Source organism: Pseudarthrobacter raffinosi, from assembly GCF_023913735.1.
GTDB lineage: Bacteria > Actinomycetota > Actinomycetes > Actinomycetales > Micrococcaceae > Arthrobacter > Arthrobacter raffinosi.
Map to the genome: position 1 here is coordinate 1 of NZ_JAMXBH010000016.1, position 57,671 is coordinate 57,671.

44 protein-coding genes, 3 tRNA genes, 2 pseudogenes and 1 riboswitch (1 of these 50 running past the window's edge) are annotated in these 57,671 nt (G+C 66.0%); of the genes and pseudogenes, 23 read left to right on the forward strand and 26 right to left on the reverse strand.

Annotation, left to right across the window (positions count from 1 at the left end):
- Window positions 1-162: 162 nt before the first annotated feature.
- From NG698_RS15050 to NG698_RS15060, 3 genes are all read right to left on the reverse strand, one after another.
- Window positions 163-1,008, reverse strand: coding sequence for an Fpg/Nei family DNA glycosylase (locus NG698_RS15050; RefSeq protein ID WP_252599789.1), 846 nt, complete (start codon window positions 1,006-1,008; stop codon window positions 163-165).
- Window positions 1,001-6,079, reverse strand: coding sequence for a DNA glycosylase AlkZ-like family protein (locus NG698_RS15055; protein ID WP_252599833.1), 5,079 nt, complete (start codon window positions 6,077-6,079; stop codon window positions 1,001-1,003). The genes NG698_RS15050 and NG698_RS15055 overlap by 8 nt, the downstream gene beginning before the upstream one ends.
- Window positions 6,080-6,201: 122 nt before the next feature.
- Window positions 6,202-7,752 carry an FAD-dependent oxidoreductase gene (locus tag NG698_RS15060; RefSeq protein WP_252599788.1) on the reverse strand — a complete coding sequence of 517 codons (1,551 nt, stop codon included), beginning with the start codon at window positions 7,750-7,752 and terminating at the stop codon, window positions 6,202-6,204.
- 181 nt (window positions 7,753-7,933) lie between these two features.
- Here NG698_RS15060 and NG698_RS15065 point away from each other — a divergent pair, with 181 nt between their 5' ends.
- The 6 genes and pseudogenes from NG698_RS15065 to NG698_RS15090 all read left to right on the forward strand — a co-directional run.
- Window positions 7,934-8,944 (forward strand): LacI family DNA-binding transcriptional regulator, encoded by a 1,011-nt coding sequence (locus NG698_RS15065; protein ID WP_252599786.1) that lies wholly within the window; start codon window positions 7,934-7,936, stop codon window positions 8,942-8,944.
- Window positions 8,941-9,915, forward strand: a complete 975-nt coding sequence (locus NG698_RS15070; protein WP_252610793.1) for an ABC transporter permease — start codon at window positions 8,941-8,943, stop codon at window positions 9,913-9,915. The genes NG698_RS15065 and NG698_RS15070 overlap by 4 nt, the downstream gene beginning before the upstream one ends.
- A 7-nt stretch (window positions 9,916-9,922) precedes the next feature.
- Complete coding sequence (locus tag NG698_RS15075) at window positions 9,923-10,882, forward strand: carbohydrate ABC transporter permease (RefSeq protein ID WP_252610795.1); 960 nt, start codon at window positions 9,923-9,925, stop codon at window positions 10,880-10,882.
- A gap of 85 nt (window positions 10,883-10,967) precedes the next feature.
- Window positions 10,968-12,575 (forward strand): ABC transporter substrate-binding protein, encoded by a 1,608-nt coding sequence (locus tag NG698_RS15080; protein WP_252599781.1) that lies wholly within the window; start codon window positions 10,968-10,970, stop codon window positions 12,573-12,575.
- A 106-nt stretch (window positions 12,576-12,681) separates the two neighbouring features.
- A complete protein-coding gene (locus tag NG698_RS15085; protein WP_252599780.1) occupies window positions 12,682-14,193 on the forward strand; it encodes a glycoside hydrolase family 32 protein in 1,512 nt (503 codons plus the stop codon).
- 27 nt (window positions 14,194-14,220) lie between these two features.
- Window positions 14,221-14,452, forward strand: a pseudogene (locus NG698_RS15090) (PfkB family carbohydrate kinase); the annotation flags it as partial.
- Window positions 14,453-14,483: 31 nt separating this feature from the next.
- Here the strand turns inward: NG698_RS15090 and NG698_RS15095 are convergent.
- The 5 genes from NG698_RS15095 to NG698_RS15115 all read right to left on the reverse strand — a co-directional run bounded on the left by NG698_RS15095 (window position 14,484) and on the right by NG698_RS15115 (window position 19,281).
- Complete coding sequence (locus NG698_RS15095; RefSeq protein WP_252599778.1) at window positions 14,484-15,104, reverse strand: DUF4232 domain-containing protein; 621 nt, start codon at window positions 15,102-15,104, stop codon at window positions 14,484-14,486.
- Between the two features lie 104 nt (window positions 15,105-15,208).
- Entirely contained in the window at window positions 15,209-15,955 is a 747-nt protein-coding gene (locus tag NG698_RS15100; protein ID WP_252610797.1) for a YcnI family copper-binding membrane protein, read from the reverse strand.
- An 88-nt stretch (window positions 15,956-16,043) separates the two neighbouring features.
- Window positions 16,044-16,667: a hypothetical protein gene (locus NG698_RS15105; RefSeq protein WP_252599775.1), complete on the reverse strand. Its 624-nt coding sequence runs from the start codon at window positions 16,665-16,667 to the stop codon at window positions 16,044-16,046.
- Window positions 16,668-16,742: 75 nt separating this feature from the next.
- Complete coding sequence (locus NG698_RS15110) at window positions 16,743-18,089, reverse strand: hypothetical protein (protein WP_252599774.1); 1,347 nt, start codon at window positions 18,087-18,089, stop codon at window positions 16,743-16,745.
- Window positions 18,090-18,159: 70 nt separating this feature from the next.
- Window positions 18,160-19,281 carry an NAD(P)H-dependent flavin oxidoreductase gene (locus tag NG698_RS15115; RefSeq protein WP_252610799.1) on the reverse strand — a complete coding sequence of 374 codons (1,122 nt, stop codon included), beginning with the start codon at window positions 19,279-19,281 and terminating at the stop codon, window positions 18,160-18,162.
- A 422-nt stretch (window positions 19,282-19,703) separates the two neighbouring features.
- Between NG698_RS15115 and NG698_RS15120 the strand changes: the two genes are divergently transcribed.
- Both NG698_RS15120 and NG698_RS15125 read left to right on the forward strand, forming a co-directional pair.
- On the forward strand, window positions 19,704-20,048 hold the full coding sequence (locus NG698_RS15120) for a hypothetical protein (RefSeq protein ID WP_252599772.1): 345 nt from the start codon (window positions 19,704-19,706) through the stop codon (window positions 20,046-20,048).
- Between the two features lie 105 nt (window positions 20,049-20,153).
- Window positions 20,154-20,933, forward strand: a complete 780-nt coding sequence (locus tag NG698_RS15125) for a type 1 glutamine amidotransferase domain-containing protein (RefSeq protein WP_252599770.1) — start codon at window positions 20,154-20,156, stop codon at window positions 20,931-20,933.
- Window positions 20,934-21,134: 201 nt separating this feature from the next.
- Here the strand turns inward: NG698_RS15125 and NG698_RS15130 are convergent.
- Window positions 21,135-21,224: transfer RNA gene (locus tag NG698_RS15130), tRNA-Ser, on the reverse strand.
- Window positions 21,225-21,572: 348 nt separating this feature from the next.
- Between NG698_RS15130 and NG698_RS15135 the strand changes: the two genes are divergently transcribed.
- The 5 genes from NG698_RS15135 (at window position 21,573) to NG698_RS15155 (ending at window position 27,159) form a co-directional block, all read left to right on the forward strand.
- Window positions 21,573-23,000 (forward strand): HNH endonuclease signature motif containing protein, encoded by a 1,428-nt coding sequence (locus NG698_RS15135; RefSeq protein ID WP_445260440.1) that lies wholly within the window; start codon window positions 21,573-21,575, stop codon window positions 22,998-23,000.
- Window positions 23,001-23,195: 195 nt separating this feature from the next.
- Window positions 23,196-24,227 (forward strand): dehydrogenase, encoded by a 1,032-nt coding sequence (locus tag NG698_RS15140; RefSeq protein ID WP_252599832.1) that lies wholly within the window; start codon window positions 23,196-23,198, stop codon window positions 24,225-24,227.
- Between the two features lie 3 nt (window positions 24,228-24,230).
- Entirely contained in the window at window positions 24,231-24,626 is a 396-nt protein-coding gene (locus tag NG698_RS15145) for a 6-pyruvoyl trahydropterin synthase family protein (RefSeq protein WP_252599768.1), read from the forward strand.
- Window positions 24,627-24,630: 4 nt separating this feature from the next.
- Window positions 24,631-25,872 carry a glycosyltransferase gene (locus tag NG698_RS15150; protein WP_252599766.1) on the forward strand — a complete coding sequence of 414 codons (1,242 nt, stop codon included), beginning with the start codon at window positions 24,631-24,633 and terminating at the stop codon, window positions 25,870-25,872.
- Between the two features lie 3 nt (window positions 25,873-25,875).
- The gene (locus NG698_RS15155) at window positions 25,876-27,159 is read left to right on the forward strand and encodes a DNA glycosylase AlkZ-like family protein (protein WP_252610802.1); all 1,284 of its coding nucleotides are present in this window, start codon (window positions 25,876-25,878) and stop codon (window positions 27,157-27,159) included.
- Between the two features lie 65 nt (window positions 27,160-27,224).
- Here NG698_RS15155 and tadA read toward each other — a convergent pair whose 3' ends face one another.
- Window positions 27,225-27,731 (reverse strand): tRNA adenosine(34) deaminase TadA, encoded by a 507-nt coding sequence (gene tadA, locus NG698_RS15160; protein WP_252610804.1) that lies wholly within the window; start codon window positions 27,729-27,731, stop codon window positions 27,225-27,227.
- A gap of 122 nt (window positions 27,732-27,853) precedes the next feature.
- Here tadA and NG698_RS15165 point away from each other — a divergent pair, with 122 nt between their 5' ends.
- From NG698_RS15165 to NG698_RS15180, 4 genes and pseudogenes are all read left to right on the forward strand, one after another.
- Complete coding sequence (locus NG698_RS15165; RefSeq protein ID WP_374209908.1) at window positions 27,854-28,546, forward strand: phosphatase PAP2 family protein; 693 nt, start codon at window positions 27,854-27,856, stop codon at window positions 28,544-28,546.
- A 42-nt stretch (window positions 28,547-28,588) separates the two neighbouring features.
- Entirely contained in the window at window positions 28,589-29,224 is a 636-nt protein-coding gene (gene upp, locus NG698_RS15170) for a uracil phosphoribosyltransferase (protein WP_056342624.1), read from the forward strand.
- Between the two features lie 62 nt (window positions 29,225-29,286).
- Window positions 29,287-29,661 (forward strand): annotated as a pseudogene (locus NG698_RS15175) (VOC family protein).
- Between the two features lie 30 nt (window positions 29,662-29,691).
- Complete coding sequence (locus tag NG698_RS15180; RefSeq protein WP_252599762.1) at window positions 29,692-30,372, forward strand: HAD-IA family hydrolase; 681 nt, start codon at window positions 29,692-29,694, stop codon at window positions 30,370-30,372.
- Window positions 30,373-30,442: 70 nt separating this feature from the next.
- Here the strand turns inward: NG698_RS15180 and NG698_RS15185 are convergent, their stop codons facing one another.
- The 3 genes from NG698_RS15185 to NG698_RS15195 all read right to left on the reverse strand — a co-directional run bounded on the left by NG698_RS15185 (window position 30,443) and on the right by NG698_RS15195 (window position 33,730).
- Complete coding sequence (locus NG698_RS15185; RefSeq protein ID WP_252599761.1) at window positions 30,443-31,171, reverse strand: aggregation-promoting factor C-terminal-like domain-containing protein; 729 nt, start codon at window positions 31,169-31,171, stop codon at window positions 30,443-30,445.
- A 5-nt stretch (window positions 31,172-31,176) separates the two neighbouring features.
- A riboswitch (cyclic di-AMP (ydaO/yuaA leader) is annotated at window positions 31,177-31,329 on the reverse strand.
- Between the two features lie 99 nt (window positions 31,330-31,428).
- Window positions 31,429-32,982 (reverse strand): sensor histidine kinase, encoded by a 1,554-nt coding sequence (locus tag NG698_RS15190; RefSeq protein WP_252610808.1) that lies wholly within the window; start codon window positions 32,980-32,982, stop codon window positions 31,429-31,431.
- 7 nt (window positions 32,983-32,989) lie between these two features.
- A complete protein-coding gene (locus tag NG698_RS15195; protein WP_252610810.1) occupies window positions 32,990-33,730 on the reverse strand; it encodes a response regulator transcription factor in 741 nt (246 codons plus the stop codon).
- 619 nt (window positions 33,731-34,349) lie between these two features.
- Between NG698_RS15195 and NG698_RS15200 the strand changes: the two genes are divergently transcribed.
- Window positions 34,350-35,216, forward strand: a complete 867-nt coding sequence (locus NG698_RS15200; RefSeq protein ID WP_252599758.1) for a winged helix-turn-helix domain-containing protein — start codon at window positions 34,350-34,352, stop codon at window positions 35,214-35,216.
- A gap of 353 nt (window positions 35,217-35,569) precedes the next feature.
- Window positions 35,570-36,097 carry a SixA phosphatase family protein gene (locus tag NG698_RS15205; RefSeq protein WP_056342603.1) on the forward strand — a complete coding sequence of 176 codons (528 nt, stop codon included), beginning with the start codon at window positions 35,570-35,572 and terminating at the stop codon, window positions 36,095-36,097.
- Here NG698_RS15205 and NG698_RS15210 read toward each other — a convergent pair.
- Entirely contained in the window at window positions 36,075-37,055 is a 981-nt protein-coding gene (locus tag NG698_RS15210; RefSeq protein WP_252599756.1) for a LysR family transcriptional regulator, read from the reverse strand. The two genes, NG698_RS15205 and NG698_RS15210, sit on opposite strands and share 23 nt — an antisense overlap.
- A 72-nt stretch (window positions 37,056-37,127) precedes the next feature.
- Between NG698_RS15210 and NG698_RS15215 the strand changes: the two genes are divergently transcribed.
- Window positions 37,128-38,156, forward strand: a complete 1,029-nt coding sequence (locus NG698_RS15215; protein WP_252599754.1) for an EamA family transporter — start codon at window positions 37,128-37,130, stop codon at window positions 38,154-38,156.
- 544 nt (window positions 38,157-38,700) lie between these two features.
- Here NG698_RS15215 and NG698_RS15220 read toward each other — a convergent pair.
- The 5 genes from NG698_RS15220 to NG698_RS15240 form a co-directional block, all read right to left on the reverse strand.
- Complete coding sequence (locus NG698_RS15220; RefSeq protein ID WP_252610867.1) at window positions 38,701-39,315, reverse strand: TetR/AcrR family transcriptional regulator; 615 nt, start codon at window positions 39,313-39,315, stop codon at window positions 38,701-38,703.
- A gap of 113 nt (window positions 39,316-39,428) precedes the next feature.
- The gene (locus NG698_RS15225; protein ID WP_252599753.1) at window positions 39,429-41,465 is read right to left on the reverse strand and encodes a YhgE/Pip family protein; all 2,037 of its coding nucleotides are present in this window, start codon (window positions 41,463-41,465) and stop codon (window positions 39,429-39,431) included.
- Entirely contained in the window at window positions 41,462-42,169 is a 708-nt protein-coding gene (locus NG698_RS15230; protein WP_252599752.1) for a sugar ABC transporter ATP-binding protein, read from the reverse strand. The genes NG698_RS15225 and NG698_RS15230 overlap by 4 nt, the downstream gene beginning before the upstream one ends.
- Before the next feature lie 124 nt (window positions 42,170-42,293).
- Window positions 42,294-43,799 (reverse strand): dihydrolipoyl dehydrogenase family protein, encoded by a 1,506-nt coding sequence (locus NG698_RS15235; RefSeq protein WP_252599750.1) that lies wholly within the window; start codon window positions 43,797-43,799, stop codon window positions 42,294-42,296.
- A 281-nt stretch (window positions 43,800-44,080) separates the two neighbouring features.
- Window positions 44,081-44,154: transfer RNA gene (locus NG698_RS15240), tRNA-Arg, on the reverse strand.
- Between the two features lie 276 nt (window positions 44,155-44,430).
- Here NG698_RS15240 and NG698_RS15245 point away from each other — a divergent pair.
- The gene (locus tag NG698_RS15245) at window positions 44,431-46,257 is read left to right on the forward strand and encodes a phosphoenolpyruvate carboxykinase (GTP) (protein ID WP_252599749.1); all 1,827 of its coding nucleotides are present in this window, start codon (window positions 44,431-44,433) and stop codon (window positions 46,255-46,257) included.
- 150 nt (window positions 46,258-46,407) lie between these two features.
- Here NG698_RS15245 and NG698_RS15250 read toward each other — a convergent pair whose 3' ends face one another.
- The 4 genes from NG698_RS15250 to NG698_RS15265 form a co-directional block, all read right to left on the reverse strand.
- Window positions 46,408-47,568 (reverse strand): globin domain-containing protein, encoded by a 1,161-nt coding sequence (locus NG698_RS15250; protein ID WP_252599747.1) that lies wholly within the window; start codon window positions 47,566-47,568, stop codon window positions 46,408-46,410.
- Between the two features lie 141 nt (window positions 47,569-47,709).
- The gene (locus NG698_RS15255; protein ID WP_252599746.1) at window positions 47,710-48,159 is read right to left on the reverse strand and encodes an RrF2 family transcriptional regulator; all 450 of its coding nucleotides are present in this window, start codon (window positions 48,157-48,159) and stop codon (window positions 47,710-47,712) included.
- Between the two features lie 17 nt (window positions 48,160-48,176).
- Window positions 48,177-48,665, reverse strand: a complete 489-nt coding sequence (locus tag NG698_RS15260; RefSeq protein ID WP_252610812.1) for a hypothetical protein — start codon at window positions 48,663-48,665, stop codon at window positions 48,177-48,179.
- A 7-nt stretch (window positions 48,666-48,672) separates the two neighbouring features.
- A complete protein-coding gene (locus NG698_RS15265) occupies window positions 48,673-50,091 on the reverse strand; it encodes a phosphomannomutase/phosphoglucomutase (RefSeq protein WP_252610814.1) in 1,419 nt (472 codons plus the stop codon).
- Window positions 50,092-50,187: 96 nt separating this feature from the next.
- Here NG698_RS15265 and NG698_RS15270 point away from each other — a divergent pair, with 96 nt between their 5' ends.
- Window positions 50,188-52,368, forward strand: a complete 2,181-nt coding sequence (locus NG698_RS15270; protein WP_252610816.1) for a RecQ family ATP-dependent DNA helicase — start codon at window positions 50,188-50,190, stop codon at window positions 52,366-52,368.
- Here NG698_RS15270 and NG698_RS15275 read toward each other — a convergent pair.
- The 3 genes from NG698_RS15275 to NG698_RS15285 all read right to left on the reverse strand — a co-directional run bounded on the left by NG698_RS15275 (window position 52,292) and on the right by NG698_RS15285 (window position 56,586).
- Window positions 52,292-53,773, reverse strand: a complete 1,482-nt coding sequence (locus NG698_RS15275; protein WP_252599740.1) for an MFS transporter — start codon at window positions 53,771-53,773, stop codon at window positions 52,292-52,294. The two genes, NG698_RS15270 and NG698_RS15275, sit on opposite strands and share 77 nt — an antisense overlap.
- Window positions 53,774-54,092: 319 nt before the next feature.
- Window positions 54,093-54,180, reverse strand: a tRNA-Ser gene (locus NG698_RS15280).
- Window positions 54,181-54,315: 135 nt separating this feature from the next.
- The gene (locus NG698_RS15285) at window positions 54,316-56,586 is read right to left on the reverse strand and encodes a prolyl oligopeptidase family serine peptidase (protein ID WP_252610818.1); all 2,271 of its coding nucleotides are present in this window, start codon (window positions 56,584-56,586) and stop codon (window positions 54,316-54,318) included.
- Between the two features lie 75 nt (window positions 56,587-56,661).
- On the opposite strand from NG698_RS15285, the gene NG698_RS15290 reads away from it, so the two are divergent.
- Window positions 56,662-57,671: the start of an FAD/NAD(P)-binding protein gene (locus NG698_RS15290; RefSeq protein ID WP_252610820.1), read on the forward strand. The gene runs 1,027 nt beyond the window's last position; only the first 1,010 of its 2,037 coding nucleotides appear in the window; its start codon is at window positions 56,662-56,664; its stop codon lies off the right edge, out of view.

Consider the following 57,671-nt stretch of genomic DNA (forward strand, 5'->3'; position numbering starts at 1 on the left):
CTGGGCGTCCTCAATACCTTGCATCCAACCAGTCTTAACGACCAGCCCGGCAAGTCCAGCAGGCGCGCCTTAAACCACCCAAATTGTTCAGCAGCGTCCTAGGACCGCCTCGAACGGCCTGGGACTGCTTGGGATTGCCTAGGACCGCTCAGGACACGACGCTCAGGGCAGCATCGGCTGGCACTGCGGGCAGAAGTAGATGTCCCGTTCTTCCTCGCCGTTGGGTTTGCCCAGCACACCGCGGCGGATGGGGGTCCGGCATTTCAGGCAGGGCTGGTGTTCGCGCCGGTACACCCAGTAGCCCGGGCGGCCCGCCATCCGTCCCACGGGCATGCCTCGCGGGTTGAGGACGGTCACCCGGCGTGCCGGGCCCAGGTTGGCTTCCAACAGCTGCTTGGCATCGGTCATCATGATCCGGACGTTGTGGACAGCTGAGACCGGAGTCGCCGGGTGCACCCCGGACAGGAAGCAGGCCTCGCAGCGGTAGATGTTGCCGATGCCTGCCAGGTTGCGCTGGTCCAGCAGGGCGACGCCGATGGGTACATCGGGTGCCGCGCGGATCCGCTGCTCTGCTTCGGCCGGGTCCCAGTCCGGACCCAGCAGGTCCGGGCCCAGGTGGCCCACGATGGTGTCCTCGTCCGCGGTACGGACCACTTCCACGATGCCCAGGGAGAATCCGACGGCGTCCGCTGCCGCCGTGCGCAGGACGCACCGGGCGGTGAATCCAGGCTTCCGCCAGCGCCCTCCCGGCGGATAGACCTGCCAGGTGCCTTCCATCTTCAGGTGCGAATGGATGGTGAGCTTCCGCTCCTCCGGTCCATTCCCGTCCGGTCCCAGCACGCGCATCAGCAGGTGCTTGCCGCGCGGGACCACCTCCGCCACGGTCCAGCCGGCCAGGTTGAGCGTTGCGAACCTCGGCACGCGGAAGTCCGACGCAACGAGCGTCTGCCCCGCCAAGGCCTTGTGCAGTTCGGCGGCGGCCCGCCAGACGGAATCACCTTCAGGCACGGATTCTCAGACCTTTGGGCGTGGAGTATGCCCCGGCGGCGGCCAGCGCCGCTGCCACCGGCGTGTCCAGGATGCCGTGGCCGTTGACCTTTTCCATGATGAGCTTGTCCACGGCTCCCCGGGTGACCACACCTACTAAAGCCGCGCCGGCGGCGGACAGCACGGCTGCGTCCTCGCTGAAGGCCAGCAGCGTTTTGCCGCCGCGCTCCACATAGAGGACCAGGGCGCCGTCTACCATGACCACCAGCGCCCCGGCTTTCCGCCCAGGCCGGTGGCCCGTTCCGGCCTCCACGTCGAGGGCAGGCCAGGACAAAGCAGCCCCATAGGGGTTAGCAGGATCCGTGGCCGCAAGGGCCAATGCCATTGGCTCGGGCTTTGCCAGCTGAGTGTCCTCGGAATAGGAGCGCAGCCGGTCCACGGTTGCGGGGACAGCGAACTGGGCGGCCCCGAGGTGCTCGATGAAGTACCCACGACGGCAGCGTCCGGCCTCCTCCAGCCGGGCCAGCACCTTGTACATCAGGCCGAACCCGCCCAGGATCTGCTCCGCCATGACCGATCCCCGGGTCACCACGCCATACCGGTCCAGCAACAGTTCAGCCGTGGCCCGGGCGTGGATGGTGGCGTCCAGCTCGGGCGAGGGCAGGGCAGACCAACGACCCGCGGCCAGCGGGGGTGTTGCCGCAGTGCCCGACAATGAGCCGTACCGTCCGCCGCCCAGCGCAGGTGAGCCCAGCCCGGGCGATCCCAGAAGGCCGGTACCGTGCGAGCGGCCGAGCCTGCTCAGCCTGGGGGCACGGGCGCGGGGCGAGCGGGCCACTTGGCGGTGCGCCGTGTGGCCGCCGGCGATGAGGGCGCGGACCGGGGCGAAGGTATCTCCGGTTATGCGGCCCGCCCACGCCAGATCCCACAGCGCGGACACCACTTCCTGGTCGCTGAGCACCGCGTCCATGCCACCGGCCACGTCCTTCAGCTGGCGGAAGAAATAACCGCCGCCGTTGTTCCTCAAGTGGTCAAGCAGGCGTTGCTGCGCGTCTCCGGGTTCATATTCGACGGCGGGATTCAGCGTCAGTTCGGCGGAATCGGCCAGGTGGAGGCTGACCCAGCCGTCGTTTCCAGGCAGCGCTCCCGCCCCGGACCAGAGGACCTCACCGGCGGCCATGAGCTCGTCCAACATGGCGGGCTGGTAGTTCGAAACCCTGCTGGCCAGGACCAGCGGCTCCCACGCCGAAGCAGGTACCGGCACGCCGGACAGCTGGTCGATCGCGGTGACAATTCCGTCCAGCCCCCGCAAGGACGGCTGCCCGCGCCCGGCTCCCGGCGTACGGACATGCTGCCAGGCCGGCAGGAAACGCCCATAGGCGGCGGCGTCCACCGGTTCCACTTCGGCGCGCAGGGCTGCGAGCGAACGACGCCGGAGCTTGCGGAGCACTTCGGCGTCGCACCATTCGCTGGTGGTGGGCGCGGGCAGGTGCGTCTGCATGGATCCTTCCGGGAGCGGTTGAGCCGTTTGGACATCCTCAACTGGTGTGTCGTCCGATGGCCCATAGTTGGCCGCCTGTTCCGGCGGGGCGGCGTGCGGCCGGAACTCGCCTTCTACCACGCGACCGTCCGCGGCGAGCCGTTTCAATGCGGTGTTGACCACGGCGACGCCAAGCCCCAACCGGGCCGCGGCTTCCGTCGACGTGAAGGGTCCGTGCGTGCGGGCGTACCGGGAAACCAAGTCGCCCAAGGGGTCTGCCACCGGTTCGATGAAGGCAAGGGGAACGCCCATGGGCAGCGGAACGCCGATGGCATCACGGAGCCGGGCGGCATCCTCGACGGCAGCGTAGCGCTCGGCACCGCCGATGTTGACTCTTATGGCCCGGTTGGCCCGCAGCAGTGTGGTCAGGTGCGTCGTGGCCAGAGGAGTGTCGGCATGCGGGGTTTCGACAGGCTCAACCCCCGGCGATGGCTCAACCCCCGGATCGGCTTCCGGGGTTTCGACAGGCGGAGCCTCCAGGCGGGCGGCGACCTCTTCCGGCGTCAGCGGACCCAGCAACCTGAGAAGATCGGCGACGCCTTCCATGCCGCGGGCCCGGCGGTCCGGCGCAAGGCGCTGGAGTTCAAGCTCGGTGGCCTCGATGACTTTCGCGTCGAGCAGTTCACGGAGCTCAACGCGGCCGAGCAGCTCGTTCAGGAGCGTCGAGTCCAGGGCCAGGGCCGCGGCCCGGCGCTCGGCCAGGGGCGAGTCGCCTTCATACAGGAACTGGGCCACGTACCCGAACAGCAGGGACTTGGCGAACGGTGAGGGCTGCTGTGTGGTGGTCTGCACGATCCTGAGTTCGCGTCGTTCCACCGAGGCCGCAATGTCCTTCAGGGCCGGGAGGTCGTACACGTCCTGGAGGCATTCGCGGACGGTCTCCAGCACGATGGGGAACGTGGGGTATTTCCGAGCGACGTCGAGCAGCTGCGCCGACCGCTGGCGCTGTTGCCAGAGCGGCTGCCGCTTGCCGGGGGTTTGCCGCGGAAGGAGCAGGGCACGCGCCGCACACTCCCGGAAGCGGGAGGCAAACAGCGCACTGCCGCCCACCTCTGCGGTGACAATTTGCTCCAGTTCTTCGGGGTCAAACAGGAACAGCTCGGCGCCGGGCGGCTCGTCCTCCATCATGGGGACCCGCAGCACGATGCCGTCGTCCGCCGCCATGGCAGAGCCGTCCAGGCCGTACCGCTGGTGGAGGCGCTGCCCGACGGCGAGTGCCCAGGGAGCGTGCACCGGCATCCCGAAGGGGCTGTGCAGGATCACCCGCCAATCGCCCAGTTCGTCATGGAAGCGTTCCACCACCAGCGTGGTGTCGCAGGGGACCACCTCGGTGGCCAGCTTCTGTTCACTGAGGTACTGGATCAGGTTGTTTGCGGCGAATTCATCCAGGCCGCTGGCCTTGCAGCGTGCGGTGGCAGGGCCGACGTCGGACGCGGACAGCTCACGCACGAAGGCGCCCAGGGCACGGCCCAGGTCAACGGGCCGCCCCAGTGAGTCCCCCTTCCAGAAGGGAAGTTTGCCCGGCTGGCCGAAGGCGGGGGAGACCAAGACGCGGTCATGAGTGATGTCCTCGATCTTCCAGCTGGTGGCGCCCAACGCAAAGATGTCACCCACCCGGGACTCGTAGACCATCTCCTCGTCCAGCTCACCGACGCGGCGGCCGCCCTTGGCAGGGGACGCGGCGGGTTTGCCATCAGCGCCCGGTGCACCGGAGCCTTCCACCTCGGTGCCGATGATGTACACACCGAAGAGGCCGCGGTCCGGGATGGTGCCGCCGGATGTGACGGCAAGCCGTTGGGCCCCGGGCCTGCCTTCGATGGTGCCGGCGTTCCGGTCCCAGATAATCCGGGGACGCAATTCGGCGAATTCATCGGACGGATATCGGCCGGCCAGCAGGTCAAGGGTTGCTTCGTAGGCGGACCGGGGGAGGGACGCGAACGGGGCGGACCGCCGGACAGTGGCGAACCATTCCTCCACATCGATGCTGCCCAGGGCGGTGGCCGCGACGGTCTGCTGGGCCAGGATGTCCAACGGATTGGCCGGGACAAAGAGCCGCTCGATCTTCCCTTCGAGCATCCGCTCCACGGTGATGGCCGTGTGCACCAGGTCTGCCCGGTGCTTGGGAAACAGCACTCCCTGCGAAATTTCCCCTACCTGGTGCCCGGCGCGGCCCACGCGTTGGAGTCCGCTGGCCACCGACGGCGGTGATTCCACCTGCACCACGAGGTCCACAGCGCCCATGTCGATGCCGAGTTCCAAGGACGAAGTGGCCACGACGCAGCGCAGCCGGCCGGACTTGAGATCATCCTCAATGAGTGCCCGTTGGTCCTTGGAAACGGAACCGTGGTGGGCTCGGGCCAGCAAAGGATCGGCTCCCGCCGTGCTGCCGGCCTGCGCCATCATGTGGGCCGGCGTCGCGGTGGACGCAGGAGTGGAGGCAGGACTGAAAGCAGGACTGAATGCCCCGTCGCCGGACGGAAAACCTGGATCTGCGGCACCAGCATCAGGCGAGTCCCAGCCGCCGCCGACCGCGATCAGTTGCCGTTCGGCGTAGATCTCGTTGAGCCGCGCCGTGAGCCGTTCAGCCAGGCGACGGGAGTTGGCGAAGACGATGGTGGACTGGTTGGCCAGCACCAGGTCAACGATCTTTTCCTCCACATGGGGCCAGATCGAGGCCTGGGGCTGCAGCCCGGATGCCGGACCGGAGTCGAAGGCGCCCGCGGCGCCCGGGAGGTCGGACATGTCCTCCACGGGGACGGATACGGTGAGGTCCCAGTTTTTCCGTGACGGCGGGGCCACGATTTCCACCGGCGCAGCACCGGCCAGGAACTGGGCCACCAACTCGCGCGGCTCCACCGTGGCGGAGAGGCCGATCCGCTGGGCGGGCTTGGACAGCAGCGCATCCAGCCGTTCCAGGGAGACCGCCAGGTGCGCGCCACGCTTGGTTCCAGCCACGGCGTGGACCTCGTCAACGATGATTGTGTCCACCTCGGTGAGGGTCTCGCGCGCCCTGGAGGTGAGCATCAGGAACAGCGATTCCGGCGTGGTGATGAGGATGTCCGGCGGGTTGCTGAGCAGCGCGCGACGGTCCGCCGTCGTGGTGTCACCGGACCGGACCCCCACGGTGATCAGGGGCGCTGGAAGTCCCAGCCGCTTGGCAGTCTGGGTGATCCCGATCAGCGGCGAGCGGAGGTTGCGTTCCACGTCCACACCGAGGGCTTTCAGCGGCGAGATGTACAGGACGCGGGTCTTGCGTTTGGGCGGGCGGGGGCGTCGTCCTTTGGCCTGCCCTTTCACCGGCCCTTTGACCGATACAGCATCCACGCCCGGCAATTCAGGGTCACCCAGTTCCGGAGCAGGGGAAGGGGCCTCAACGAGCAAACGATCCAGGGCCCAGAGGAACGCCGCGAGCGTCTTTCCTGAACCGGTGGGTGCCACCACCAGTGCGTGCGAGCCGGACGAGATGGCGTTCCAGGCGCCGGTCTGGGCAGGGGTGGGCTCCGCAAACGCGCCAAGGAACCAGTCCCGCGTGGGCCGGCTGAAACGGCCCATGGGTTCCTCTTTGCGCCCGGCCGGGCGGGCTGCGTGGCCCGCTTCCGCGGGCTGATCCTCCTGCATTCCTCCATCATGCCCTACCCCACCGACAGTATTGCCGGCAGCGTTGGAGGCGTGGATCAACGCTGCTCAAGCCTCGGAAGATCCTTGGTGGCGGGTCCTTCGAGGAGCTTGCCGTCCGGGCTGAAGCGCGAGCCGTGCAGCGGGCAGTCCCAGGTCAGTTCGCTGTCGTTCCAGTGCACGATCCCGCCCAGATGCGTGCAGACGGCGGAGACCCTGCAGGTGGTGCCGTCCACAGTGGAGACCGCCGTGGGCCGGGCGCCGTCGCGATATACCCGCCCGCCGTCGTCGGCCGGTACGGGACCTCCGGCAGTTGCCTCCGGAACCGCGGTTTCGGCAGGCTCAACCACCGGCCTGCCACTCACCGACTTGCCAACCGCCAGCTTCCCCCAGTCGGTGGCCAGCCGCGCAGCCACGCCCGCGTTGACGGCGACGGCGGTCAGCGCCCCGCCCGGAGACGTCACGCGGTGATGGATCGTGTTGGCCCAGCGGAGGCTGCCGCCGAGGATGTCCGCGGAGATGCCAAGGGCGGCGGCCACCGCGTTGGTCATGCCCCACTTGTTGTAACCGGTGCCGAAGAAGATGTGGCCCCGGCCCCGTGGCAGTTTGCCAAAGAAGGGCATGAGGTTGGTGGCCTGGTAGTCCTGGGCCGACCACGTGTGGGTGGTTACCGCACCCGGGAAGTGTCCGGTAGCCCAGTCGAGCAGTCCCGACAGATGGGACTTTTCCGATTCAGTCCGCCCCACCTGATGCCCGTGCCCGCCCACAAGCAGGAACTGACGGCCGTCAGCCTCATAATCCCGCAAGGAGTGGGTGGGTTCCTCGGCGGAGAGGTACATTCCGGGCGGCGCGGTGACCCCGGCAGGCAGCTCCAGGGCCGCGGCGTAGGAGCGTAGGGGTTTGAGTTTGGTGAAGTAGAGTCCGCGGTCGAGGACGGGGATTCCGGTGGCGAGAACGACGTTGTTGGCGGTGACGGTGCCCTGGTCTGTGTGGACAATTAGTGGTCCGCTCCCGGAGACATTCCGCAGCCGGGTCCTGCCTACTACGCTCCCGCCGCGGGCACGGACGTCCCTGAGCAAGGCATCCAGGACGTCCATAGGGTTGATCTGGGCCTGATCGGTCAGCAGGAGGGCGCCTTGGATGGGGAAGGGGAGGCGTGCATCGCGCACGTACTCCACGTCCAGGCCGGCGGTGGTCGCGGCGCCGAGGTCCTCAAGCAGGCGCTCGGTCCCTTGGGCAGTGGTGGCGTAGGTGTAGGCATCCCGGCGCTGATACGGCACGTGGTGTTCGTCGAGGTAGCGGAGCAGCCACGACTGCCCTTCCCGGTTGGCCTCAACGTAGGCCCCAACCTGCTTCTGCGCGTACTGTCTGGCCAGGGCAGACAGGACGGTCCCCTGCAGCAGGCTGACTTTCGCCGTTGTGTTTCCGGTGGTCACGGCCCCGGGAAATCTGGCCTCCAGGACCTGGACGCGCTGCCCCGACCTGGCCAGCAACAGTGCGGTTACCAGCCCCGTCAGACCGGCCCCCGCCACCACGGTGTCGTAGCGGCTCCCTGCCTCGAACGGGTCAGAGCTGAATGATTGCCCGCGGTCCAACCAGAGCGACGTCATGGAAGCTAAGTGTACTTATCAGCGTCTGTCAGGCCCAGAGCCCAGAGCGATGCGGATCATCTGTTGACGCCCGATGTGATGCACGCTACAGTTGACCGAAGTTATACGAATAACCCACAAAACCAACTGGCCCGAGGAGGTGCCCATCATGGCTGGATCACGGCCAAAGTCAGGACCGACAATGCACGACGTCGCTGCTGCTGCCGGTGTTTCACAGGCCACCGTGTCATTGGTGCTGAATTCGGCCTCCGGGTCGCGTTTCTCCGAGGATACGCGTAAGCGTGTTCGGGACGCCGTGAACCGGCTCGGCTACCGCACGAACGCCCACGCTAAAGTTCTTCGCGAGGGCGTGGCCGGCATGATCGGTTTCATCGGCGATTCCGTGGCCACCACTCCTTTTGCGGGCGCCATCATCGAAGGCGCGCAGCAGCGGGCATGGGAGGACGGGCTCCTCCTGCTCTCGGTAAACACCGGTGGTGACAGGCAGCTCGAGGCCGCTTCCTTGGACACCATGCTCTCTTATAAGGTTGCCGGCGTGGTCTACGCCGCCATGTATCACCGCCGGCTGGAAGTTCCGGAGGCCCTGGCGGGCGTCAGGTCCGTAGTGCTGAATTCGCAAGACAGGGTCGGTCGGGTCCCGAGTGTCGCCCCGGACGAGGTCAAAGGCGGGTATGCGGCCACGAGTCGACTGCTCGAGGCAGGCCACACCAGGGTGGGGATGATCAATATCGAAACCCTGGAAAGCGGTCTTCCTGCCGCCGTCGGCCGCTACGAGGGCTACTGCGCGGCACTTGAGGAAGCGGGGCTGGACGTTGATCCGTCGCTGGTCCGTTTCGGTCAAGGCGGTGAGGAACATGGCTACAAGTACGCGATGGAGCTGCTGACCTCCAGCAACCCGCCCACCGCGATTTTCTGCGCGAATGACCGTGGCGCCTGGGGCGCCTACCAGGCCGTCTCGGACCTGCGGCTCTCAATCCCCGGGGACGTCTCGATCGTGGGGTTCGATAATCAGGCGACTCTGGCGCCGTTTCTTCGCCCCGGACTGACCACTTTTGAATTGCCGTTCGTCGCCATGGGCCGGCGCGCGGTTGACCTGATCCTCCAGGACGCGGAACCCGATGGCCGGGTCGAGCTCATGGACTGCCCTCTGATCGAACGGAACTCAGTGACCCACCCTAAGGAGATGCCATGAGCCGCACCATCCCGGCCCGACGCGGGCGTCCGGTTGCGGCGCCGTTGCCGCAACGAAAAAATTCTCTTTCGCTCCGCCTGAAGAGGATTTCCCGTGCCTGGCAGTTATACGTATTACTAACCCCGGCGATCATCTACATCCTGGTCTTCAAATACTGGCCGATGTACGGCGTGCAGATCGCGTTCAAGAACTACAACCCGGTGGACGGGTTCACTGACAGCCCCTGGGTGGGCCTGACCCACTTCATCAGGTTCGTGAACTCCTACCAGTTCGGGCAAGTGGTCGGTAACACCTTGTGGATCGCCGTCCTGGGCCTGCTGCTTGCCTTCCCCATTCCGATCATCCTGGCTTTGCTGGTCAACCAGCTCCAGAGCGAGAAGTTCAAGAAGTTCACCCAGACGGTGCTGTATTCGCCCGCGTTCATCTCCACCGTGGTGGTGGTGGGCATCATGTTCGTGGTCCTCTCCCCACGGTCGGGGCTGGTGAACAACGCCATCCAACTGGGCGGCGGTGAGCCAATCTTCTTTATGGGTTCGGCGGAGTGGTTCCGACCCATCTACGTGATCTCTGATGTTTGGCAGAACGCCGGCTTCTCGATGATCGTGTACCTGGCGGCGCTGGCGGCCATCGACCCGGCGCTTCATGACGCGGCCAAGGTGGACGGTGCCTCCAAGCTGCAGCGTATCCGGCACATCGACCTCCCTGGGATCATGCCGGTGGTGACCATCCTGTTCATTCTGGCCATCGGCAACCTGCTCAACGTCGGCTTCGAGAAGGCACTGCTGATGCAGACGCCCCTGAATATCTCGACCTCGGAGATCATCCAGACCTACGTCTATCATGCGGGCCTGCAGCAGGCGCAGTTCAGCTATTCGGCCGCCATCGGCCTGTTCAACTCCCTCCTCAACCTGGCGCTGTTGCTCGTCTTCAACACGATTGCGCGGCGGGCCAACCAAGCGACCCTGTGGTGATGCCGAAATGTCTCTGACAACCAACCCCCGCACAACCGACACCCCGAGCCGGACCATCAACCAGGGCCGCCCCCAGCGGACCCTGCGCGACAAATACGGCGACCGCGCCTTCAGTATCGCCGCCACAGCTGTCCTGATGCTGTCCATCCTGGCCGTGGTGTACCCGCTGTACTTCATCGTGATCGCCTCCATCAGCGACCCGAATGCCGTCTACGAAGGTAAGGTCTGGCTGTTTCCTTCCGGTATGACTACCGAAGGCTACGAACGGATCTTCGCCGATAGCCGGATCTGGAATGGCCTGGGCAATACCGTCATCTATACCGTGCTCGGTACCGCCGTCAGCGTCAGCACCATCCTGTGCGGCGCCTACGCCCTGTCCCGCAAGGACATGCCGGGCCGGAAGATCCTGATGCTCCTGTTCGTCATCACGATGTTCTTCGACGGCGGCCTCATCACCAAGTATCTGGTGGTCCGCGACCTGGGCATGCTGGACACCGTCTGGGCAGTGGTCCTTCCCGGCGCGGTCGGCGTCTGGAATCTCATCATCGCCAGGTCCTTCTTCGAGCACACCATTCCGAACGAGCTACGCGAAGCCGCCCAGATGGACGGGGCAACCGACTTCAAATTCTTCTTCAAAATGGTGCTCCCACTGTCCAAACCGCTGATCATGCTCATGATCATGATCCACGTCGTGGCCCAGTGGAACTCGTTCTTCGACGCACTGATCTTCCTCAACGACGACTCCAAATACCCGCTGCAGCTCGTCCTGCGCAACATCCTCATCCAGTCAGACGTCTCCTCCACCGGAACCACCGGCGGGGACATCGAATCCTATGCCGCCGCGCAACGGATCGCAGAGCTCACCAAATACGCCATGATCGTCGTCTCGAGCCTGCCACTCATGATTGCCCTGCCATTCATGCAGAAGCACTTCACCAAGGGCGCCATGATCGGCGCCGTCAAATAGCACCTCCCCGCATCGACCGCCCTGGCAACCGCCGTCGGACGGCAGCACACCCACCGCAAGAACCCACCTCAGAATAGGAATGACCATGTCACTCAGCCGTAAATACGCCGCCCTCGGCGCCGTCCTGGCCGGAACATTGATGTTCACCGCCTGCTCCGGCGGAGGCTCCGGCACCACGGAGATCAAAGACGCCTCCGCCGAGTTCGGCTTCCAGCAAACAGGCTTCCCGATCGTCAGCAAGCAACTCGACCTGACATTCTCCGGCACCAAGACCGCCCTGGCGCCGGACTACAACACCATGACCGTGGTGCAGGAATGGGAAAAAACCACCAATATCCACATCAACTGGGAAAACCTGCCCGAAACGGTCTTCCAGGAAAAAAAGAACCTCATCCTCGCCAGCGGGGACCTGCCCGACGCCTTCTTCAACACCGGCCTGACCGACGCCGAAATCGCCACCTACTCCGCCAGCGGCACCCTCATCCCACTCGAGGGCCTGATCGAAAAGAACGCACCCAACCTCTCCAAGCTGCTCTCCGAACGGCCGGACATCAAGGCAGCCATCACCTCCTCGGACGGGCACATCTATTCCCTTCCATCGGTGGAAGAACTCGGCCTGGTCCAGTTCCCCAATGAACTGATCATCAACACTTCCTGGCTGCAAAAGCTCAACATCCCGATGCCGAAGACCATCGACGAGTTCCACGACGCCCTGCTGGCCTTCAAGACCCAGGACGCGTCCGGGACCGGCAGGACCCTCCCGCTGAGCTTCAGGCCCGGCGGTTGGACCGGCGACATCGTTGACCTCATCGCGGCCCTTGGCGGAGTGCCGGACAACATGGACCACCGCATCGTCAAGGACGATAAAGTCATCTTCACCGCCACGCAGGACGGCTACAAGAAGGCCATCCAGACCCTGCACGAGTGGTACAAGGAAGGGTTGATCGACCCCGAATCCTTCTCCCAGGACGACAAGGCCTACCTGGCCAAGGGCAAGTCCGCCACGGAAAACCTCGGCTCCTTTGTCTGGTGGGAAATCCCCGAAATGGTCGGCGCTGACCGCGCCAACAACTACTCCATCGTCCCCGTGCTTGAAGGCGTGGACGGCAAACGGATCGCCAGCCAGTCCAACAACCAGGAAATCGCCCGCGGCGCCTTCGCCATCACCCGGACCAACAAATACCCGGCCGCGACCATGCGCTGGGCCGACAACCTCTACGACCCCATCCAGTCCGCCCAAGCGAACTGGGGACCCGTCAGTGAAACCCTCCAGAAGGACGCCAGCGGCCTCCTGACCCAGATCCCCGCCCCGGCCGGAACCAGCGAAGGCGAACGACGCCAAAAGGTCGCCCCGGGCGGCCCGAAGGCGAACACCGCAGAGAACTTCACAACCGTCGTCGCTCCCGAACCGCGTGCCGCTGAACGCCAGAAGGTCGTCAACGAATTTTACAAGCCCTTCGCCGGCAACGACGGCTACCCCCCGGTGGCCCTCTCCAACGAAGAACTGCAGCAGATCAGCACCATCCAGACGGACACCACCTCGCTGGTCAAGCAGAACGTCGCCAAGTGGATCGTCTCCGGCGGCATCGAGCAGGAATGGGACGGCTACGTCACCCAGCTCAAAAACGTCGGCATCGACAAAATGATCGAGGTCTACCAGCAGGCCTACGACCGCTACAAAAAGAACTCCTAGCTCCGAGAAGCCGGGTGGGCCGGCGCAAACCGGCCCACCCCACGTTCAGGGAACCCTGCGGACAAGGGTTCTCCGCAGACCTGCACAGAAACGAGACCTCACCTTCATGACTGCCGCGACCGCCACCACGGCCGACACCTTCCGCCCGGCCCTGCACTACGCCGCCCGGAACACGTGGCTCAATGACCCCAACGGCCTCATCCACCACGACGGCGTCTTCCACCTCTACTACCAGACCAACCCGCTGGATAACGTCTGGGGCAACATGTCCTGGGGACACGCCACCTCCCCGGACCTGACCACCTGGACCGAACACCCCGTCGCCATCTCCTGTGACGAGGAAGAAGACATCTTCTCCGGCAGCATCGTCTTCGACCGGGACAACACCAGCGGATTCGGGACCGACTCGGCTCCGCCCCTGGTCGCCGTCTACACCAGCGCCTTCAAACCCGGCTCCGCGCACGAAGGCCTCCAGGCCCAGTCCCTCGCCTACAGCCGCGACGGCGGCCACACCTGGACCAAACACACCGCCAACCCCGTACTGAACCGCGGATCCGCCGAGTTCCGCGACCCGAAGGTCATAAGGTACGACGGCGGTGCCGGCAGTTACTGGGTCATGGTCGCCGTGGAAGCCAAGGACTTCCAAGTGGTGCTCTACAAGTCCGAGGACCTGAAGAGCTGGGAGATGCTGAGCACCTTCGGCCCGGCTAACGCCACCGGAGGCGTCTGGGAATGCCCTGATCTCTTCCCCCTCCCCGTCGACGGCGACCCAGAGAACGTTCAGTGGGTCCTCACCGTGAACCTCAACCCCGGCGGACCCAACAACGGCTCCGCCGGACAGTACTTTGTAGGTGACTTCGACGGGACCACGTTCACCTCGGCCACCACCGTGACCGAAGGACTCCAGGACCCGGACCGGTTGGGCGAGTACCAGTGGCTGGACTGGGGACGGGACTACTACGCCGCAGTCTCCTTCAGTGATGCCCCCGACAGCCGCCGCCTCATGATCGCCTGGATGAACAACTGGGAATACGCGAATCAGATCCCCACCTCGCCCTGGCGCAGCCCCATGACGCTGGCCCGCGAAGTATCCCTCCGCACCATTGACGGAAATGCGCGACTGATTCAAGAGGCCACCGGAGATTTCGCCTCGATTTCCGACCCTGCCCGGGCGTTCAGGCTTGCGCATATGGAAATCGCCGACGGTACACACATCCTTGATGGTGCAGCGGGCAGCGTCCAGCGCATCGATGTCACCCTGAGGCCCGGAAGCGCCACGGAATTCGGGCTTGTGGTCCGCGGCAACGGCGGCCAGGGAACCCGCATCGGCATCAGACCCGTTGAAGGCACCCTCGTCGTTGACCGGCGCGATTCCGGGCAGACAGGTTTCCACGAAACTTTCGCCTCCATCGACTCCGCCGCTATCCGGGCTATCGACGGTGACTACAAGCTCACCATCTTTGTGGACCGCTGCTCCGTTGAGGTCTTCGCCCAGGACGGCCAGGTCACCATGACCGAGCTGATCTTCCCGGCACCCACCAGTACCGACCTCGCGCTCTATTCCATCGGTGGCACAGCCACCGTAAACAACCTGAACGTCACGCAGTTCTTCGCCTGACTGAAGAATTCGCGGTCACGGCACACCAGCATCCCGGCAGAGGCCTCCCGGGTCGCTGGCACGATTGGCGCCGGGGACTCGTATATGGCAGCCCTGATCCTGGGACTCCTCGCCTGCGGGACCCGATGGCTTGGCACCCGCTGTTCTTGAGCAAGTAGGACGCACAGCTGCGATGGCGGCCGCCATCACGGTGCGGCGGCCCGGCGCAAATCCGCCGACACTCGAGGAACTCCGGACCCATCTGCAGCCGGCGAATTAACCTGGCAGCGGACCGAATCCTTCCCACATTTTCAGGCAGGCTGGAAGGCTCCGACGCTCAGGAGGGCGATGTTCGCATTAGTGCACGCGCTGGTGGGCTGGGGCAGGAACAACGACGCTGTGTCTTCGGGCGGGTAGATGCGGTAACCGGCCGCGTCCGTCAGCGTGCAGTCGCTGTAGTTCGCGGCCTGGGTGTAGCGGAGGACAGTGGTTCCGGTCTGGCCGGGCGCCAGCAGGACGTCCGCGACGGGGGTGGATTCGTCGCGGGTTGCCGCCGCACCAATCGGTGCACCGTCGGCGTTGGCGGTCAGTGACACCCCCGGGTAGCCCTTGAGCAGGCAGGGCGCCGTTCCCGTATTCGTGAGGTTCAGCTTCATGTAGACGCTGCCCGCCGCGCCGCCGCCGGACGCATCGGTAGCCGCCGACAGTGTGGCCGCTTTGCAGAGCGCGGGACCGGCCTGGGTGTTGGTCGCCGACGGCGACGCGGACGCGCCCGGAGATGACGGAGTGCTGGACGGGCTGGCGGAGTTCGTCACCGGCGTCGTCGTCCCCTGCGCCTGCGGCTGGCTCTGTCCGCAGGCGGTGAGCATCAGCGCCGCCGCCGCGACCGCCGTCGTAATAACAAACCCTTGTGCAATGCGCTGAGACGTCATGGCACCACCTTTGTTGCTGCTGCGACGGGAGTCAACGATGCCACGGGCAGGCAGGACGATTTGATGCCCGGATCGTGATCATCCGGACATCAAATCCCGCGATGTTACGTGGCGGATTCCTGCCGGCGCTTCGAGCCGCTGCGCGCGAAGGCCACCCCGCCCAGGGCGAGGCCGCCGAGGCCGGCGGCAAGCCCAGCCCAGCTGCGGGCGTCCGCGCCGCTGTCAGTCACGGCGGCTGCCTGTTCGGTGGCCGGGGTTTCGGTGGTGTGCGCCGCGGAAGCAGCGCCGTGGCCGTCCGCGCTGGCCGGCTCGGTGATGGTGATGGACGGTGCCGGGGCCTTCAGGGAGTGCGGGTCCTGCCCGTCCTTGGCGATCTCCGACCAGTCGGTCTGTCCCGTTTCGCACGACTGCAGCGTGGGGAAGTAGAGCGTGGAGCCTGCCGCGTCGGGCAGCTTGACCGACAGCACCAGGGCATCGCGCAGTTCATGGGCCAGCGGAGTTTTGGCCGTGTACACAATCTGGCTGGTGCGTTTGGTGATGGAGGAGCCGTCGGCCAGTTTCTTGGGCTCGGCGAGCTGTTCGGTCACCTTTTCCACGGTCCAGTTGGGGTTCACCGTGGGCTGGGCGTCGTTGAGTTCGGCCGGCAGGGTGATGGCCACTTTCGTGGTGCCGGACTCCTCGCAGCCGTGCGGGATGCCGAAGGTCAGGAGGGCGTACGAGTTGGCGTCGGTCTTGTCCGGCTTGACGCCGACGTGGGCGGACGCGCCTGCTGCTGCGGTCAGGATCAGGACGGCTGCGCCGCCGGTGGCTGCCACTGCGGTGAGGGTGCGGCGAAGGAATGTGGTGGTCATGGGGTTGCCTTTCGGACGCACGCCGGATGGGGGCGTGCGGAAGTACGGGATGGGGCCCGCGGCCTGCGGAAGTGCGGTGCGGGCGGAGTCAGGAAAGTACGACGGCGGAAGGCGGGCCGCGTCGGCTGTGTTGCCTGAGGTTCCGCCAGGGGCGGAGGGGGAGAACCGCCGGTGGGGCAGTCACCGCACGCGGTGTGCCGGCGTCGGGTGTTACTGCTTCGGGGAGCCGGACGAGGGGCCTCAGCCACGCGGCCAGAGCCCACAGCGCGGCTTCACCCTTGGCAAGCAGGAGGGCGCACGCGCCGGTGGCGAGTGCGTGGGTCAGGAGCATCAGGATGCCCGCTGATCCGGCATCGTGGACGTGTCCGGTGGCAGCGATGACGGGCGCGGCGGCGCCGGCGAGGTGGGCGTTATGGAGCCCGGAGGCGGCAGCGCTTACAGCGGTACCCGACGAACTGAAGACCGTGAAGGCTTCGTGCAGGATGAACTGTCCCGCGCCGAGGACAGTGAGCATGGCTGGAAAATTGAGTCGCAGCCTCGTGGCCGTGGTGGCTGCCAGGACTGTCAGTGCGAGCACGGCCAGCAGGATGCCTGGGGCGGGAAGGTCGCCGCCGCCGGCGACGTGGGCGCCTGCGGCAAGTGTCAGGATTCCCGTGGACAGGGAGGCGGCGCGAAGGAAATGGAAGGGTGGCCGGGCGTGGTTGGTGCGCACGGATCCTCCTTATTGCGGTCGCCGGTGACGGGCTTCAGTCGCGTTCTTCCAGTGTTCTTCGGCGACGTTCAGATTCTAGCGGCCTTTGGGCGGGCCACCGGTGTGTGACGGGCGGTGCAGCGCGATCACGTTCGATGGAGATTCTGTCGTTTCGGATGGCTCGTCTGCCAAGTTGAAGAAACCCATGGCCAGGTCGAGGCACTGGATGGCCACCGGGGGAACGCGGTAATCGGTCGCCGCCTCCACCAATCCGAGTTCGGCGAGAAGGGTCAGCTTCTGCTGTGCTTGCAGGGCCGCGAGCGACGCGTAGACCTCTTCGAGGCCCGTTTCTTCGAGTTTCGTGTCTTCAAGGTCTACGTCCTGAAGCAAGGCGCCCTCAAGGTCCGGCGACGCCATCCGTTCGAGTTCCGCCACGGGCATCGGTTCATCGGTGGTGCCATAGGTGAGGACGGCCAGCAGTGTCCCGGCTACCGCTTCCTGGTCCCACACCTGGTCCTCGTCGGTGAGCACTCCGACCAAAAGGACCACCGACAGCATCCGGCGGATGTCCAGCCGTTCCTCGATCCTCGTGCTGTTCCAGGCGGCCACTTCCGGGCCGGGAATGGCTTTGGTGGATCCGAGCGTGATCAGGTTTGCCCCCACCAGAGCTGACCAGATGTCTCGGAGCACAGGCACGTCGTGCATGGTTCCAACTTCCAGCAACGTTTTGGGCCGGCTCTCGGCAGTTTCCAGATCGAAAAGTGGGAGGGTCCGACTCGCGGCCCGCTTTCCACAGGCATGTACTCCTACGGCTGCGGCTGCCGGCTCGATGTCCTTAAGCCGCAGGGCACCCGTGCTGGTGATTTCCTTGCCGGTTCCGATCCAGTCCAGCAGGGAGGTGGCATGCTGGATCAGCGGCATGGCATTGAACGCAGCCTCCTGGTGGTCGTCGCTGAGGTCAGGTACCTGGATAACCGGCAATTGCGGGACAGCTGCGGTGATACCGTTTCCCAGCGCAGCATGGAGTTCCTCGTAGGCGGCGTCCGTGCCGCTCCAGCGGCCGGTCGCCTTCAGGAAATGGATGTAGGAGTGCAGTGCGAAGTAGATGTTGTCGAAGACCTCATCCATTTCATCGGGGTCCAACGACACCGCAATTGCTCCGGCCGCCTGCTCCACGCCGTCACTGTCGATTGCGGTGGCCGAACTCGAACCGTTGATGGTGTGCTGCGCCGTGAGGAAGAGCTTGACCAGTTCGAGGCACTCGAACGCATCGGCAGGGTCAGGGGCTTCAGCCGCGTTCCATTGAATGAAATCGACAGCCATCGAGTCAATTGCCCGATGGTTCAGGACCAGCTGCAACGGCATCTTGGGCGCCGACGGAACAGCCTTCAGGTGCCGCCGGTCCTTGTTCTTGCTCTTCGATTTGCCGGTCTTTTTGGTCAAGGAGTGCCTCCGGTGTCAACGGGCGATCGTCCCACATTCGATGGCTGGGATAACCGCGGATGTATCGAGCTTACAAAGCCGGACTGCCGGCGAGCAGTTCCGCCAGGACATCAGCGGCGGAGTCATGCCGGATCAGCGGTGTGGCCTGCCCCGCCCACAGTGACATAAGCTCCGTGTTTCCCAGGGCGGCTGCCTGTGGGCGGAAGCGGCCGGTGAGCCAGTTCTGGACGGGGAACGGGGCTATTCCGGCTTCCGAGAGTCCACCCGCCGCCAGTTTGGCCTCTGACACTTTGGCCACTGACAGTTCGGCGATGATGCGGTTGGGGATCCCGCGGGCAAGCCGTCCGCTGAGTGCCCTTGTCAGCACTGTTTCCCGCGCGGCCGGGCTGTGGAGGATGGCCCGGTATTCAGGCACAGCCGCGGATTCGCGGGTGGCCAGGAACGCCGAGCCCACCTGGACCGCGTCGGCGCCGAGGGCTCGTGCAGCAGCGTAGCCGCGGCGGTCTGCAACGCCGCCGGCAGCGATGACTGGAATGTCGACGGCGTCAACCACCTGCGGAACCAATGCAAAGGTTCCGATCAGGGACTCCTCCGCGGGCTTCAGGAACGAGACGCGGTGCCCGCCGGACTCCATGCCGCTGGCGACTACAGCATCCACGCCACCGGTTTCCAGGGCGATGGCTTCCGCGACGGTCGTGGCGGTGCCCACCAGGACTATTCCACGCCGGTGAGCCTCCTCCACCAGTTCCGGCGCGGGCACACCGAAGACAAAGCTGACGACGGCGGGACCCGCCTCCAGGCTTGCCTCCACCTGTTCTTCGTAATTGGGCAGGTAGCGGTCCGGCATGTGCGGAAGCGGCAGGCCCAGTTCGTCAAAGTACGGCTTCAGGGTTTCGAGGTAGTGGTCGAAGTCCGCTTGGGGGAGTGAGGTGGCTTCGTCGCCGGTGGGAATCCAGAGGTTGAGGGCGAACGGTTTCGCCGTTGTCTTCCTGAGCTCAGCTGCGGTGTTCCGAATGGCGTCGGCACCGTAACCGTAGAGGCCGTAGGAACCCAGCCCTCCGCCTTCGCTCACGGCTGCTGTCAGCTCCACGGAAGACACTCCGCCGAACGGACCCAGCACCACCGGAACGTCCGTGCCGAACAGTTCGGTGATGCGGTTTGGCCGGGCGGAGGTGCGGTTCTCGGGCGTCATGCGGGCAGCTCCTGGCAGGTCGGCGTTGGCTTCAGGACCCAGTCTCGCAGGGCTGGCGGCCGCTGCCCAATCTGTGCACGCGAAGTCAGTCTGTTTCGGGGCCTGAGCAGTAATGGCAGTCGTCGGGGCAGGTTTCGGTCACGGCTGGCTCCAAGGGATTTCGAGGCCTTCGCAGACCTGGAAGAGTCTGCGTCCGCCCATTGGCGCGATTCGTCATCGAAGTCACGGTTGGTCCTTAAAGATCGGGTGCCGGTCAGGTATGCCGGTCCAATACATCCAACCCCAAGGGCACTGTCTGCTCAATGGAGGATGTGACCACGGTTGCCGCACCCGTTTGTGCAGGCATCCAGTAGGGCCATGTACCGCGACATGGGGGCGAGGCTAGACTGCTGGCGTAAGTCGCCAACCACCTCAGGGAGCACATGATGAACTACTCAGGAACTGGCAACGAAAAAGCCACCCCGGCCAGCGAACTCAACAGGACCCACGTGGGTCAGACCGTCAGTTTTGAGCCAGACGAATTCACGCTGGTGTTCGGAAAAATCTCGGCCATTGCGCGCAAGGAAGGCGGCGTGACCATCGCCCTGCAGGGCGTCGAAGGAAGTGGCGGCCTGCAGTCCAGCTACAGCCTCCCGGGCAGTCAGCACGTCTACCTGCAGCCGGACATGCTCACCAACACCGAGTCCACCATTAAGGACCTCTTCGGCAAGGTCCAGGAGAACCTGCGCGGCGGGCACAAGGGGGACGACAGGACGGACAAGCTCTAACAGAGGAGCGGTCCCTCGGGTACAACAAAGGCCCTTGCCTTCTAAGACGGGGAGGGCCCGAATTGGGCCGGGCGTAGGGTGGAAGCTAGACGGAAGGAGCACTTCATGAAGAAAATCCTCATGGTACTGACCAGCGTTTCCGAGATCGGCGATACCGGAGAGAAGACCGGGTACAACGTGGCCGAGGCCGCACATCCCTGGAAGGTCTTCAAGGATTCCGGGCATTTCGTCGACTTCGCTTCCATCCAGGGCGGCCAGCCCCCGCGCGACGAGGTGGACTCAAAAGATCCCATCCAGGTCGCCTTCACGGAGGACGAGACCACGCGCGCCGGTCTCTACAACACTGCCCGCGTCAACGTCGTTGATCCCGACCAGTACGACGCCGTCTTCCTCGTGGGAGGCCACGGCACCATGTGGGACTTCCCGGACAGCGAAGGCCTGCAGAACCTTGTAGCCAGCGTCTACAACGCCGGCGGTGTGGTGGGCGCTGTCTGTCACGGGCCGGCCGGACTGCTGAAGGTCGAGTTGGCCAACGGCTTTCGGCTGGTCGAGGGCAGGAAGGTCGCTGCCTTCACCAACGACGAGGAGGTTGCCGCAGGGAAGGACAAGGTCATCCCGTTCTTTTTGGCAGACCGGCTTGAGGAGCAGGGTGCCACCCATGTCTCCGCTGGTGTCTTTGAGGAAATGGTCGTGGTCGACGACCGGCTGGTGACCGGCCAGAACCCGGCCTCAGCCGCCGGCGTGGCCAAGGAGATGGAGAAGCTCCTGGCAGAGGTCATCCACCAGGAAAAAGCCGAGGAGCAGCACGTGGCGGAGGCGCTGCGCGCCGAAAAGGACGCAGAGAAGAGCGCCAAGAAGGCGGCTGCGGCTGGGACTGAGCACTAACGCCTGCAGGGGCACTGAAACTGGCGGCCGCCAGCAGCCGTACGTGCGCCGGCGACCATACTGTCCAACGCATCGCCGACCTGCTTCAGGTTCGGCGCTGCACGATGTACGGCCACCTCAACAAATCAAGGGGCCAAGTTTGCGGGAAAACAAAACCCCCGCTTCCCTTTGTTTATGAAGGGAAGCAGGGGCCTTGCCAATTGGCGGTGACGGTGGGATTTGAACCCACGTTGGCTTTGACACCAAACAACATTTCGAGTGTTGCACCTTCGGCCGCTCGGACACGTCACCAACCTGAATAGGTTACCGGAGCATACCGCCCATCCACAAAACGGCAGGCATTCAGCCCCCGGATGGTGCAAAGGGACATCTATGCCCACGCCAGCGTCCGAGGACACGATGGGCCCTGCAGGATTCTGCTCGGCTCGTCGAATGGACGCATGCTGGGGGCATGTAGCTTCTGAGTTATGCACATAGCGATTCAGCCTCGCCGTTATTGTCAGACCCTCGCGGGATGATTTGAGTATGGATAGCAGAGCAGCTGTAGCGACGGCGGAGGCCCTTTCGGCATCCTTCGCTGAGCTGGCTGTGGTGCTCCGGGACGGGACTGATTCCGGCTGTTCCGGGGAGGCTGATCCTATGCGTCGGCGGGCAGATGAATTCCTGGACGGGCTGGCCGAGATCTCACGGCTGGACGCGAAAAGTGCCGCACTGAAGGCCTGGCTGGCTGCCGGTTACTCCGCCGCTGCNTCCGCCGCTGCCGAGGCTCTGGCGGGCCCTGCAACGTCGCCCGAGGACCATACCGGGCAGGAGATGGCCGTCGTCGCGGAGGTCGCCTGCGTGCTGACGGTCAGTGAACGGGCTGCCGGCGCCCTGCTCGCCGAAGCCCACGCCCTGACCACGGCCCTGCCGCTGACATTCTCCGCGCTGCAGGCAGGGACGATTTCGTGGCAGCACGCCCGGATCATGGTCGACGAAACCGTGAACCTGGACCCTGCCGGCGCCCAAGCCCTCGAAGCGCATTTCCTGGACCCAGACGCACCGAACCCGGCGAGGAGTGGCCCGGCCGGTGAGCTCATCCCCGGGCGGTTTCGGCACCAGGCCCGGACCTGGCGGGAACGCCAGCACCCGGTCAGCATCGAAAAACGCCACGCACGCAGCACCGCCGATCGGCGCCTGGAGTATGCCCCGGACCGCGACGGCATGGCCTGGCTCTCCGCCTACCTCCCCGCCGATCAGGCTGCCGGAATCTGGAACCGCACCACCACCGCAGCCCGCGCCCTCCAAGGACCTCATGAGTGCCGGACCCTCACGCAGCTCCGCGCTGACAGCGTCGCCGCCTGGCTCCTCGGTGCCACAGATAATGCGGCCGGGGATGCAAATGGGAATGACCGTGTTCCGTCACCGCGGGCACAGGTCCTCGTTACCGTCCCGGTGTTCTCGCTCCTAGGCCTCACGGATGAACCGGCCATGCTCGACGGGTACGGGCCTATTCCGCCGTCCGTGGCCCGCCAGCTGGTCGCCGACGGCGCCGAATCCTTCCACCGCGTCCTCATCGACCCCCGCGACGGAGCACCCCTGGAGATCGGCAGAACCAGCTACCGCGTGACCAAAGCCCAGCGCCAATGGCTGCGGTTGCGCGACGGAAAGTGCCCGTTCCCCGGCTGCAGCAACCACTCCCTCGAGAACGAAGCAGACCACCTCCTCGCCTGGGCCCGGGGAGGATCCACCGGGATCAACAATCTCGGCCAACCGTGCCACAAACACCACAGACTCCGCCACACCACAGCTTGGAAACCCACCACCGCCACCAAGAACGAACCACCCGGCTGGATATCACCCACCGGACGCCACTACAAAAGCGAACACCCAGACTGGGAACCACCGGAGTGGCCAAAACATCTACCCGGCAATGAACTGCCCGACTGTGGGCTGCCATCGGACGACATCGTCCCAGACGACGCGCTGCCGGACGGGCCCGTGCCCGAAGACCCCTACCCGAGCTGGGACTTCACTGCTCACAGCACTGTCTGGCCGCCAGCGCCAAGCGACGCCAGCGCCAAGTGACGGCAGGGCCAACGTGGGCAGGGTTAGGGCACTGGCAGGGCCAAGACGGGCAGAACTGGGCTTCTCTCCCATCGGGCTCTCCTCTCATCAACGGCGCGAACGGACAGTTAGGGCCCGGATTTCAAGGGCCGCAAGTGTTCGTTCGCGCCGGGTGGGTGTCGCGGAGAGCCCTCACGGACTAGATTCATGAGCAAGATGACCAAGTCACGCAGAGAAGCGCAGGCGACCGCATACTGGACCACGGGCCCGGAACACGGCGAGCTCCGCAGCGAGGCCCTGCCCGCTCCCGGGCCCGGCGAAGTTTTGGTCCGCACGCTGTACTCAGGCATCAGCAAAGGCACGGAAATTGTGGTGCACAAAGGCTCCGTCCCGCCCCGCGTGGCTGCGGAAATGCGCGCCCCGCACCAGGAGGGTACCTTCCCGTCGCCCGTGAAGTTCGGATATCTCTCAGTGGGCGTTGTGGAGGAGGGGCCCGAAGGTTGGGCGGGCCAGAAGGTCTTCTGCCTCAATCCCCATCAGGACCGCTATGTCATTTCCGCCGACGCCCTCACCAGGATTCCCGACGGCGTCCCCGCCCGCCGCGCCGTCCTGACCGGCACCGTTGAAACGGCCATTAACGCCCTCTGGGAAGCCGGACCGAGGCTGGGGGACCGGGTCGCCGTCGTCGGCGCGGGTCTGGTGGGAGGCATGGTGGCGACACTGCTGCGGACTTTCCCGCTGGCCCGCCTCCAGCTCGTGGACCTGGACCCGGAACGTAAGCACTTGGCGGACAGGCTCGGCGTGGAATTCGCCCGCCCGGATGATGCCAAACCCGACTGCGACATCGTGTTCCACTGCTCCGCTTCCCCGGAAGGCCTCGAACGCAGCCTGCAGCTGGCCGGCGATGAGGGGGAGATCATCGAGATGTCCTGGTACGCCAACCGCAAGGTCACGCTGCCGCTGGGTGAAGACTTTCACGCACGCAGGCTCTCCATCCGGGCCAGCCAGGTGGGCGTGGTTGCCCGGGCACGGCGACACCGCCGGACCACGGCCGAGCGCCTGGAATTGGCTGTTGGGCTCCTCACGGACCCCGTCTTCGATGCCTTCCTGACCGGCGCCTCTCCGTTCACGGACCTGCCGGCCGTAGTGCAGAACCTCGCGGACGGCACGCTCGAAGCCCTGTGCCACGTGATCGAATACCCCAACGCAGACAGTCCCGCGGAAGCCAACCCCAAAGACAGGAAGTAGCCCGTGTTCAGCCTGACCGTCCGACGTCATTTCATGATCGCCCACAGCCTCCCGCGGGACGTATTTGGCCCGGCCCAGGCCCTCCACGGGGCGACGTTCGTGGCGGAGGTGACGTTCCGCCGTCGTGCGCTGAACCAGGACGCGATCGTCCTGGACATCGGGGCCGCCGGCGGCATCATCGAGGACGTGCTGTCCGGCCTCAACTACAAAAACCTGGACGAACACCCGGACTTCGAAGGGAAGCTCAGCACCACCGAGGCGCTCGCGGAATACATCGCCCACGCCGTCGCAGCCAAGCTCACGGATGACGACGACGGCCGCGAGCTCGCCGGGATCGACGTCACCCTGCGCGAAAATCCGGACGCCTGGGCCACCTACACCCACTACCTGTCCGCCTGATCCCATGCTGATCAGGTTCCTGGTCCCCGCCAACATCCGCCACAACTCCGGCGGCAACGTCTACAACGCGCGGCTCACCCAAGGCCTGAGATCCTTGGGGGTTGCCGTGGAGATACTGGCGGTGGAAGGTTCGTGGCCTGACGCCAGCGCTGGACAACGACGGCGGCTGGGCGGCCTGCTGGGCGCCTGGGACCCAAGGGTGGACTCACCGCAGGCGAACATCACCCCAGAAACGGTCACCTTCGTGGACGGGCTGATTGCGTGCGGTGCGCCTAGCGAACTGGAGTACGCCGCGGCCGCCGGACAACACGCGTGGGTCCTGCAGCACATGCCGTCGCCCAGCCACCCCGACGGCGAAGGGCGGGCACTGCGGGCGGCCGCCGGAGTGATCTGCACCAGTTCGTCCGCAGCGGCCTCGGCGGCAGAAAAGCACGGGCTTCCCGCCAGCCCGGTTGCCTTGCCCGGGACGGATCCTGCACCGGTGGCGCCTGGTTCGGCCCCGCCCCACATCATCGCGGTGGCAGCGCTGCTGCCCAACAAGGACCAGCTGCTGACCGTGGCCGCGCTGGCCAGGCTCCAGGACCTCGCTTGGACAGCGTCCCTCGTGGGAACGGACGACGCCGATCCCGCCTACGCGGCGCAGGTCCGGGCAGCCATTGCCTCCTCTGGAATGGAGGACAGGGTGCGCATGACCGGCCAGCTCGCCGGTACCGCCCTGGCGGACGAGTGGAGCCGGACGGACCTGAGCCTTCTTGTATCCCGGGCCGAAGCCTTTGGGCTTGTGGTGACGGAATCGCTGGCCCACGGGATTCCCGTCATCGTGCGGGAGGGAACCGGCGCCGTGGACGCGTTGGGACTCGCCCGAAGACTCGCCGGCAGGCTCGCGGGAAGACCGGACGGCGAGCGTGGTGGTGAACGTGATGCCGGGACATATGCGGTGCCAGGTGCCGCCGTCGGACTCGCCGGACCCGAAGGCGACGCACCTCGTGGCAACGGACCTGAAGACCACCACGCGGACGTGCTCGCTGCCGTGATCCGGCAGTGGCTGGTGGACGGATCCCTCCGAGCCGGCTGGCGTGCCGCTGCCCTGGCGGCACGGGAACAGCTGCCCGGCTGGGACTCCACTGCCCGGAACGTCCTGGAAATCCTCGGCGTGCCTGCTAAAAAGCCTGCTGCCAAAACGCCTGCTGAAGAAACCCCAGCCGAGGGGATGCCTACCGCTGCGCGTACGGCCGGTGGACAATAAGCCATGACCACGCTCCCGACCTCCGCCGCCGTATTGACCCCACAAGCCGTGATCCCACAAGCCGGGACCCCACAAGCCCTGAGCCAAGATGCCCCGGATCCGCAGGTGCTCACTCCGGAGCTCCTCAGGGCATGGGCCTGGCATAGGCAGGGCCTCGACGGCTCCCTGCAGGGCGCGGATGCCGCCGACGTGTTTAGCAGAGCGGGCTGGGCCCGTTCCGTCGGCGGCGCCAACCCGTACCTCACGCTCTTTGCCCGCGCCGGCACTAGCCGCGCGCAGGCGGATGCCGACGTCCTGTCGCTGAACATCCATGAGTTGCCCACCGCCCGCGGCTGCACCTATGTGCTGGGACAGGGTGACTTTGCGTGGGGCCTCCAGATCGGCCGGGACGCCGCCGTGGCGCCGTTCCGTGTGCTGGCAAGAATGGGCGTCGAGCGCGGCGAGATCACGCTGCTGGAGGAGGAGATCCTCCACGCCCTCGCCGAGGCCGGCAACCCGCTGGACCCCAAACAGCTCAAGGATCTCCTGGGCGATTCGGTCCGGAACCTCGGTGAGGAGGGCAAAAAGAAGGGCGCCGCCACCACGTTGCCCACGGCCTTGGGCCTCCTCCAGGCGGACGGCCGGATACGGCGTGTGCCCGCCAACGGCCGGCTGGATCAGCAGCGCTACGCCTACACACTGTGGGGTTTGCCGCCCACCGCCATGGACGACGACGCCGCCCGCAGCCTCCTGCTGCAGCGCTATCTCGGCTGGACTGGCGGTGCCACGGTCAAGCAGTCGCAATGGTTCACCGGGTTCACCCTGGCCCACACGAAGGCAGCGTTGGCCGCCACTGGGGCAGTGGAGGTTCCCACCGCCAACGGTGAGGTGCTGTGGATGATGCCCGACGACGTCGGGCGGCTTGCGTCGTTCGAGGCGCCGGCGGAGGAACAGATTCAGCTGCTGGCCGGCACGGATTCGTTGGTCCTGCTCCGCAGGAACTCGGGGGAGCTGTTTGCCGAGGAGGACAAGGGAAAGCAGGTCCTGGGGTCCACGTTGGCGTTGCAGGCTGACCTGCCGGACCATCCCATCTTCGACCGCGGCCGGATCATCGGGCTGTGGCAATACGATCCCAGGAAATCACGGATTGTCTATTGGCTCTTTGACGGGGCCACACCCGCAGTATCCCGGCGCATCGCCGAGGTAGAGGCCTGGATCCGGGACGAACTGGGGGACTTCCGCTCGTTCAGCCTGGACTCGCCGGCCTCGCGCCAGGACAGGATCGACGCCCTGGATGCCGCAGGCTGAGAGTCGTGCAGGCAGGTGAGAGCGCTACAGCAGGCCCGAGACAAATTGCAGCCCCCTACGACCCGTTACAGCCGGCTGCGGTGCGCTGCGAAGAAGTCCCTGAGAACCTCACCGCACTCCTCTTCCCTGACCCCGCCGTACACCTCAACCCAGTGGTTGAGCCGGCGGTCGCGGAGGATATCGAATACCGAGCCCGCCGCTCCGGCTTTCTCATCCCAGGCACCGAAGACCACTCGGGGAATCCTGGCCAGGACCACCGCGCCGGCGCACATGGCGCACGGCTCCAGAGTGACCACCAGCGTGCAGTCCGCCAGCCGCCAGCCGTCCCCGGCGCCGCCGTCGAGCTTGGACAAGGCACGCAACCTGTCCGCCGCCTGGCGGATGGCCATCACCTCGGCGTGGGCGGTGGGGTCTCCCAGGTCTTCCCGCTGGTTTCGTCCAGACCCCAGGACGGCGCCGTCGGGCCCTATCACGACGGCGCCGATGGGCACATCCTCGGTGTCCAGCGCGCGCTGGGCTTCGTTCAGGGCAAGACCCATCCATTCGAGGTGGATCTTTTCTGCGGCGACCATGGCTCAATGATAGTTTCGAAGGATATCCAGCCTGCAAAGCATGGACGCCGGGAGGCATAGTGGACACATTCAGGGACCGTCTGGGCCAATGGTTCAAACCATATGCCGCGCTGTGGCTCACCATGATGGTGGGCGGCGCCTTGGTGGTCACCATGGCGCTCCTGGGTGCCGAGGTCTACAACAACGTGGTGGATGAAGAGGGACTGGCCGCCCTGGACCTGCCCGCGCTGGAGCTGTCCCAGGGCCTTCGGAACCCCGCACTGGATGCCGGGGTGACGGCTTTCACCAACATCGGCGGGGGCATCGGCATGCCCATCCTGGCCAGCATCCTGACAGCCTGGCTCACGTTCCTAAGCCGGACCTGGCGGCCCATCGTCCTGGTGGGCGGCGCCGCGGCCGTCTCCACGCTGGCCACCACGGTGGGCAAGCGGCTGGTGGGCCGCACCCGCCCGGACCACGCCGAAGCTGTCCCTCCGTACGAGACTTCGCCGTCCTTCCCGAGCGGCCACACCCTGAATACGACGGTGGTGATCGGTGTCCTGGTGTACGTCATGTGCCTCCAGTTCGAAATGCTGTGGGCGCGCATCACAGCCATCACCGCCGGGGTGATCTTCATCATCGCGATGGGCCTGAGCCGGGTGTTCCTGGGCCACCACTGGCTGACCGATGTGATGGCCGGCTGGTTCCTGGGCCTTGCCTGGGTGGGCATCGTGATCCTGGCGCACCGGCTGTTCCATGTGCTGCGGAAACGCGAGCACGCGGGCCCGGCACCCACGTTCGAACACCCCGCCCTGCGGGAGGATCCGTCGAGCTGATTCCCGGCCGGAGGCCCTCCGCGCGGGTGATAGTTTTGACGCATGCGCACTCTCGTTGTGGACCACCCGCTGGTCGCCCATAAGCTCACCGTCCTGCGGGACAAGAACACTCCGTCACCGGTCTTCCGGCAGTTGACGGAAGAGCTGGTGACCCTCCTGGCCTACGAAGCCACCCGTGAGGTCCGCACCCAGCCGGTCACCATCGAGACGCCGGTCAGCACCACTGTGGGCACCGCTTTCACCAAGCCCACGCCTCTGGTGGTCCCCATCCTGCGCGCCGGGCTCGGCATGCTTGAGGGCATGACCAAGCTGGTCCCCACTGCTGAAGTGGGTTTCCTGGGCATGGCCCGCGACGAAGAAACCCTGGACATCATCACCTACGCGGAGCGGCTCCCGGAAGACCTGACGGACCGGCAGATCTTTGTGCTGGATCCGATGCTTGCCACAGGCGGAACCCTGCGCGAAGCCATCAAGTTCCTGTTCAAGCGCGGCGCCTCCGACGTCACGTGCATTTGCCTCCTGGCCGCGCCGGAAGGCCTGGCCAAGCTCGAAGAGGAACTTGCCGAGGCCAACGTGACCATCGTGCTGGCCTCCATTGACGAACGGCTCGACGAGAAGTCCTACATCGTTCCCGGGCTCGGCGACGCCGGCGACCGCCTGTACGGCATCGCCGGCTAATTCGGGGCTGCTTCGGATTTCAGGTCTTCCGCTTTCCTGCCGCCGCCGTTAGCCTGTGGCGCATGGACTGGAAGCTTGAACTCGTTTTTGTGCCCGTATCCGACGTGGACCGCGCCAAGGATTTCTACGTCAGCAAAGTTGGATTCAACCCGGATTTCGACGAGTGACCCATGGATGGCATCCGCTTCGTCCAGCTGACCCCGCCGGGATCCGCCTGCTCCATTTGTATTGGCGAGGGCCTCAATGTCGCCCCTCCGGGTACGGCCCCAAGCCTGCAGATGGTGGTCAGCGACATCCAGGCTGCCCACGACCACCTCAAGGGCAACGGTGTGGAGGTCAGCGACATAGACATCCAGGGCTGGGGGCACTTCGTCTACTTCGCGGATCCCGACGGAAACAAGTGGGCGGTGCAGTACATCCCGGGCCGTGACGCCTAAGCCGGTGACGCCTGGGGCAAAATAGGCAGCATGAACATCCCCACACCTGCCGCCACACGAACACTGACCTGCCGGGCCGTCCTTTTCGATATGGACGGCACGCTGGTGGACTCCACGGCAGTAGTGGAGGAGGTCTGGGGAGAATTCGCGGCCCGGTACGGCCTGGACGTCGCCGAAATCCTGCGCACTTCGCACGGCGTCCAGGCTGCCGATACCGTACGCCGGTTCGCGCCGGGGGGAGCGGACGTCGCGGCCCTCACCGAGGAACTGGGTGCGATGGAACGGGTGCGGACGGCCGGTATCGTCGCGTTGCCGGGGGCTGCCGACCTGCTTCGCAGCCTCCCGGCTCAGGCAGTGGCGCTGGTGACTTCAGCGGACAGGACCCTGGCGGACATCCGCATGGACGCTGCCGGGCTGGACATGCCGGCCACGGCCGTGACGGCGGACCTGGTCACACGGGGCAAGCCGCACCCGGAGGGCTATCTGATGGCCGCCGGGCTGCTGGGCGTGGAACCGGAGGACGCCGTGGTGTTCGAGGATGCGCCCGCCGGAATCGCGGCAGGCGTTGCTGCGGGTATCCGGACGGTGGCCGTGGGTCCGAATGCGGGCGAATTGCCGGCAGGCGTGCTGCATATCGCGGATTACCGCGCCGTAACCGCCTCCGTGGAAACGGACGCCGCGGGACGGCAACTCATTTCTTTCCGGCTTTGACGCCGGCGGATCACCTTCGTAATCCGCCGGCGCAGCTCAGCGCCGCGGCTGCCGGCGAGGCTCAGTCGGCCTAGTACCAGTTGTGCGACAGGTGGAAGTTCAGCGCGCCGCACGGTGACTGGTAGCGCTCCTGGATGTAGTTCAGGCCCCAGTTGATCTGCGTGCGGTAGTTGGTGACGTAGTCCGCGCCGGCGCTCGCCATCTTCTCAGCGGGCAATGACTGGACGATGCCGTACGCGCCGCTGCTGGCGTTGGTGGCCGTGGTGGTCCATTCGGATTCCTTGGTCCACAGCGTCTGCAGGCACTGCATCTGGTCAGCGGACCAGCCGTACGTCGCCAGCTGGCCAGCAGCGTAGGCCTGCGCTCCTGCGGGGTCGTTGACGGCCACAACGGGCGTGGGTGCAGGTTCCGGAGCCGGGGCCGGAGCGGGCTCCGGGGCCGGGGCAGGTGCCGGTTCGGCGGCCTGGGGCGCGACGTTGATCTCGGCCGGCGCAGCTTCCGGGGAGGCCGGGGGCTGGATCTCGGCTGCCTCGAAGCTCAGCTTCGACTGGGCGCTGGCTTCTTCGGCGGCCTGGTCCGCGCTGGCCGCAAGCGACGCAGACTCGGAAGCGTGTGCTGCGGCGCTGACGCCGACCAGCAGGGCGCATGCCGTCGCGAACACCGCGACGCGCTGGCCCACGGAGGGAATCCGGGCCGCCTTGGACAGTGGGGACATAGCTGCACCGAAGCGGGACTGCTTGCGGTGGCTGTCGGACTTTGTGTCGCCCTGCGGGCGCGTTTGTACCTTGAATTCAGACATGATGGATCGCCTCTCACACCTGCGGAGTTAGCTGTCGGGTTCGGATGAGGGCATCCGGCCACACGGCACAATCACGTGTTGGCTTAACCCCAAAGGGCACTTGGTGCCCGGGACGGTGGGTCCCCCGCCTCTGCCTCTGAAAACGGAATCCGGGAAGCGGCAGAGCTTGGCGTCATCCGGATATGCGGCCCAACGGGAACCACACGTCATCGACGCTACAGGAGCTGGACGCTTAAGTCACATTTTGGTAACAGGAATCACGACGACGGTGTGTCGCCTTGCTGGGCCCGGGCGTCAGTGGGTCGCGCGAGCGCGCCGGTAGGGAAGAGTAACGCGAACTCGGTCCGTCCGGCCCGCGATGTCACCTCCACGCTACCGCCGTGGGCCTCCATGATCGACTGGACAATGGACAGGCCCAAGCCACTAGTGCCTTCGGAGGCCCCGGCGCCCGAGGCCGGCGCTGTACCCTTGCGCGCCGCGTCTGCGCGGGCAAACCGGGAGAAAACGTGGTCAACGAATTCCGCAGGGATGCCCCCGCCGTCGTCCGTTACCGTCACCGCTGCGCCGCCATTGGCAGACTTCGTGACAGCGGTGACCACGGTGGTCCCCGGCGGCGTGTGCTTGCGCGCATTGGATAGCAGGTTGACAAGCACCTGACGCAGTTGGGACGCATCACCCGTGACGGCGAGCGGCTGGTCAGGCAGTTCAAGGCGCCAGTGGTGGTCCGGGGCGATGACCTTCTCGTCACTGACGGTTTCGATCACGAGTTGTGTGAGGTCAACTTCGCTGAGCTTCAGGGGCTGGCCCTCATCGAGCCGGGCGAGCAGGAGCAGATCCTCCACCAGGGTGGTCATGCGTTCGGACTGGCTTTGGACCCGGGCCAGGGATTTCCGGCCGTCCGGCGTGAAGCTCTCGGTCATCCGCATCAGCTCCGTGTACCCGCGGATGGCAGTCAGCGGCGTGCGCAGCTCATGGGAAGCATCGGCTACGAACTGCCGCACCTTGGTCTCGCTCCGCTGCCGCGCCTCGAGTGCGCTGGCGACGTTGTCCAGCATGAGATTGAGGGCGTGCCCTACGCTGCCCACTTCGGTTCCGGGATTGGAGTTCGACGGCGGGACGCGCACCGCGAGTGCCACCTCGCCCGCGTCCAGCGGCAGCCTGGCCACACGGGTTGCAACCTCGGAAAGCTGCTCCAGCGGCTTCATGGTGCGCCGGATCAGCACAGTTCCTGCCAGTCCGATCAGCGCCAGGCCGCCCAGGGAAACGAACACAAAAGTCCAGACCAGCGATGCCAAAGTACTCTCCTTGGCAGCGAGCGGAAGGCCCGTGACAAGGACATCGCCGTAGCCGGTTTCCACGGCCACAATCCGGTAATCCCCGTTGGACAGCGAGCGGTTCACGGGAAGGCCGTTCCGCGTCAGCGCCAGCAGGGTCTGCTTGTCTTCGGCGTCGAGGCCCAGACGCGTGGTGTCCGAGTCCAGGAAACCGCCACTGGGGATCTGGCCGTCCAGGATCCGCGCATTCAGCGTTCCGACACTCTGCCCGCGGGAGTCAAGCGGGTCCGGCCTGCCGTTGAATCCGCCCAGGGGCGGGCGGCCCGGATCGTTCGACCGTTTGGCGGCCTGGCTCAGCTGTTCATCCAGCTGCCCGGTGAGAAAGGAATCCATGGAGGCGTAACTGAACAGCCCCACGGCGCCGCAGATGGCCACCAGCAGGGCCATGGCCAACAGGATCAGGCGCGTGCGCAGATGCCAGGTGTCCGGTTTCAGCCAGCTCCGGGCTGGCGCTGGGGTTGCTCGCGGCGAGGACATCGAGCTGCTACTCAGCCGGCTTGATGACGTAGCCGGCGCCCCGCACGGTATGGATCATGGGCGGGTGCACTGCATCCACTTTCTTGCGCAGGTAGGAGATGTAGAGCTCCACAATGTTGGCCTGGCCGCCGAAGTCGTAGTTCCAGACGCGGTCCAGGATCTGGGCTTTGCTGATGACGCGTTTGGGGTTCTCCATGAGGTACCGGAGCAGCTCGAACTGGGTGGCGGTGAGCTGGAGGGCGTCGCCCGCACGGGTCACTTCGCGGGTGTCGATGTTGAGGACAAGATCGCCCACCACAAGTTCGGCAGTGTCCATCGCGGCAACGCCGGAGCGCTGGACAAGGCGGTGCAGCCGCAGCAGGACCTCTTCCATGCTGAACGGCTTGGTCACGTAGTCGTCCCCGCCGGCCGCCAGGCCCACGATCCTGTCCTGGACAGCGTCCTTGGCAGTCAGGAAAAGCGCAGGTACCTCGGGCGCGAAGGCACGGATCCTGCCCAGCAACTCAACGCCGTCGAACCCTGGCAGCATCACGTCCAGCACCAGGACGTCCGGGCGGAACTCCTTGGCAAGCTTGACGGCCTCCGGGCCATCCGAAGCCACGGCAACATGCCAGCCGGCCATGCGCAGCCCCATGCTCATGAGCTCGGAAAGGCTGGGCTCGTCGTCAACCACCAAGGCTCGGATGGGGGAGCCGTCCGGGTGGGTCAGTTGCGGAAGGTTGTTGGTCATGGAGTGCGAAGTGGCCATGGGACAACTCTCCGATCAATCGGTTAGCCCGCGCTATGGGGTTCCTGTGCGCACGCTGTGAATCCCAGCCTAGCGAGCTGGATGGGCGATCTGGGTGGCCGGGCGGGACGCCGACCATCCGCAGGCGGCCGCCTTCTCCGCTGGACAGGCGGCAAAACCCAGCAGGGAATCTCGGCAAGTCATTGGCCGGTGAATTTCAAGGTCTTGGTATGGCGAAAGGGCGAACATTGTTCGCCGGAGAGGGCCATTTGCGCACCCTTGGCGGACAACAACTCCTATTTTGCCGCCAAATCAGAATGGTGATCTGTAACACAAATCTGCATTTTGTCTCAGTATGCGGAACGTTGCACCCATTGTTACTTGCAAGTTCTCATTGTTACGTTGCACACTTTCAATTGTGAACAAGAACTCAACAGCACCTGCAGCCGCAGAATATTGGCCCAGCACATCCGCTGCTGCCGACATGCGCTGTTGTCGAATGCACGCCTGATCTTCAGACCCCGCGAAGTTCTTAGGCATTCGCCCCCAGCCCAGCGTAGGGCGCCATCCCCAGATTTCATTGCGGGGACAACCAGCATTCGAGCCGCGATGACGGCCATTCACATTGAGGTAAGCATTCATGTCAGTTGCATCTGGATACGTCCACATCTCCGTCCGTAACGCAGGCAAGGCCGGCCAGGCTTCCGGCCTCCGCCAGGGGTTCGGTGCCCGACCGGCATTCGCCCCGGCTGCCCCCGGAGCCAGCTTTCCTGCTCCCGGCTACGCACCCCAGGGCTACAACCCCAGTTCCTACGGACAGCTCCGCGCGGTCCAGCCTGCCGAAGCCGCGCCGCTGACCGCGCCCACTCCGGTTATCGCGGGACCCAACGCTGTCCGCCCGGTCGCCAATGACACCGTGGCCCGCGGATTTGTCCTCTACATGGGCATCAACGAGGAGACCGCAGCGGCTGCCGGAACCTCCATTGCCAAGCTTGCCCAGGAAATCCGCGCTTACGCACAGTCACTCGTGACTGGTGCTGAAAGCTACGCGGCCGTGGCCGTGGCCCCGGCCGGCACCCCCGGTTCCGCGCTCGACGTCGTCCGTTCCACCTTTGGTGACCCCACCGTGAACGCGCAGAAGCGCACCGAGACTGCCCGGCTGCAGCAGCCTCAGGACCCGCGCCCGTCCGGCGTCCTGATCGACCTCGCCCGCCGCGAAGTCCACCTTGACGGCGAATCCCTGAACCTGACCTTCAAGGAATTCGAACTCCTGAACTACCTGGTGGAAAACGGCACCCGCACGGTTGGCCGCGATGAACTGCTTGAGGGCCTGTGGCGCAACGCCGAGGAAGTCCCCAACGAACGCACCATCGACGTCCACATCCGCCGTCTCCGCTCCAAGCTGGGCCGCCTCGCCAACACCGTCCGTACCGTCCGCGGCCAGGGCTACCGCTTCTACGAGCACCCCGAAGTTATTGTCTGGGCCGCTCCGGAATACTCGATCTAGCCCTTCAGCGACGCACCAAAGCGGCATTTCGCCGTGCCTTAGACACCTCCTTCGTTCCTCCCCACCGCCTCCCTCGCCTCGCAAGCTCGGCCAGGGAACCCTGGCGGCGTGGGCCCCGGCGATGCGGCACTACGCGAAATGCCGCTTTCGTGCGTCCGTGCTCGCGAGTGTTGGCCTCCGCGGCTATGGTTCGACGGCGGTGCGGCCCAGCCGGGGTGTCACGGGGAGCATGCTTTTGGCGTCCTGACCGCGGCTCTGGCCCGTCATTCCGCGGGCCGGGACTGTTGGTGCGGCCAACAGCGTGCTGGGCGTGACGGGCGGCGCCGTGGGTCTTGCGGGTCTAGGCTTGGGGGATGAGCGACCACCACATCAAACGCCTGGTGATCATGCGGCACGCCAAGTCCGACTGGCCCGGCGGTGTGGCGGATCATGAGCGCCCGCTTGAGGAACGGGGGCACCGCGAGGCGCCTCTTGCCGGCAAGTGGCTGGTCAAACACGGCATCCTCCCGGACTTCATCCTGTGTTCCAGTGCGCTCCGCACCCGCCAGACCTGCACCTGGGTGTGCTCAGAACTGGGGGACAAGGCCCCGACGCCGAAACTTGAGGACGGCCTCTACGCCGCCTCTGCGCTGCGGATGCTCGCCGTGGTCAACCACGTGCCTGACACCGTCACCACGCTGATGCTCATCTCGCATATGCCTGGCGTCCAGGACCTCGCCATGCACCTGGCCTCACGGGACTCAAACCACGACGCCTACATGGACGCCGCCACACGTTACCCCACCAGCGCCCTCACGGTGCTGGAAACGGAAAAATCCTGGGCCGAGCTGGACGGGCAGGACGCCCGGCTGACCAAGTTCAAGGTCCCGCGAGCCCACTAACGCCACGGGATCCAGTGACCCCATGGGACCTACCGACCTCATGGGACTCGCTGACCCCAAGGGAACCGGCGACCTCCCGCAGCAGTCCGGCGACGTGCTGGATGCCCGGGCTGGCCGCCATGGTGCGGCGGTACACGATGCCCACCTGCCTGACCTGCGTGGGGTTGACCAGGGGCAGGGCGACGACGTCCGCAGGCAGTGCGGGCCGGCCGAGGCGGGGGACCAGCGCCACCACGGCTCCCTGCTCCACCAGTGCGAGGTGGGTTGCGAAGTCTGGATCGTAGACCCTGATGTCCGGCACCCGGCCAAGGTCGGCGAAGATCCTCAGCAGCGCCTCGTTGCAGATGGCTCCGTGCGGCGTGCTGATCCAGCATTCGTCCACCAGGTCCGCCGGTTCCACCTGGCCGCATACTGCCAGGGGATGGTCGCGGTGCACCAGGACGTCCGCAACGTCCTCGCACAGCCATTCGAGGGTCATGTGCTCCGGTATGACCAGCGGGACGGAGTTCCAGTTGTGGACCACACCCAGGTCCGCCTCCCCGTTGGCCACCCGCGCCACGGCTTCCCGCGGGTCCTCGGCCAGCACGCTGAGGTCCAGGTCCGCTCCGGACGAAGCCAACCGTCCCAGCAGTGGCCCCACGAGGCCCCGGCAGGCAGTGGAAAAGGAAACAACCCTGAGGTGCCCGGTGGGCTTGGCCGGATCCGCCAACAGGGTGGATTCCAGTTCCTCGAGCTCCGATAGGATGCGCCGGCCGTACGCTGCCAGGGTGAGCCCCCGCTCGGTCAGCAGCACCCCGCGGCCGCGGCGTTCCAGGACGGGGAACCCGGTCTGCTTCTCCAGCTTCTTGATCTGCTGGGAGACGGCCGACGGGCTGAAGCCCATCACCTCCGACGCCGCTATGACCGAACCGTGCTGTTCAATCGCCGCCAGTGCCCGCAGCGAACCAATCTCAATCATGAAGCAAACGTACATGATTCGACGCGGAATTCAACGCTGGTGCTTCATCTGCCGTTCTGCAAGAGTGGGACCGTGAATCTCCGACACTCCGTCCTCGCTGCCTTGGTCGCCGTTCTCTGGGGCCTGAACTTCGTGGCCATCGACTTCGGCCTGCATGCGAACGGCCGTGAGGTTCCCCCGCTGCTGTTTGTGGCCATGCGGTTCCTCTTGGTGGTCTTCCCCTGGATCTTCTTCATCAGGAAGCCTGACGTCAGCTGGAAGGCGATTATCGGCGTCGGCGTCTTTATGAGCGCGGGCCAGTTCGGCCTCCTCTACCTCGCCATGGCGCTGGGCATGCCGGCAGGCCTCGCCTCCCTGGTCCTCCAGGCCCAGGTGCTCCTCACCATCCTCCTGGCCGCCGGGTTCCTGCGCGAGCGCCCCAGCCGGAGCCAACTGGCCGGCGTCGTTCTTGGCGTTGCGGGGCTGGCCGTAGTGGCCGTCGGCCGCAGTGCCGTGGCACCGGTGCTCCCGCTCATCATCGTCCTGGGAGCCGCGCTGTCCTGGGCGGCCGGTAACGTCGTTGCGCGGAAGGCCAAGGCCGCCTCCGGGCTGGGGCTGGTGGTCTGGTCCGGCGCAGTGGTTCCGCTGCCACTAGCCGGGCTGTCGCTGCTGGTGGACGGGCCGGACGCGGTGTTCGGCACCCTGGCAGACCTCCAGCCGGCCACGATCCTGAGTGCGCTATACACAGCCATTTTCGCGTCTCTGGTGGGGTATGGGATCTGGAACCGGCTCCTGGCCAGCTATCCGTCGTCGGCCGTGGTGCCCTTTACCCTGCTGGTGCCCGTGGTGGGCATGAGCGCGGCCTGGCTGGCGTTGGGGGAGGTGCCCACGCCGGCGGAACTGGCTGGCGGATTGCTCCTCCTGGGCGGGGTGGCGACTGCCGTGCTCGCCGGCCGAGGCCGGCAGGTTCTGCGGCGCGGTCAGCGGCGGGGCGCCGGTTTGGCGCCCGTCTTGGTGCCCGGTTTGGGTGCCGGCTTGCGGACCGGGGAGGCGGACGACGACGGCCGCTTGGCTGCTGAGGCTGGCATCCGGGCTGGCGCGCGGGAGCCTGACGCGCGCTGACCGGTGGCGGCACCCCGGGGTGCCGCGCCCCGGGCCGCGGTGGCTCCGGTTGCCGGGCGCCGCGCAGCAGGGCGGCCAGTGCCGGAAGCGGGCCGCCGCTTGGCTGGCGAGGGCCTCCGTTTGGCAGTCCCCAGCCGCCTGCCCGCCGGCCAGACTGCGCCAAGGAACAGGACCGCTAGCGTGGCCACCGCTGAGGCCCCACCCCAGTAGAAGTAGTTGTCCGGATCCCCGGTGGGGAGCGGTGTGCCGAAGATCGACGACTGCTCGGCGAAGGCCAGCTCCCAGGTGCTGACGAAGGCCAGTGAGAAGGCAATGGTGAGGCTGGATCCCACAGCCGTGGCAACCAATACAAAGTGGCGCCCGCGGGCCAGGACCTCCGCCACGGCCGCAACATAGGCCAGCGCCACCAGGCCCAGGAACGTGACCATCACGGCCTCTTCCAAGGTGATGGCGGTGAGCACCAGCATGCCCAAGGCGGCGACGGCCGCGATCACGGCGAACTTCCCGCTGTTACCCATGTGGCGCATGTGTCCAATCATCCCTGCTACTTCACGACATAGCCGCGCATGATTGCCATGATTGCTGCAACGCTTTGGTCACGGGTGCGTTCCGGGTTGTAGGTCTGCCGGTCAAGCCCCACCACAAAGCAGGCGCCAAAGATCGCCGTTTCGAGGCTGCCCCGCGAGATCGATTCGTCCACCGGATAGACGGCAGCCACGTTCTCTATGGCAGCGCCGATGACCGCCAGGAGTTCAGACCGGAGCACCGCGAACGTGTCCCGCCATTCGCTGGGAGTCCGCCAGTTTTCGCTCACCCACAAACGGGCGAAGGACGGGTAATCGTCCATAAAATCCATGGCCTGGCCGATCATTGCCTCCATGGCCACCAGTGGATCGGCCCCGGGATGCCCGGCCTCGCTAAGCAGGCGTGCCTTCAGGATTTCCACGCCGTGCCGCAGCAGCTGCGCGATCAGGTCCGACTTGCTGCCGAAGTTGTAGTAGACAGTGCCCTTGGAGACGCCCGCCGCCGCGGCGATCTCGTCCACAGTGACACCCGCTGCGCCACGCTGGCCGATCAGCTCCATGGACGCGTCGAAGAGCTTCTGCCGGGTGGCATTGGTCCGGGCCGGGCGGAGTTTCTTCTCGGCGGGACCGTGCATGGCGGGATCGTGCCCCACGGGATCATGCACGCCAGGATCATGCACGCCAGGCTCGTGCACCCCAGGCTCAGGCACGCCAGGATCGTGCACCCCAGATCCCGGCGCGGGCGGGCTCATACCGCGATCTCCGGTTTGAGCGTTTTGAGTGTCCAGTACTTATGCTTCCGGACAGCAAACGTGGACATCGCCGCGCCCAGCAACGTGTAGCCGAGCAGCCCCAGGACAGTGGGCACGATCCCGGACAGGTCCGCGCCGTAGATGAGGTGCCGCATGCCCGTGACCACGTAGCCCATGGGCAGGATTTCGTGGACAACATGGAGAGGCTGCGGGGTGGTCTGCCAGGGGAACGTGCCGCCCGAGGACACCAGCTGTAGCACCAGCAGGATCAGCACCACCAGCTTGCCGGGTGACCCCAGCAGCGCCACGATGCCTTGGATGATGGCGCTGAAGGCCATGGCCGCGGCCAGCATAAACAGCCACATCAGCACCGGATGCGCGGGGTTGAGGCCCAACGCCAGGTTCACCACGAGGGTCAGCAGGCTAGCCTGCACCACCGAAACGGCAAGGAACGGAAGCCAGCCGCCGACGGCGATTTTCCAGGCCGGGGCGTTCGACGCCAGGGCCCGCTGGGTGATGGGCCGCATCGCCTGGACCAGCATGAAGATGCCGATCCACAAGGCGAGCGTCAGGAAGAACGGTGCCAGCCCCGCGCCGTAGGAGTCCGCCTTTGCCTGGGAGACATTGCTGACCGCAACGGGATCGGCAATCACCTCTGAGAGGCTACTCTTCTGCGAATCGTCCGGGTTGGGCACCTGCCCGGCTCCCTTGGAAATTTCGTCGGTCAGCGTCCGTGAGCCGTCAGCGGCAGTGCCGGCCCCGGCTTCCAGCTGCCCCGCACCGGCGTCGAGCGTTTGCGCCCCTTCCGCGAGGCGTCCGGCGCCGTCGAGCGCAGTCTGCTCGCCGGTGGCCAGCGTGGCCGCCCCGGTGTGGAGCTGGTCAGCGCCACCGGAAGCCTGAATAATGGCGTCCTTCAGCGCAGGGGTGGCCGTGGCCAGCTGAGCTGCGCCGACGCTCACGGCTTCGGAGCCGTCCGCGAGCTGCTGGATCTGGGTGGCGTCGGCCTGGATCCGGGTTTTCGCCGCGGCTACGGGGCTGGAGGCTGCCACCGTATCGAAGTCGGCCAGGATTTTGTCTGCCTGCACCTGGGTGATCACTTCGGAGGCGACCAGGCGGGCATTCGATTCGATCACGCGCGTCCGGAGTCCTTGGTCCGCGGCATCAAGCTGCGTGACGACGTCCTGGACCTTGGTATTGAGCTGGGCGTTCCCCGCGGCAACCTGGGCCGCGCCGTTGGCCAGCGTCCGGGTGTCGGTGGGCAGCGTGGCGGTGCTGTCCTTCAGGACGGAGAGCCCGCTGCTGAGCTGCCCGGCGCCGTCGGTCAGCTGATTGGCCCCGTCCCGCAATTTCAGCTGCCCGTTGTACAGCTCACCGGCTCCTGCGCTGAGCTCGCTGGTGCCCGTATGCAGGGTGACCGTCCCGTCGCGGAGGTTGGCCATGCCGTCCGTCAGCTGCCCGGCGCCGTCTGCGGCCTTGAGCATCTGGGCGTGGATGGTGCCGAACCCGGTGAGCAGCTGGTTCGCCGTCTCTTCACCCACTTCCTTGGCCACCGTTGTGTGCACCGCGGTGGTCAGCTTGTCCACGATGGTGCTCAGCAGGTAGTTGTTGGCATCGTTGGTGGTGACGTTCAGCATCGCCTGGCTGGCCGAATCGAAGCTGCCGGGCGAGACCAGGTTTGTGGAGAATTCTGCCGGGATTTTCAGTGCAAACGCGTACTTGCCGCTGCTGACCCCTGCGTCGGCCTCGGCCGCCGAGGGGACCGCCTGCCAGTTGAAGACGTTCCCCTCCACCAGGCCGTCCGCCACCTTCTTGCCCGCCTGGAGCTCGGTGCCGTCGCTGGACGTGGCGCCGGTGTCTTCCACCACCAGGGCGGCCTCGATCTGGTTCAGGTTCCCGTAGGGATTCCAGTTGGCGTACAGGTACACGGCCCCGTACAGGAGCGGCACCATGATCAGGGCCAGGATGGTCAGCTTCGGCAGCAACCCGCCGGTCATCCGCTTGAGTTCGGAACGGGCCAGCCGCAGCACGGTCACTTGGCATCCTCGGTTTCGAGTAAGAGGGATTCGGTTTCTTCGTCTGTGAGAGTCGGCGCATCGGGGGCTTCGTCCACGTCCGGGACGGCGTTACCGATCACCGTGGCCGGTCCCGTCCACCCTGCCGGGAGGGCAGTAACGGTGACGACGACGGCGAGCGGCCGGCCGGCGTCGTACGCCAGCTCCTCAAGCCGCGGGAGCCAGTCCGCAGCGTGGGCACCGTGCCTGTCGGGGGAGTCCACCACCAGGAGGTCCGTGTGCGGGTTGGCGAGGGCCAGGGCCGTCAGCAGTTCAATGCGCCGGTCCGGCGCCAGCTGCTCCGTCCACAGGTCCGCGATGTCCTCGAAACTGTTGACTTTGAGCCAGGGCTTGCTCAGCAGCGCGCCGCGGTAGCGGCGGGGAATCAGGGCGAGGTCCTCGGTGACAAGGTCCCGGACACTGAGGTGCTGCTCGGGCTCATTCACGTTGGGGGAATCCACCAGGGCGCTCGCGAGGCGGAGGGATTTGGTGCGTTCGTTGGCGTCCCAGGACATCCGGCCGCCAGTGGGTTTCATGCGCCCGCTGATGGTCAGGGCAAGGGCTGTCCGCTGGTCCTGGCGTTCGGCGGTGACGAGGAGGAGCTCACCCCGGCCGACCCGCAGAGAGGTGGGCGGAAGCAAATCGTCGCGCCGGCCCTTCACAAGGAGCTGCTGTACGGAGAGCAAAAATGGCCTTTCGACGGTGTATGTCCACCTTCAGCCTAACTGAACTGACTGGTCAGTTCAAATAGTGAGTGTGGAGGAGGCGCGGGTGAAGTAGGCCAGCGCGAGCGGACACTTGCGGCCTCTCCTACAAGCCGTACTTCTCCAGGAGCCGCAGCCACACCTCGCTGACCGTGGGAAACGATGGCACCGCATGCCACAGCCGCTCCAGCGGGACCTCGCCCACCACTGCGATGGTGGCCGCGTGCAGCAGTTCGCCCACGTCCGGGCCCGCGAAGGTGGCGCCGAGCAGGACCCGCCGGTCCTCGTCCACCACCAGTTGCGCCCAGCCTTCGTAGTGTTCCGAATGCAGGGACGAACCCGACACTTGGATTGGCAGCTCCACGGACGACACGTTGTAGCCGTCCTGCTTTGCCTGCTCCACAGTGCGCCCGACGGCCGCCAGTTCGGGATCGGTGAACACCACGTTCGGGACGGCATGCTGGTTGGCGGTCTGGGCGTACCGGCTCCAGGCCGCGGGGACGCCGCCGAGCTCGCCCTTGGCTCGGGCCGCGATGGCGTCGCCGGTAGCCCGGGCCTCGTACTTGCCCTGGTGTGTGAAGAAATTTCTGCCGGCGGCGTCGCCAACAGCGTAGAGCCAGGGGTTCTCGCCTTCCACGCCGTTCTCGCCCGGGGTACCCGGGACGTCCGGGACGCCCTGGACTAGTCCAGTGGAGTCGGTGGTGAGTTTCAGTGGCTGCACGTCCTGCGCCTCGAAGCCCAGGCTTTCCAGGCCGAGGCCTTCGAGGGCGGGATGCCGGCCTGTTGAAACGAGGACCTTGTCCGCAATGACGGTGGTGCGGCCGTCCGGCGTCTGGTCCTGAAGTGTCAGGGTGAACGTGCCGTCGTCGTTTTCCCGGACACTTTCGGTGGACGTGTTGAGGCGGACCGCCACGCCGTCCGCGCGCAGCCCCGCGACCACAAGTTTGCTGGCCTCTGCGGGGAACGTGCCCAGCAGGCCGCTCCTGGCCACCAGCGTCACGTCCGAGCCCAGGCGTGCGAATGCCTGCGCCAGCTCGCTGCCCGCGACGCCCCCGCCGATTACAGCCAGGCGCTCCGGTACCTCCTTGGCCGAGGTGGCTTCGCGTGTGCCCCAGACCTGCAGGTCCGCCAGCCCGTCGATGGGAGGTGTGGTTGGCGTCGAGCCGGTGGCGAGTACGACGGCGTGACGCGCCTTGAGCTCGTAAGTGTTGCCGTCCAGCCCGGCTACTTCAACGGTGCGCGGCGCGGTGATCCAGCCGTGGCCACGGATCAGCTCAATCCCGGTATCTTCCAGCCACTTCACCTGGCTGTCGTCCTGCCAGTTTGCGGTGAAGGAGTCCCGGCGCTTCAGGACTGCCGCTGCATCCAGTGTCAGGGTGACGGCTTCCGCCGCGCCGGGTACCGTCTGTGCGCCGTGCAGGGCGGTGCCGGGGCGGAGCAGGGCTTTGGACGGCATGCAGGCCCAATACGAGCATTCGCCGCCCACCAGTTCGGCTTCAACAAGGACAGCCGTCAGGCCGCCCTGGACCACCCGGTCGGCGACGTTTTCCCCCACGGCACCAGCACCGATCACAATGACATCGAATTCACGTTGCAGCGTTTCAGGCGTCATTCGTCCAGCCTACGCCCGCCTCGCGGGAGGCGGGGAGCGCCGTCGTCGTCATTCCGGTGACTGCAGAACTGCGTAACTTTTGACCGTGTTAGGGCGGGCTCGCCCGCGCGAATCCAGGGGCAGCGCGGGGGTTTGCTACCAAAAGTGACGCATTTCCGCTGGGAAGCTGGCAAGGCGCGGGTGGCCGGGCTGTTCCTGAAGCTGAGGCCGGTGGCAGGAAAGCGGCGCTGCGCTTAACGACAAAAGGCCTGTATCGGCGAACCGATACAGGCCTTTCTCTGTGCGCCCAGAGGGATTCGAACCCCCGGCCTTCTGTTCCGTAGACAGACGCTCTATCCAGCTGAGCTATGGGCGCATTTTGTGTCTCGCGGAGTTTCTTGCACCCCGAACCTCGAATTACTTTACGCGAGGGTTGCCCGGAGTACCAAATCGAGAGGCATGTAATCTAGCTGACTAGACCGGTCTAGGAGACCTTTGTCACTTAAATACAGTCGTTTGGGCGTGGTTTTCCTTGAATTTGCGCGGTTTTCGGCTCCAACGATCACGAACGTGCACCGCTGACCTCCCATCGCGCCCTTGGGCGGCCAATAGCATTTAGTCCACACCGATGACCCCGAGGAAGGGAACCGCAATGGGCGATCTCGCACGACTGCCGCTGCTTGAGAAAGCACCCACCACGCATGCTGGCCTGCTGGCATGGGTCGAAGAGGTTGCTGGACTCACGCAGCCCGACCGGATCCACTGGGTTGACGGCTCCGAACAGGAAAACACGCGTCTTACCGATGAACTCGTCGCAGCAGGAACGCTGACGCGCCTGAACCAGGAGCTCTTCCCCAACTCTTTCGCTGCATTCTCTGATCCCGCGGACGTAGCCCGTGTGGAAGAACAGACCTTCATCTGCTCCGAGAAGAAGCACGACGCCGGCTTCACCAATAACTGGATGGCCCCGGCTGCGATGAAGGAAAAGCTGCGTGGGCTCTTTGCCGGCTCCATGCGCGGACGCACCATGTACGTCATCCCGTTCGTGATGGGACACCTCGACGCTGAGGATCCCAAGTTCGGCGTGGAGATCACCGACAGCGCCTACGTTGTTGCCTCGATGCGCATCATGGCCCGCATCGGCACCGACGTGCTGAACCGCATCACTGAGACCAACGCATTCTTCGTGCCGGCCCTGCACTCCCTGGGTGCGCCGCTCGAAGCAGGCCAGGCGGACGTGCCATGGCCGTGCAACACGGACAAGTGGATCGTTCACTTCCCGGAGGAGCGCTCCATCTGGTCCTTCGGCTCCGGCTATGGCGGAAACGCGCTGCTCGGCAAGAAATGCTACGCCCTCCGTATCGCCTCTGTGATGGCCCGCGACGAAGGCTGGCTGGCCGAGCACATGCTCATCCTGAAGCTGACCTCGCCCGAGCAGAAGACCTACTACGTCTCGGCTGCCTTCCCGTCCGCCTGCGGCAAGACCAACCTCGCGCTGCTCGATCCCACCATCGAAGGCTGGAAGGTGGAGACGCTCGGTGACGACATCACCTGGATGCGTTTCGGCAAGGAAGGCGAGCTCCGCGCCGTCAACCCCGAGGCAGGCCTCTTCGGCGTGGCTCCGGGCACCGGCTGGGGCACCAACCCCAACGCGATGCGCGCCATCGCCAAGGGCAACAGCATCTTCACCAACGTGGCACTGACCGACGACGGCGGCGTGTGGTGGGAGGGCATGACTGAGGAAGTGCCCGCTCACCTGACCGACTGGCAGGGCAACTCCTGGACCTCGGATTCGGACAAGCCCGCAGCCCACCCGAACTCGCGCTTCTGCACGCCGATCGGCCAGATCGACATGCTGGCCGAGGAGTACAACAACCCCGACGGCGTGGAGCTTTCCGCGATCCTGTTCGGCGGCCGCCGCAAGACCACCATCCCCCTGGTGACCGAGGCGCGCAGCTGGTCAAACGGCATCTTCATGGGTTCCACGCTGTCCTCCGAGACCACTGCCGCGGCAGCCGGTGCGGTGGGCGTGGTCCGCCGCGACCCCATGGCCATGCTGCCGTTCATGGGCTACGACGCCGGCGACTACCTCAACCACTGGGTGAACCTGTCCGCCAAGGGCAACCCGGAGCGCCTGCCCAAGATCTTCCTGGTCAACTGGTTCCGCCGCACGGCCGAGGGTGGCTTCGCCTGGCCCGGCTTCGGCGACAACGCCCGCGTCCTCAAGTGGGCCATCGAACGCCTGGAAGGCAAGGCAGACGCCGTCGAGACGCCGATCGGCTTTGTTCCCACCGCCGAATCCATCGACCTCAAGGGCCTGGACATGACGCCGGCCCAGGTCGAGGAAGCTGTCCGCGTTGACCCGGCCGAGTGGGCCACCGAGCTCGCGTCCATCGAGGAATGGTACGCCAACTTCGGCGATTCCCTCCCCGAGGCGCTGCAGTCCGAGCTTGCCGGCCTGAAGGCCCGCCTGGGCTGATCCCCACTGCAAAGTACAACGGCGGCCCCGCACCTTTTGCAAGAAAGGTGCGGGGCCGCCGTCGTCCGTCTCCATGAGTTTTTGTCCAGATAATCCCGCCAAATGCCCCGCTTGGACGCGATATCTGGACAAAAACTCCTATGAGCGGGGTTAGGAAGCCAGCCAGATGTCCGGTCCGAAGACCTCGTAGTGGATCCTCGTGGCCGGGATGCCGGCGTTGATGGCCTCGTTGCGGATGTGCTTCATAAACGGCAGCGGTCCGCAGAGGTACAACGACGCGTTGGCCGGCAGGTCGACTTCACGCAGTGACATAAACCCCTCGTTGGCCCCGGGGCGTGGCTCTTCAAGCCACAGCTGGAGGTCGGCACCCGCTAGGCGTTCGACGTCGTCCGTCATCTGACCGCGCAGCGCCCAGCTGTCCAGTGTGCTTTCCGCATGCAGCACCAGCACCTGCCGGTCGGAGCCCGACTCGGCGAGTGACCGGAGGATCGACGCCGTCGGCGTGCAGCCGATGCCGGCCGATGCCAGGACCACCGGACCGTCGCCGTCCTTGAGGGTGATCTCGCCGTAGGGGTTGGAGAGTTCCAGGATGTCACCGACTCCGACGCCGCGGTGCAGCACCGGGGACACCTCGCCGTCGTCGTCCAGCTTGGTGGTGAAGGTGCGGCCGGTGCCGGCGTCATCGGAGAGTGAGTACTGCCGGACCTGGCGCAGCCCGTCCGGGAGTTGCACCTTGACGCTCACGTACTGGCCGGGCAGCGCGCGGGTGATGGGGGTGTCGTCCGCGGGTTCAAGGGTGAAGGTCATGGCGCCGGTGCCCGCAAAAGTCTTGGAGGCGACCCGCCACGGGGTCCACATTTTGTCGTTCGCCTGGATGGCGTAGAGGCCCTTTTCGATCTTGATCAGGGCATCGGCCATCAGCCAGTAGACCTCGGTCCAGGCCTCGGCGATTTCAGGCGTGATGACCTCGGCGAGGTCCTCGGCGATGGCGGCGAAGAGGTGCTCGTAGACCACCTGGTACTGGGGCTCAGTGATGCCGAGCGACGCGTGCCGGTGGGCGATGCGGGAAAGCACGGTTTCGGGGAGGGTGCCGGGGTTGTTGACCAGGTGCGTGGCGAAAGCGGCGATGCTTCCGGCCAGCGCCTGCTGTTGGTTGCCCGAGCGCTGGTTGGAGCGGCTGAACAGGCCATCCAACAGTTCCGGGTGGGCGGCGAACAGCCGTGCATAGAACTTGGGAGTGATGGCGCCGATCCGGGAACCGACGAGCGGCAGGGTGGCCTCAATGACGGGGCGGGATTTGTCCGAGAGCATGTGTACTCCTGCGATAGGGGACCGGGTTTTCGTCCGGTCAATATGAATACTTACATTTGAAATGCGTATATTCGTACCCCAAGTTCTACACCTCGTAGAAGTTGGAATCAAATCGGTGGGGGATGTGGGCTCGGCGCCGGGCTACAGGCCGGGGCGCAGGCCGATCATCTGGAAGACGGGTGTCATCTGCCGCGAGCCTGGAAGTTCGGCCACAACCACTGCATCAAGTTCCCGGTAAAACGCTTCACGGGCGCGGGCCAGCGCGGCGCGAAGCCTGCATTCATGGATCAGCGGGCAGTCGCCGCCCGGAGCGACACAGTCGGCGGCGTCCGTCCGGGTGTCCAGGGCCCGCAGGACCTGGCCCGCCGTTGCCCGGCGGCCAGCGGAGCTGAGCCTGGATCCGCCCGACCTGCCACGCTCTACCTCGATCAGGCCCAGGCTGCGCAGCCTGGCCATCGCCTTGCTGACGTGGTTGTACGGTGTGCCCACGGCATCGGCGATGTTCTGCGTGGTCAGGAGGGTCGCCCCGGGCGCGGCGGCCAGAACCATCAGCGCCCGGAGGCTGACGTCTGCGAAGGCGTTGATTTTCATGGCAACCGGGGCGCGGTCTAGTCCACCCAGACGGTGGGTTCGCTGGTGTCAGCGGCGAGCTGGCCAAACTCCCGTTCGTGGGTCCCGGTGTTGGCGGCGTAAGGGAGGACCGCGGCGAAAACGGATCCGTCGCGGTGTTCAGCAGCTACATGGATGGCATCTGTTTCTTCCTCGACCAAGAGGATGTCGCAGACAATTGCGGCTGCGCGGAAATCAGCACGGTTCTGCCGGAGCAGTTCGGTGAGGTCGCTGATCATCGTGTCCGCGTCGAAGTCACCGTCGGAGCCGTCCTGGGCATCAGCCGGTGTGACGGCCACGAGGCGGACTTCGCCGTCGTTCTCCACCACCAGTGCGAACGGCAGGAAGCCGCCGTTTCGCTCGAGCTGTTCCTGGGCTGCGCCGACGCCTGTGCCCAGCAGGTTTTCCAGGTCCGTGGCCGAGGCCTCCGGAACGGAATCCCGCCACGAAGCCACCGCAGCCGGGCCGTCCGTGGCTTCGTGGGCCATCTTCGGTTTAGCGCCTGACATTGGAGAGCACGCGGTCCCGGACGCGTTCCATCGTGGCCCGGTCCGTTGCTTCCACGTTCAGGCGGAGGAAGGGCTCGGTGTTGGACGGGCGCAGGTTGAACCAGAAGCTGCCGTCATTGGCCGTGAATGTGCTGCCGTCCATGGTGTCCACGGTGATGTCCTCGGCGGCGAAGTCGGTGCGGACGCGCTCTACGGCGCCGGCCTTGTCCTCGATTTCGGAGTTGATCTCACCGGAGGAGACATAGGGCTCGTACTCGCGGCCGAGCTCGGACAGCGGTCCGTCCTGCTCGCCGAGGGCAGCGAGCACGTGCATTGCCGCCAGCATCCCGGTGTCTGCGTTCCAGAAGTCGCGGAAGTAGAAGTGGGCAGAGTGCTCGCCGCCGAACACTGCACCTTCCTCGGCCATGACTGCCTTGATGAACGAGTGGCCCACGCGCGTGCGGACGGCGCGGCCGCCGTCGTGCGCTACCAGTTCGGGCACTGCACGGGAGGTGAGCAGGTTGTGGATGACGGTGGGCGTTGCCTCGCCCTGCGCCTGGGCGCGGGCGATTTCGCGGCGTGCCACCATACCGGTGACGGCTGATGGCGACACGGGCTCACCATTTTGGTCGATGACGAAGCAGCGGTCGGCGTCGCCGTCGAATGCCAGGCCGATATCGGCGCCGTGCTGAATGACGGCGGCCTGCAGGTCGCGGAGGTTTTCCGGCTCGAGGGGGTTGGCCGGGTGGTTCGGGAAGGAGCCGTCCAGCTCGAAGTACAGTGGAATGATTTCGAACGGCAGCTTGGGCAGCAGGGCGTCGCCCAGTACCGCCGGCGTGGTGAGGCCAGCCATGCCGTTGCCTGCGTCCACAACTACCTTGAGCGGCCGGGATCCGGAGAGGTCCACCAGCTGGCGGAGGTACTCGGAGTAGTCCTTCAGGACGTCGTGGACACCGATCAGGCCGCGGGCGGGGGCCGCCGGGATGGAGCCTTCGTTGAGGTACTTCTCGGCGAGGGCCTGGATCTCTTTGAGGCCGGATTCGGAGGAGATGGGCTGCGCGCCGGGCTTCGACATTTTGATGCCGTTGTATTCGGCGGGGTTGTGGCTGGCGGTGAACGTGGCGCCGGCAGCGTTGAGGGAACCGCAGGCGTAGTAGAGCTCGTCGGTGGAGATCAGGTCAAGGAGCTTGACGTCGGCGCCGCGGGTGGCTGCGCCGTCGGCGAATGCCTTGGCGAACTCGGGGGAGGAGGGACGCATGTCGCCGCCTACCAGGATCGTCTGGCCCTCCAGTTCCAGCACATCAACGAACGCGGCGCCCACGGCTTCGACGATTTCAGCGGTGATGGATTCGCCCACGATGCCCCGGACGTCGTAGGCCTTGAAGGATGCCGAGAGGTCAAAAGTCTTTGTCTGTTCGCTAGTCACGGGTCTTATCTTACGTGGACCCGCGGACGTTCCCGGTTGTCCACATACGGAGGTCCCGGCTTTATGGGTGTCGGTGGGGGCTGGGATACTGAATCAATGGTCGATACCCAGAACGCCGCCCTTCTTTCCGTTTCCCCTGACTCACCGTCCGCCACAAAAAGCCAGGCGCTGGAGGTTCTCCGCGAACTTGTCGGGCATCCGGCGGCGGATTTCCACGACGGACAGTTTGAGGCGATTGAAGCACTGGTCGACGGCGGCCGGCGGGCTTTGGTGGTCCAGCGCACCGGTTGGGGAAAATCGGCCGTGTACTTTGTGGCGTCCCTGCTGCTCCGGCGCCGCGGGGCCGGCCCTACTCTGATCGTTTCGCCGCTGCTCGCCCTGATGCGGGACCAGGTGGCTGCCGCCGCCCGCGCCGGAGTGCGTGCAGTGGCCATCAACTCCGCGAACCAGCTGGAATGGGACACCGTCCGGGAACAGCTCGCCGCTGATGAAGTCGACGTGCTGCTGGTTTCGCCGGAACGGCTCACCAACCCGTCCTTCCGTGAGAACCAGCTGCCGGAGCTCATCCGGCGGACGGGCCTGCTGGTTATTGACGAGGCACACTGTATTTCGGACTGGGGCCATGACTTCCGGCCGGACTACCGCCGGATCGCTGACCTGATCACCCAACTGCCGGAGTCCGTCCCTGTCCTGGCCACCACCGCCACGGCCAACTCGCGCGTGGTCCACGACATCGAGGAACAGCTGGGCGCGGGCGTCCTCACTATCCGCGGAACCCTGGGCAGGGATTCCCTGCGCCTGGGCGTCCTCACCTTGCCGAATTCCCGCGAACGGCTGGGCTGGCTCCTGACGCACCTGGCCGATCTGCCCGGCAGCGGCATCATCTACACGCTGACAGTCTCAGCCGCGGAGGACACCGCCAGGCTTCTCGCCGAAGCCGGGCACACCGTGCAGGCCTATACCGGCAGGACCGATCCCGCGGACCGGGAGCGCGCAGAGCAGATGCTCAAGGACAACCAGGTCAAGGCGTTGGTTGCCACCTCGGCGCTCGGCATGGGCTTCGACAAACCGGATCTTGGCTTCGTCGTCCACCTCGGGGCGCCGTCCTCCCCTGTAGCGTACTACCAGCAAGTGGGCCGTGCGGGCCGTGGCGCGGCGAACGCAGATGTGCTGTTGCTGCCGGGTTCTGAAGACCGGGATATCTGGCAGTACTTCGCCACCGCTTCCATGCCATCGGAGGAGAAAGCCACAGCAGTGCTGACGTCGTTGGCTGAGGCCGGCACTGCCGTGTCAACGGTTGCGTTGGAGGCCCGGGTTGATCTCCGACGCACCCCGCTGGAGCTGCTGCTGAAGGTCCTGGCCGTGGATGGCGCCGTGGAACGTGTCGGCGGCGGGTGGCGTTCCACCGGCCAGCCCTGGATCTACGACGCTGAGCGTTACCGCCGGATCGCCGAGGCCAGGGTGGACGAGCAGGACTCCATGGTGATCTACCAGGACACCGCCGGGTGCCGGATGGAATACATCACCTCGGTCCTCGACGACGAGACGGCGCATCCCTGCGGGAAGTGCGACAACTGCGCCGGCCGCTGGTTCCGGGCCGATATCGCCGACGACGCCACGGCAGCGGCGGGTCAGACGCTCACCCGCGCCGGTGGTGTCCTGGAGGCACGGCTGCAGTGGCCCAGCGGCATGGACCGTTTGGGCGTTCCGGTCAAGGGAAAAATCAAGCCCGACGAAGGACTGGCGGACGGCCGGGTGCTGGCAAGGCTTACCGATCTCGGCTGGGGCGGGGCGCTGCGGGAACTCTTTGCGGCCGGCGCCGCAGACCGGCCGGTGGATCCTGCCATGCTGCAGGCCTGTGTCCAGGTCCTGCGGGAATGGGCTACCGGTGACGGCCGGAACCCGGGCTGGAGCGGTGCAGGCCGGCCGGCCGCGATCGTCAGCATGCCTTCCCGCAGCAAGCCCGAACTGGTCCGTTCCCTTGCCCAGGGAATTTCGGAAATCGGCAGGATCCCCTACCTTGGCGAGCTGGCCCTGGGACACGGCGGACCCACTGGAAGCCGCGGCGGAAACAGCGCGTACCGGTTGGCCGGTGTTTGGGACCGCGTCATGGTGGGCCCGGAGTTGGAGGCCGCCATGGCAACACTTCGTGGCCAGGGCGTGATGCTGATCGACGACCTCGTGGACAGCCGGTGGACCGTTACCGTGGCTGGACGCGCCCTGCGCCAGGCGGGGGCGGGGGCTGTTCTTCCGCTCGTGCTTGCCCAGGCCGGCTGATCTCTGCGCCGGCATGCCGGTGCAGTGACAGGCTGTCCGCCGTACTGAAGAGCATCAGGACGGCCATGGTGAGGAAGGCTCCGCGGAAGGGGCCAGCGTGATCCGCGGGGAAGGCCGCCACGCCGTCGAAAATCCGGATCAGCAGGGCACCAACGGCGATGCCGGCGCCTGCGGCGAGCTGCACCAGGGTCGCCGACACGGAATTGGCCGATGTCAGCTGGGCGGGTGCGATGTCCGCGTACTGCACCGACGCGTAGGCGGAGAAGCCAATGGAGCGGAAGGCCCCGCTGCACACGAGCAGGGCGAAGATCAGGGCCTGCGGCGTGTCCGGAGTGAGCAGGGCGCACAGGGCGAAGGTCACCGCCGATGCCAGGGAGCCGAAGACCAGCATGGCCCGGAAACCGAAACGCCGGATCAGCGGCGTGGTGGCCGGCTTGATGCCGATGTTGCCGATGAACACGGCCGCCACCATGATTCCGGCGTGCAGCGGTGACCAGCCGAAACCGGTCTGGAACATCAGGGGCAGGAGGAACGGCACCGAACTGATGGTCAGGCGGTAGACGAACCCGCCGGTGGCCATGGCCCGGAATGTTCGGGTGGAAAAAACACTGAGATCAAACAGAGGGTTTTTGGCGCGCCTCATCCACAGCACGGCGGCCGCGAGGGCGCATACCCCTGCAGCAGCGCCGATGGCTGCCCATGGACCGTCGGGGTGGGCAGTGGCCAGCTCAAGGCCCACCACCAGGGCGCCCACTCCGGTGGTGGTGAGGAACAGGCCCAGCCAGTCGAGCCTGCGTGCCCTGTCTCCGGCGCCGGCTGGTACCAGACTGAGTGCGGCGATGAACGCGGCCGCCCCCAATGGCAAATTGATGAGGAAGATCCAGTGCCACGACAGGTAGGTGGTCAGCGCGCCGCCTACGAGCGGCGCCAGTACGGGCGCCAGCAGCGCGGGCCACACCAGGAAAGCCGTCGCCCGCAGAAGCTCCGATTTGGGTGTGCCGCGCAGTACCAGGAGGGTGCCGACAGGAACCATCATGGCCCCACCGGCGCCCTGCAGGATCCGGCTCAGCGTCAGCACGGTCAGGTCGGGGCTGATGGCGCAGGCCAGTGAAGCCAGTGTGAACAGGGCGATCGCGAAGCAGAATACTTTGCGGGCCCCCACGCGTTCAGCAAGCCAGCCGCTGAGCGGGATTCCCATGGCCACGGTCATGAGGTAGGCCGTCATGGTGATGTTGACGTCGGCGGCTGGAACGCCAAAGTCGCTGGCGATGTTGGGGATGGCGGTGGTGAGGATGGTGCCGTCCAGGAACTCCATAAAGAATGTGGCAGCCACCAGTAGCGCCAGGCGTGGATTCCACGCCTGGCTTGTGCTGGATTCCGCGCCCGGGGAATTGCTTACTGCCATTCCACCATCCTGCCACCGGCTGCACGGGTGGAGCCTCGTGCGTCCGCACCCCGGACCGCCAGCCTGTCCAGCCCACCCCACTTTCCACGCGCCACGCGCCACGCCCGTCTCCCGCCCGCGCACCACGCCCGACTCCCGCCCACGCACCACGCCCGTCTCCCGCCCGCGCACCACGCCCGTCTCCCGCCCATGTAGGTAGCAGTAACTGTCGTTATGAGCGCTCATAACGACAGTTACTGCTACCTAGTTTGGGTTTGGTGGCATAAAAGCACTTCCCCAGGGAACGCAAAAGGCCCCGGTCCAGGACCGGGGCCAAACGCGGAGACGGGGGGATTTGAACCCCCGGTGGAGTTGTGCCCCACACTTCATTAGCAGTGAAGCCCATTCGGCCGCTCTGGCACGTCTCCAATGGCTATTACTAGCCCACCAAGGATACGCAGAACGGGGCACGCAGTGCAAAACGGCCACCGAACGCTTGTCTCAGCCCCGGCGCCCTGCCCCACGGTATGCCTCGCGCCGGGCCCAGGAACAGTGCCCTGGGCTCAACCCCCTGCCAGCGTCCGCCAAAGGAAGTGCTGGCTGCGGGCCTGCAGGGCGGCGGCCTGCCGGTTGTCCGAAGCTCCGGCGTGGCCGCCTTCCAGCGCTTCGTGGAACCAGACATTCGGGATGCCCATCGCCTGCATCCGGGCGGCCATCTTGCGGGCCTGGACCGGTCCCACCCTGTCGTCCGATGTGGCCGTCCAGATGAATGTTTCGGGGTACTCCACGCCGTCCTTGAGCAGGTGGTACGGGGAGAAGGTCTTGATGTACTCCCATTCCGCCGCCACGTCCGGGTCGCCGTATTCGGCGATCCAGGAGTGCCCGGCGGAGAGCTTGGTGTACCGCCTCATGTCCAGCAGCGGAACGCCGCAGGAGATAGCCCCGAAAAGTTCCGGGTAGGTGGTGAGCATGTTGCCCACCAGCAGCCCGCCGTTGGACCCGCCCACGCAGCCAAGCCGCTCCCGGGAGGTGACGCCACGGTGGACGAGGTGCTGCGCCACGGCGGCAAAGTCCTCGAAGGCGCGGTGCCGGTTTTCCTTGAGCGCGGCCCGGTGCCAGGACGGCCCGTATTCGCCGCCGCCGCGGATGTTGGCCACAACGTAGACGCCGCCGCGGGAGTGCGCTGCCTCGCCGGGCCCGCCGGAGGTGGCGGTCCTGCGCTCCAGCCAAGCCCTGCCGACGGTTCCGCTGTACGCAGGGGTCCGGGAGACTTCGAAGCCGCCGTAGCCGGAGAGCTGCGTGGGGTTCTGCCCGTCCAGGACAAGGTCCCGCGAGGCCACCTGGAAGTAGGGGACGCGGGTGCCGTCTGCGGAGACGGCGAAGTGCTGCTGCACCTCGTACTGGTCGTCATTAAAGAACGACGGCGACGCCTTGACTGCCGCATGGCTGCTCACCACGCCAGCCGTCCCGGCAACGCCCCCGCCGGAGCCGGCGGTCCCGGCAGGATCCCGCGTGAGGCTTCCGCGCATCAGTGTGCTGGGGGTGGTGAATCCGGTGGCGACCAGCCAGAAGTCGTCGCCCGCACCGCCGTCGGCCGGTCCTTCATCTTCGTCGTCCACCGCGTAGGCGTTGACGTCGTGCAGCGGCGGGCAGGCATCCAGCAGCGACGAAGCCCAGGCGCCGCCGTCGGCCGCACTCCCGTCGGCCGCACCCCCGTCGGCCGCAACGCTTGGAACAGAGGGATCCAGCACCCGGATCTCGGACGAGACGTCCCGCAGCAGGTTCAGCAGCAGGAAATTCCGCGTCCAGCTCCACGACTGCAGCGAAATGTGCGCATCCGGCGTAAACAGCACCAAGAGATCCCGCGCCCCGGCAAGGTAGTCCTCGAACTTCGCAGCCAACAGCGACCCGGCGGGGTACGTGTTGCCCTCAAGGGACCAGTCCTGCTGCGGCCGGAACAGGAGCCATTCGCGGTGCGCACTGAGGTTAACATCTGTCGGCGCATCGATCTCGAGCCAGGCGTCGTCCCAGCGGATGAACGTGCTGCGGTTGTAGAAATCGATGTAGTCCACGGCGAACGTGCGCTCGAAACCCGGAGTGGAATCGTGCGCCACCACGGCCATCATGTGGTCCTCCGGCACCTCAAAAAGCCGGGCGGCCGCGGAAAGGGCGTTGCCGCGTCGCAGGGTGACAGCCGTCCGGGCATATGAGGATGCGGTTCGCGGCAGGTCCCCGGCCGTGGAGGCAACCAGCAGCGTGTCCGCGTCCAGCCACGAGACGTTCCCCTTCGCCGTCGGCAGGTCAAAACCGCCGTCTGCCGGGTCAACAAAGGTGCGGGTCCCGACGTCGAACTCGCGGTAGCGGTTGGCGTCGCCGCCGTCGGGGGAGAGCGCCAGGAGCGCGAGGCGGTACGGGTCGCCAGCGGCGGGGCGCAGGAACGTGGCACCGTGGAAGACCCACTCCTCACCTTCGGCGGCGGCGAGGGCATCCACATCCAGCAGCACGTCCCAGGCGGGGGAGTCCGTCAGGTAGCTTTCCCAGGTGGTGCGGCGCCACAGCCCCTTCGGGTTCGCCTGGTCCTTCCAGAAGTTGTAGTACCACTCGCCGCGCTTGCCCACCATGGCGATCCGGTCCGTGGAGTCCAGCACCTCCAGGATGCTTCCCTCCAGGCCTACGTAATCGGCGTCCTCCAAAAGGTCCTCGGTGCGGGCGTTCTGCTCCCGGACCCAGGCAAGCGGTGCCCCGCCGTAGATCTCCTCCAGCCAGACGTTCTCATCAGTGGGTTCGGGGGCGGGCGATGAACCGGGCGCTTGATCAGCTGCAGTGGTGGTCATGCGCCCCATCCAAACAACATTTTCGCTCCGCAAGCAAGTCAAGTGCCTGCGGCGCATGCCGATACTCTGGATGCCGTGGGTAAATCGAAGAGCATCCGGACAGCCATCATCGGCGCCGGACCGCGGGGAACCAGTGTGCTGGAGCGCCTGCTCGCACACGCCGCCGCCCACGCCGCCGCCCACGCTGCTGCCCACTCCGGCCCCGCATCCCTCCATATCGACGTCATCGACCCTTATCCGGCAGGTCCGGGGCACGTGTGGCAGGCCGGCCAGTCCCGGCTGTACCTCATGAACACCCAGTCCTTCTATCCCACGGTCATCCCTGAAGACCCCAGGCTGGCGCCGCCCGTCGCGGGCACCACGTTCGACCGCTGGCGTGCCCGGCAGCAGCGTGAGCCGATGCCTGCCCTGACGCTGGACGAGCGGTCCGAACTGGCTGCCTTGGGATCGCGGGACTTCCCCAGCCGGGCACTGTACGGCCGCTACCTGCGCTGCACGCTGGACGAGCTGACGGCAAAACTGCCCGACGGCGTCACCATCAGTTTCCACGAAACGACGGCCGTGTCGGTGCGCCCGTCGCGCGACGGAACAGCGGGGACGCCAGGGGACGGCGCCCCGGCGGACGGCTCTCAAGGGGACGGTACCCCAGGCGGGACAACCCCCAGCACCGGAACGTTCGACGTCGGACTCGCCGGCGGCGGTTCCCTCACGGTCGATTCCGTGGTCCTCGCCTTGGGGCACCTGGCGTCCCGGCTGAACCCGGAACAGCGGGAACTCCAGGCAGCGGCCGCACAGCTGGGCCTGAGCTACTTCCCGCCGGCCGTCCCGGCGGACGTCGACTGGGCCGCGGTTCCGGCCGGCGAACCGGTCCTGGTCCGGGGCATGGGGCTGAACTTCTTCGACGCGATGGGCCAGCTCACGGAGGGCCGCGGCGGAAAGTTCATCGACGCCGGAACCCGGCTCGAGTATCAGCCTTCCGGCCAGGAGCCCCTGATCATTGCGGCCTCCCGCCGCGGCACCCCGTACCGGGCCAAGGCCGCGCTGGCCGGCTACTACCCGGCGGCGGTTACCCTGCGGTACCTGAC

What these genes read in the sequence shown, in the direction of transcription:
- NG698_RS15100 (WP_252610797.1), bottom strand. Translation starts at nt 15,955, where the DNA reads ATGACCACCACATTCCTTCGCCGCACCCTCACCGCAGTGGCAGCCACC.
- NG698_RS15070 (WP_252610793.1), top strand. Translation starts at nt 8,941, where the DNA reads ATGAGCCGCACCATCCCGGCCCGACGCGGGCGTCCGGTTGCGGCGCCG.
- NG698_RS15245 (WP_252599749.1), top strand. Translation starts at nt 44,431, where the DNA reads ATGGGCGATCTCGCACGACTGCCGCTGCTTGAGAAAGCACCCACCACG.
- NG698_RS15185 (WP_252599761.1), bottom strand. Translation starts at nt 31,171, where the DNA reads ATGTCTGAATTCAAGGTACAAACGCGCCCGCAGGGCGACACAAAGTCC.
- NG698_RS15115 (WP_252610799.1), bottom strand. Translation starts at nt 19,281, where the DNA reads ATGACGCCCGAGAACCGCACCTCCGCCCGGCCAAACCGCATCACCGAA.
- NG698_RS15210 (WP_252599756.1), bottom strand. Translation starts at nt 37,055, where the DNA reads ATGATTGAGATTGGTTCGCTGCGGGCACTGGCGGCGATTGAACAGCAC.
- NG698_RS15165 (WP_374209908.1), top strand. Translation starts at nt 27,854, where the DNA reads ATGATGGTGGGCGGCGCCTTGGTGGTCACCATGGCGCTCCTGGGTGCC.
- NG698_RS15260 (WP_252610812.1), bottom strand. Translation starts at nt 48,665, where the DNA reads ATGGCCCACGAAGCCACGGACGGCCCGGCTGCGGTGGCTTCGTGGCGG.
- NG698_RS15075 (WP_252610795.1), top strand. Translation starts at nt 9,923, where the DNA reads ATGTCTCTGACAACCAACCCCCGCACAACCGACACCCCGAGCCGGACC.
- NG698_RS15195 (WP_252610810.1), bottom strand. Translation starts at nt 33,730, where the DNA reads ATGGCCACTTCGCACTCCATGACCAACAACCTTCCGCAACTGACCCAC.
- NG698_RS15190 (WP_252610808.1), bottom strand. Translation starts at nt 32,982, where the DNA reads ATGTCCTCGCCGCGAGCAACCCCAGCGCCAGCCCGGAGCTGGCTGAAA.
- NG698_RS15060 (WP_252599788.1), bottom strand. Translation starts at nt 7,752, where the DNA reads ATGACGTCGCTCTGGTTGGACCGCGGGCAATCATTCAGCTCTGACCCG.
- NG698_RS15285 (WP_252610818.1), bottom strand. Translation starts at nt 56,586, where the DNA reads ATGACCACCACTGCAGCTGATCAAGCGCCCGGTTCATCGCCCGCCCCC.
- NG698_RS15275 (WP_252599740.1), bottom strand. Translation starts at nt 53,773, where the DNA reads ATGGCAGTAAGCAATTCCCCGGGCGCGGAATCCAGCACAAGCCAGGCG.
- NG698_RS15055 (WP_252599833.1), bottom strand. Translation starts at nt 6,079, where the DNA reads ATGGGCCGTTTCAGCCGGCCCACGCGGGACTGGTTCCTTGGCGCGTTT.
- NG698_RS15085 (WP_252599780.1), top strand. Translation starts at nt 12,682, where the DNA reads ATGACTGCCGCGACCGCCACCACGGCCGACACCTTCCGCCCGGCCCTG.
- NG698_RS15155 (WP_252610802.1), top strand. Translation starts at nt 25,876, where the DNA reads ATGACCACGCTCCCGACCTCCGCCGCCGTATTGACCCCACAAGCCGTG.
- NG698_RS15125 (WP_252599770.1), top strand. Translation starts at nt 20,154, where the DNA reads ATGAAGAAAATCCTCATGGTACTGACCAGCGTTTCCGAGATCGGCGAT.
- upp (WP_056342624.1), top strand. Translation starts at nt 28,589, where the DNA reads ATGCGCACTCTCGTTGTGGACCACCCGCTGGTCGCCCATAAGCTCACC.
- NG698_RS15250 (WP_252599747.1), bottom strand. Translation starts at nt 47,568, where the DNA reads ATGCTCTCGGACAAATCCCGCCCCGTCATTGAGGCCACCCTGCCGCTC.
- NG698_RS15200 (WP_252599758.1), top strand. Translation starts at nt 34,350, where the DNA reads ATGTCAGTTGCATCTGGATACGTCCACATCTCCGTCCGTAACGCAGGC.
- NG698_RS15255 (WP_252599746.1), bottom strand. Translation starts at nt 48,159, where the DNA reads ATGAAAATCAACGCCTTCGCAGACGTCAGCCTCCGGGCGCTGATGGTT.
- NG698_RS15270 (WP_252610816.1), top strand. Translation starts at nt 50,188, where the DNA reads ATGGTCGATACCCAGAACGCCGCCCTTCTTTCCGTTTCCCCTGACTCA.
- NG698_RS15120 (WP_252599772.1), top strand. Translation starts at nt 19,704, where the DNA reads ATGATGAACTACTCAGGAACTGGCAACGAAAAAGCCACCCCGGCCAGC.
- NG698_RS15065 (WP_252599786.1), top strand. Translation starts at nt 7,934, where the DNA reads ATGCACGACGTCGCTGCTGCTGCCGGTGTTTCACAGGCCACCGTGTCA.
- NG698_RS15150 (WP_252599766.1), top strand. Translation starts at nt 24,631, where the DNA reads ATGCTGATCAGGTTCCTGGTCCCCGCCAACATCCGCCACAACTCCGGC.
- NG698_RS15095 (WP_252599778.1), bottom strand. Translation starts at nt 15,104, where the DNA reads ATGACGTCTCAGCGCATTGCACAAGGGTTTGTTATTACGACGGCGGTC.
- NG698_RS15140 (WP_252599832.1), top strand. Translation starts at nt 23,196, where the DNA reads ATGACCAAGTCACGCAGAGAAGCGCAGGCGACCGCATACTGGACCACG.
- NG698_RS15220 (WP_252610867.1), bottom strand. Translation starts at nt 39,315, where the DNA reads ATGCACGGTCCCGCCGAGAAGAAACTCCGCCCGGCCCGGACCAATGCC.
- tadA (WP_252610804.1), bottom strand. Translation starts at nt 27,731, where the DNA reads ATGGTCGCCGCAGAAAAGATCCACCTCGAATGGATGGGTCTTGCCCTG.
- NG698_RS15205 (WP_056342603.1), top strand. Translation starts at nt 35,570, where the DNA reads ATGAGCGACCACCACATCAAACGCCTGGTGATCATGCGGCACGCCAAG.
- NG698_RS15180 (WP_252599762.1), top strand. Translation starts at nt 29,692, where the DNA reads ATGAACATCCCCACACCTGCCGCCACACGAACACTGACCTGCCGGGCC.
- NG698_RS15080 (WP_252599781.1), top strand. Translation starts at nt 10,968, where the DNA reads ATGTCACTCAGCCGTAAATACGCCGCCCTCGGCGCCGTCCTGGCCGGA.
- NG698_RS15235 (WP_252599750.1), bottom strand. Translation starts at nt 43,799, where the DNA reads ATGACGCCTGAAACGCTGCAACGTGAATTCGATGTCATTGTGATCGGT.